Source organism: Pseudomonas sp. H3_C08, from assembly GCF_054669455.1.
Window position 1 is genome coordinate 968874 of record NZ_CP162803.1, and the last position, 57135, is coordinate 1026008.

At 59.5% G+C, this 57135-nt stretch carries 49 protein-coding genes and 9 tRNA genes (1 of these 58 cut by a window edge); 42 read left to right on the top strand and 16 right to left on the bottom strand.

Annotated features, from left to right (window positions below; translation table 11 throughout):
* Together AB4N74_RS04455 and AB4N74_RS04460 are read right to left on the bottom strand one after the other, a co-directional pair.
* On the bottom strand, window positions 1–106 hold the 5' portion of the coding sequence (locus tag AB4N74_RS04455; protein WP_099758519.1) for a BrnA antitoxin family protein. It extends 221 nt beyond the left edge of the window; only the first 106 of its 327 coding nucleotides appear in the window; it begins with the start codon at window positions 104–106; its stop codon lies beyond the left edge, outside the window.
* Between the two features lie 3 nt (window positions 107–109).
* Window positions 110–394, bottom strand: a complete 285-nt coding sequence (locus tag AB4N74_RS04460) for a BrnT family toxin (RefSeq protein WP_099758520.1) — start codon at window positions 392–394, stop codon at window positions 110–112.
* A gap of 254 nt (window positions 395–648) precedes the next feature.
* On the opposite strand from AB4N74_RS04460, the gene AB4N74_RS04465 reads away from it, so the two are divergent.
* Window positions 649–2172 carry a nucleobase:cation symporter-2 family protein gene (locus AB4N74_RS04465; RefSeq protein WP_034152785.1) on the top strand — a complete coding sequence of 508 codons (1524 nt, stop codon included), beginning with the start codon at window positions 649–651 and terminating at the stop codon, window positions 2170–2172.
* A gap of 131 nt (window positions 2173–2303) precedes the next feature.
* Here the strand turns inward: AB4N74_RS04465 and AB4N74_RS04470 are convergent.
* Window positions 2304–2379: transfer RNA gene (locus tag AB4N74_RS04470), tRNA-Asn, on the bottom strand.
* Between the two features lie 220 nt (window positions 2380–2599).
* On the opposite strand from AB4N74_RS04470, the gene AB4N74_RS04475 reads away from it, so the two are divergent.
* Complete coding sequence (locus AB4N74_RS04475) at window positions 2600–2830, top strand: hypothetical protein (protein ID WP_093432041.1); 231 nt, start codon at window positions 2600–2602, stop codon at window positions 2828–2830.
* On the opposite strand, the gene AB4N74_RS04480 is transcribed toward AB4N74_RS04475, so the two are convergent.
* Together AB4N74_RS04480 and AB4N74_RS04485 are read right to left on the bottom strand one after the other, a co-directional pair.
* Window positions 2827–3027, bottom strand: coding sequence for a hypothetical protein (locus AB4N74_RS04480; protein WP_095047664.1), 201 nt, complete (start codon window positions 3025–3027; stop codon window positions 2827–2829). The two genes, AB4N74_RS04475 and AB4N74_RS04480, sit on opposite strands and share 4 nt — an antisense overlap.
* 225 nt (window positions 3028–3252) lie before the next feature.
* Window positions 3253–4449 carry an amino acid aminotransferase gene (locus tag AB4N74_RS04485; RefSeq protein WP_460098417.1) on the bottom strand — a complete coding sequence of 399 codons (1197 nt, stop codon included), beginning with the start codon at window positions 4447–4449 and terminating at the stop codon, window positions 3253–3255.
* A 337-nt stretch (window positions 4450–4786) separates the two neighbouring features.
* On the opposite strand from AB4N74_RS04485, the gene uvrB reads away from it, so the two are divergent.
* Window positions 4787–6802 (top strand): excinuclease ABC subunit UvrB, encoded by a 2016-nt coding sequence (gene uvrB, locus AB4N74_RS04490; protein ID WP_007913411.1) that lies wholly within the window; start codon window positions 4787–4789, stop codon window positions 6800–6802.
* A 116-nt stretch (window positions 6803–6918) separates the two neighbouring features.
* Here uvrB and AB4N74_RS04495 read toward each other — a convergent pair whose 3' ends face one another.
* Together AB4N74_RS04495 and AB4N74_RS04500 are read right to left on the bottom strand one after the other, a co-directional pair.
* The gene (locus AB4N74_RS04495; RefSeq protein ID WP_460098420.1) at window positions 6919–8469 is read right to left on the bottom strand and encodes an MDR family MFS transporter; all 1551 of its coding nucleotides are present in this window, start codon (window positions 8467–8469) and stop codon (window positions 6919–6921) included.
* Window positions 8459–9508: an HlyD family secretion protein gene (locus tag AB4N74_RS04500; RefSeq protein WP_257358052.1), complete on the bottom strand. Its 1050-nt coding sequence runs from the start codon at window positions 9506–9508 to the stop codon at window positions 8459–8461. Before AB4N74_RS04500 ends, AB4N74_RS04495 begins: the two co-directional genes overlap by 11 nt.
* 228 nt (window positions 9509–9736) lie before the next feature.
* On the opposite strand from AB4N74_RS04500, the gene gltX reads away from it, so the two are divergent.
* The 12 genes from gltX to AB4N74_RS04560 all read left to right on the top strand — a co-directional run bounded on the left by gltX (window position 9737) and on the right by AB4N74_RS04560 (window position 19285).
* Window positions 9737–11218 (top strand): glutamate--tRNA ligase, encoded by a 1482-nt coding sequence (gene gltX, locus AB4N74_RS04505; RefSeq protein ID WP_099758525.1) that lies wholly within the window; start codon window positions 9737–9739, stop codon window positions 11216–11218.
* 202 nt (window positions 11219–11420) lie between these two features.
* Window positions 11421–11496 (top strand) — tRNA-Ala (locus tag AB4N74_RS04510).
* 79 nt (window positions 11497–11575) lie between these two features.
* A tRNA-Glu gene (locus tag AB4N74_RS04515) sits at window positions 11576–11651 on the top strand.
* Between the two features lie 53 nt (window positions 11652–11704).
* Window positions 11705–11780 (top strand) — tRNA-Ala (locus AB4N74_RS04520).
* A gap of 79 nt (window positions 11781–11859) precedes the next feature.
* A tRNA-Glu gene (locus tag AB4N74_RS04525) sits at window positions 11860–11935 on the top strand.
* Between the two features lie 182 nt (window positions 11936–12117).
* Window positions 12118–12657, top strand: a complete 540-nt coding sequence (locus AB4N74_RS04530; RefSeq protein ID WP_007913421.1) for a TetR/AcrR family transcriptional regulator — start codon at window positions 12118–12120, stop codon at window positions 12655–12657.
* Window positions 12658–12687: 30 nt separating this feature from the next.
* Window positions 12688–13521, top strand: coding sequence for an alpha/beta fold hydrolase (locus AB4N74_RS04535; RefSeq protein ID WP_460098423.1), 834 nt, complete (start codon window positions 12688–12690; stop codon window positions 13519–13521).
* 46 nt (window positions 13522–13567) lie between these two features.
* Window positions 13568–14017 carry an acyl-CoA thioesterase gene (locus AB4N74_RS04540; RefSeq protein ID WP_093432061.1) on the top strand — a complete coding sequence of 150 codons (450 nt, stop codon included), beginning with the start codon at window positions 13568–13570 and terminating at the stop codon, window positions 14015–14017.
* A gap of 157 nt (window positions 14018–14174) precedes the next feature.
* Complete coding sequence (locus AB4N74_RS04545; protein WP_460098425.1) at window positions 14175–15134, top strand: tRNA dihydrouridine synthase; 960 nt, start codon at window positions 14175–14177, stop codon at window positions 15132–15134.
* A gap of 121 nt (window positions 15135–15255) precedes the next feature.
* Complete coding sequence (locus tag AB4N74_RS04550) at window positions 15256–15702, top strand: Hsp20 family protein (RefSeq protein ID WP_093432063.1); 447 nt, start codon at window positions 15256–15258, stop codon at window positions 15700–15702.
* 188 nt (window positions 15703–15890) lie between these two features.
* Window positions 15891–16586, top strand: a complete 696-nt coding sequence (locus tag AB4N74_RS04555) for a DUF1266 domain-containing protein (RefSeq protein ID WP_414926894.1) — start codon at window positions 15891–15893, stop codon at window positions 16584–16586.
* The gene (locus AB4N74_RS04560) at window positions 16583–19285 is read left to right on the top strand and encodes a DUF805 domain-containing protein (RefSeq protein ID WP_460098427.1); all 2703 of its coding nucleotides are present in this window, start codon (window positions 16583–16585) and stop codon (window positions 19283–19285) included. Before AB4N74_RS04555 ends, AB4N74_RS04560 begins: the two co-directional genes overlap by 4 nt.
* Here AB4N74_RS04560 and AB4N74_RS04565 read toward each other — a convergent pair.
* The 3 genes from AB4N74_RS04565 to AB4N74_RS04575 all read right to left on the bottom strand — a co-directional run bounded on the left by AB4N74_RS04565 (window position 19282) and on the right by AB4N74_RS04575 (window position 25297).
* Entirely contained in the window at window positions 19282–20973 is a 1692-nt protein-coding gene (locus tag AB4N74_RS04565; protein ID WP_099758530.1) for a molecular chaperone HscC, read from the bottom strand. The two genes, AB4N74_RS04560 and AB4N74_RS04565, sit on opposite strands and share 4 nt — an antisense overlap.
* Window positions 20974–21059: 86 nt before the next feature.
* Complete coding sequence (locus AB4N74_RS04570; protein ID WP_460098429.1) at window positions 21060–24338, bottom strand: sensor domain-containing protein; 3279 nt, start codon at window positions 24336–24338, stop codon at window positions 21060–21062.
* Window positions 24339–24412: 74 nt separating this feature from the next.
* Window positions 24413–25297: a LysR family transcriptional regulator gene (locus AB4N74_RS04575; RefSeq protein WP_093432075.1), complete on the bottom strand. Its 885-nt coding sequence runs from the start codon at window positions 25295–25297 to the stop codon at window positions 24413–24415.
* 140 nt (window positions 25298–25437) lie between these two features.
* On the opposite strand from AB4N74_RS04575, the gene leuC reads away from it, so the two are divergent.
* From leuC to AB4N74_RS04690, 23 genes are all read left to right on the top strand, one after another.
* Window positions 25438–26856: a 3-isopropylmalate dehydratase large subunit gene (leuC, locus tag AB4N74_RS04580; RefSeq protein WP_016984527.1), complete on the top strand. Its 1419-nt coding sequence runs from the start codon at window positions 25438–25440 to the stop codon at window positions 26854–26856.
* 10 nt (window positions 26857–26866) lie between these two features.
* Window positions 26867–27511, top strand: a complete 645-nt coding sequence (gene leuD / locus AB4N74_RS04585) for a 3-isopropylmalate dehydratase small subunit (protein ID WP_007913445.1) — start codon at window positions 26867–26869, stop codon at window positions 27509–27511.
* Window positions 27512–27658: 147 nt separating this feature from the next.
* On the top strand, window positions 27659–28426 hold the full coding sequence (locus AB4N74_RS04590; RefSeq protein WP_414926896.1) for a class I SAM-dependent methyltransferase: 768 nt from the start codon (window positions 27659–27661) through the stop codon (window positions 28424–28426).
* A 54-nt stretch (window positions 28427–28480) separates the two neighbouring features.
* Window positions 28481–29563 (top strand): 3-isopropylmalate dehydrogenase, encoded by a 1083-nt coding sequence (leuB, locus tag AB4N74_RS04595; RefSeq protein ID WP_003226430.1) that lies wholly within the window; start codon window positions 28481–28483, stop codon window positions 29561–29563.
* A 66-nt stretch (window positions 29564–29629) separates the two neighbouring features.
* Window positions 29630–30742 (top strand): aspartate-semialdehyde dehydrogenase, encoded by a 1113-nt coding sequence (gene asd / locus AB4N74_RS04600; RefSeq protein ID WP_007913448.1) that lies wholly within the window; start codon window positions 29630–29632, stop codon window positions 30740–30742.
* Window positions 30743–30986: 244 nt separating this feature from the next.
* A complete protein-coding gene (locus AB4N74_RS04605) occupies window positions 30987–31997 on the top strand; it encodes an aspartate-semialdehyde dehydrogenase (protein ID WP_093432083.1) in 1011 nt (336 codons plus the stop codon).
* A gap of 208 nt (window positions 31998–32205) precedes the next feature.
* Window positions 32206–34845, top strand: coding sequence for a FimV/HubP family polar landmark protein (locus AB4N74_RS04610; protein ID WP_460098433.1), 2640 nt, complete (start codon window positions 32206–32208; stop codon window positions 34843–34845).
* 272 nt (window positions 34846–35117) lie between these two features.
* Complete coding sequence (truA, locus tag AB4N74_RS04615; RefSeq protein ID WP_034152768.1) at window positions 35118–35942, top strand: tRNA pseudouridine(38-40) synthase TruA; 825 nt, start codon at window positions 35118–35120, stop codon at window positions 35940–35942.
* 65 nt (window positions 35943–36007) lie between these two features.
* The gene (locus tag AB4N74_RS04620; protein ID WP_093432090.1) at window positions 36008–36634 is read left to right on the top strand and encodes a phosphoribosylanthranilate isomerase; all 627 of its coding nucleotides are present in this window, start codon (window positions 36008–36010) and stop codon (window positions 36632–36634) included.
* Between the two features lie 204 nt (window positions 36635–36838).
* On the top strand, window positions 36839–37759 hold the full coding sequence (gene accD, locus AB4N74_RS04625; RefSeq protein ID WP_007913458.1) for an acetyl-CoA carboxylase, carboxyltransferase subunit beta: 921 nt from the start codon (window positions 36839–36841) through the stop codon (window positions 37757–37759).
* On the top strand, window positions 37756–39063 hold the full coding sequence (gene folC / locus AB4N74_RS04630) for a bifunctional tetrahydrofolate synthase/dihydrofolate synthase (RefSeq protein ID WP_460098435.1): 1308 nt from the start codon (window positions 37756–37758) through the stop codon (window positions 39061–39063). The genes accD and folC overlap by 4 nt, the downstream gene beginning before the upstream one ends.
* Entirely contained in the window at window positions 39047–39697 is a 651-nt protein-coding gene (locus tag AB4N74_RS04635) for an SPOR domain-containing protein (RefSeq protein WP_116255297.1), read from the top strand. Before folC ends, AB4N74_RS04635 begins: the two co-directional genes overlap by 17 nt.
* A 98-nt stretch (window positions 39698–39795) precedes the next feature.
* The gene (locus AB4N74_RS04640; protein ID WP_007913461.1) at window positions 39796–40356 is read left to right on the top strand and encodes a CvpA family protein; all 561 of its coding nucleotides are present in this window, start codon (window positions 39796–39798) and stop codon (window positions 40354–40356) included.
* Window positions 40357–40397: 41 nt separating this feature from the next.
* On the top strand, window positions 40398–41903 hold the full coding sequence (gene purF, locus AB4N74_RS04645; protein ID WP_016984539.1) for an amidophosphoribosyltransferase: 1506 nt from the start codon (window positions 40398–40400) through the stop codon (window positions 41901–41903).
* A 73-nt stretch (window positions 41904–41976) separates the two neighbouring features.
* Entirely contained in the window at window positions 41977–43188 is a 1212-nt protein-coding gene (locus AB4N74_RS04650; protein ID WP_093432099.1) for an O-succinylhomoserine sulfhydrylase, read from the top strand.
* Window positions 43185–43961, top strand: coding sequence for an SDR family oxidoreductase (locus tag AB4N74_RS04655; RefSeq protein WP_257358064.1), 777 nt, complete (start codon window positions 43185–43187; stop codon window positions 43959–43961). The genes AB4N74_RS04650 and AB4N74_RS04655 overlap by 4 nt, the downstream gene beginning before the upstream one ends.
* A gap of 215 nt (window positions 43962–44176) precedes the next feature.
* Window positions 44177–44252, top strand: a tRNA-Val gene (locus tag AB4N74_RS04660).
* A gap of 56 nt (window positions 44253–44308) precedes the next feature.
* Window positions 44309–44385, top strand: a tRNA-Asp gene (locus AB4N74_RS04665).
* A gap of 93 nt (window positions 44386–44478) precedes the next feature.
* Window positions 44479–44555, top strand: a tRNA-Asp gene (locus tag AB4N74_RS04670).
* Between the two features lie 411 nt (window positions 44556–44966).
* Window positions 44967–47798 (top strand): xanthine dehydrogenase family protein molybdopterin-binding subunit, encoded by a 2832-nt coding sequence (locus AB4N74_RS04675; RefSeq protein WP_099758540.1) that lies wholly within the window; start codon window positions 44967–44969, stop codon window positions 47796–47798.
* Window positions 47791–48330, top strand: coding sequence for a (2Fe-2S)-binding protein (locus tag AB4N74_RS04680; protein WP_038369461.1), 540 nt, complete (start codon window positions 47791–47793; stop codon window positions 48328–48330). Before AB4N74_RS04675 ends, AB4N74_RS04680 begins: the two co-directional genes overlap by 8 nt.
* A gap of 2 nt (window positions 48331–48332) precedes the next feature.
* A complete protein-coding gene (locus AB4N74_RS04685) occupies window positions 48333–49568 on the top strand; it encodes a c-type cytochrome (RefSeq protein ID WP_460098439.1) in 1236 nt (411 codons plus the stop codon).
* Between the two features lies 1 nt (window position 49569).
* Entirely contained in the window at window positions 49570–50541 is a 972-nt protein-coding gene (locus AB4N74_RS04690; RefSeq protein ID WP_460098441.1) for an XdhC family protein, read from the top strand.
* Between the two features lie 47 nt (window positions 50542–50588).
* Here AB4N74_RS04690 and AB4N74_RS04695 read toward each other — a convergent pair whose 3' ends face one another.
* Window positions 50589–51872, bottom strand: a complete 1284-nt coding sequence (locus tag AB4N74_RS04695) for an NAD(P)/FAD-dependent oxidoreductase (RefSeq protein ID WP_093432114.1) — start codon at window positions 51870–51872, stop codon at window positions 50589–50591.
* Window positions 51873–52055: 183 nt separating this feature from the next.
* Between AB4N74_RS04695 and AB4N74_RS04700 the strand changes: the two genes are divergently transcribed.
* Window positions 52056–52132: transfer RNA gene (locus tag AB4N74_RS04700), tRNA-Val, on the top strand.
* A gap of 404 nt (window positions 52133–52536) precedes the next feature.
* On the opposite strand, the gene AB4N74_RS04705 is transcribed toward AB4N74_RS04700, so the two are convergent.
* Complete coding sequence (locus AB4N74_RS04705; RefSeq protein ID WP_460098443.1) at window positions 52537–52749, bottom strand: hypothetical protein; 213 nt, start codon at window positions 52747–52749, stop codon at window positions 52537–52539.
* Here AB4N74_RS04705 and AB4N74_RS04710 point away from each other — a divergent pair.
* On the top strand, window positions 52738–53193 hold the full coding sequence (locus AB4N74_RS04710; RefSeq protein WP_460098445.1) for a DUF2214 family protein: 456 nt from the start codon (window positions 52738–52740) through the stop codon (window positions 53191–53193). The two genes, AB4N74_RS04705 and AB4N74_RS04710, sit on opposite strands and share 12 nt — an antisense overlap.
* A 225-nt stretch (window positions 53194–53418) precedes the next feature.
* Here AB4N74_RS04710 and csrA read toward each other — a convergent pair whose 3' ends face one another.
* A complete protein-coding gene (gene csrA / locus AB4N74_RS04715; protein ID WP_003179932.1) occupies window positions 53419–53613 on the bottom strand; it encodes a carbon storage regulator CsrA in 195 nt (64 codons plus the stop codon).
* A gap of 250 nt (window positions 53614–53863) precedes the next feature.
* Here csrA and AB4N74_RS04720 point away from each other — a divergent pair, with 250 nt between their 5' ends.
* Together AB4N74_RS04720 and AB4N74_RS04725 are read left to right on the top strand one after the other, a co-directional pair.
* Window positions 53864–54232, top strand: coding sequence for an SPOR domain-containing protein (locus AB4N74_RS04720; RefSeq protein ID WP_257358069.1), 369 nt, complete (start codon window positions 53864–53866; stop codon window positions 54230–54232).
* A gap of 11 nt (window positions 54233–54243) precedes the next feature.
* Window positions 54244–54435, top strand: a complete 192-nt coding sequence (locus AB4N74_RS04725; RefSeq protein WP_306674245.1) for a hypothetical protein — start codon at window positions 54244–54246, stop codon at window positions 54433–54435.
* Window positions 54436–54541: 106 nt separating this feature from the next.
* Here AB4N74_RS04725 and AB4N74_RS04730 read toward each other — a convergent pair whose 3' ends face one another.
* The 3 genes from AB4N74_RS04730 to AB4N74_RS04740 form a co-directional block, all read right to left on the bottom strand.
* On the bottom strand, window positions 54542–55231 hold the full coding sequence (locus AB4N74_RS04730) for an endonuclease (RefSeq protein WP_093432123.1): 690 nt from the start codon (window positions 55229–55231) through the stop codon (window positions 54542–54544).
* A gap of 4 nt (window positions 55232–55235) precedes the next feature.
* Entirely contained in the window at window positions 55236–55505 is a 270-nt protein-coding gene (locus AB4N74_RS04735; RefSeq protein ID WP_371748305.1) for a DUF1654 domain-containing protein, read from the bottom strand.
* Window positions 55506–55701: 196 nt separating this feature from the next.
* Window positions 55702–56790 (bottom strand): asparaginase, encoded by a 1089-nt coding sequence (locus AB4N74_RS04740; RefSeq protein ID WP_034152752.1) that lies wholly within the window; start codon window positions 56788–56790, stop codon window positions 55702–55704.
* Between the last annotated feature and the right edge of the window lie 345 nt (window positions 56791–57135).

A 57135-nucleotide genomic window follows, 5' to 3' on the forward strand; every position in this document is an offset into this window, starting at 1 on the left:
CCGCCTCAATGACGGCGTCGTCGAGCATGATGGTGATACGGGTTTTGCCTTTGTTTGACGCCACTGCGCCACGTTTGCCCTGAGAAAAGTCATATTCGTCTTGCATCGATCAAGCCTCCAGAAAATAAGCGCTACGTTCGCTGGGTGTGGCGACACGCGCAGAAATGATTCGAACGACATTTGCATCCCGGTAACTGTAAGCAACGACCAACAAGCGCCCTTTGCCGTTGGCGCCAATAGTGATCCAGCGCTGTTCGTCATGGTCGTTGTCCTCGATCGTCAGTGCTCGTTCGTCGTGAAAGACCAGTTCGGTCTCGGCGAGGCTGACGCCCTTGTGCTTGAGTTTGTTGGCTGCGTTCTTGCTTTTGTCGTACTGAATTTCAATTGACTTCATTATGCATACTTTATATGTATAAAAAAGAGCGCGACCGCACCGTCGGTCGCCGTGAACACTTCAGCGTAGTGGCGGCAGGCGAGGGCACTGGAGAGGAAGTGTTGCCGGATTTGTGGGGGATGGGAGCAGCGGGCTAGAAGCTTGGGTGGCTACCTATCCATTATGTGACTGATAAGTTGTATACAACTCTATGGACATTTGTCACGAGTATTGAATACAGTGTGCGCATAACAAAAACCAGGGAACCCCCCACCATGAAAACGCCCCATGTTTCACACCAACGGCCCGAGGACGAAAATCTCGGGGTCGGCGCGAATATGGCTTACGGCCTGCAACATGTTCTGACCATGTACGGCGGTATCGTTGCGGTGCCACTGATCATCGGCCAGGCGGCCGGCCTGTCGCCGGCGGACATTGGTTTGCTGATTGCTGCTTCATTGTTTGCGGGGGGGCTGGCGACGCTGCTGCAAACCCTGGGTCTACCGTTTTTTGGTTGTCAGTTGCCGCTGGTGCAGGGCGTGTCGTTCTCCGGTGTGGCGACCATGGTCGCGATCGTCAGCAGTGGCGGGGAGGGCGGCTTCCAGTCCGTGCTTGGCGCAGTGATTGCGGCTTCCTTGATAGGCTTGTTGATCACACCGGTGTTCTCGCGCATCACCAAGTTCTTCCCGCCGCTGGTCACCGGCATCGTGATCACCACCATCGGCTTGACGCTGATGCCGGTGGCCGCACGCTGGGCCATGGGCGGCAACAGCCATGCGCCGGACTTCGGCAGCATGCAGAACATCGGTCTGGCGGCAGTCACGCTGGTGCTGGTGTTGTTGCTGAGCAAGGTCGGCAGCTCGACTATCTCGCGTCTGTCGATCCTGTTGGCCATGGTGATCGGCACGGTGCTGGCGGTGTTCCTCGGCATGGCGGATTTCTCCAGCGTCACCACGGGGCCGATGTTTGGCTTCCCGACGCCGTTCCATTTCGGCATGCCGACCTTCCACTTCGCCGCAATTCTGTCGATGTGCATCGTGGTCATGGTGACCCTGGTGGAAACTTCGGCGGACATCCTTGCGGTCGGTGAAATCATCGGCACCAAGGTCGATTCCAAACGCCTGGGCAATGGCCTGCGGGCAGACATGCTGTCGAGCATGTTTGCGCCGATCTTCGGTTCGTTCACCCAGAGCGCCTTCGCCCAGAACGTCGGGCTGGTGGCGGTTACCGGGATCAAGAGCCGTTACGTGGTCGCTACTGGCGGGATCTTCCTGGTGATCCTTGGTCTGCTGCCGTTCATGGGCCGGGTTATCGCAGCAGTGCCGACGTCGGTACTCGGCGGCGCCGGTATCGTGCTGTTCGGCACGGTGGCGGCGAGCGGTATCCGTACGCTGTCCAAGGTTGATTACCGCAACAACGTCAACCTGATCATCGTCGCCACTTCGATCGGTTTCGGCATGATCCCGATTGCCGCACCGAACTTCTACGATCACTTCCCAAGCTGGTTCGCGACCATTTTCCATTCGGGCATCAGCTCGTCGGCGATTATGGCGATCCTGCTCAACCTGGCCTTCAACCACTTCACCGCCGGTAACTCGGATCAGCAATCGGTATTTGCGGCGGCGGAAGAGCGGACCCTGCGCTATCGAGACCTGGCGGCGCTGCGTGAAGGCGATTACTTCAGCGACGGCAAGCTGCATGACTGCGATGGCAAGGAAGTGCCGGTCATTGAGCCTGATGATCACGATCATGGGCAGGGTGCACCGAAGGTGCAGGTGAAAAGCAGCGAGCATGTCTGACCGCTGTAACTGAATAAAAAAGGGCCGATCTGGTAAGCACAGATCGGCCCTTTTTCATTTCAAGATCTTTTGACCTTTTCGAGCGCCCACAAAAAAGCCCCTGAATCTTTCGATTCAGGGGCTTTGCTATTTGGCTCCACAACCTGGACTCGAACCAGGGACCCAATGATTAACAGTCATTTGCTCTACCAACTGAGCTATTGCGGAATTGGTGCGTATGTTACTGATTCAAAAAGAGAAGTCAAGCGCCGGTTGTAAAATTAGCTGAATCCTCGGGACGAACGGTGACTTGTCAGCGATTGGCGGTTACCAGAACTGCAGCAGAGGTCTACCATGGGCGCCCGGAAGTGGTCACACGCGCTGCCGGCCATTCGCCGAAAAAGGTCTGCGTCATGAACCATTTATCCCGCAACAGCGAGGTGTTCGCATGAGCATCGCGCAAATCAGCCTGCCCAAGGGCGTTGGCCCTCACGCCGAAAAACTCTTCGATGCAATCACCCAGGCCAGTACCGCTGAGGAATTGAACCGCGCCGGTGGCAAGGCCGAAGGCTTCGTCCTGGGTCTTGAAAGCACCAAGGCGATCAAGAGTCAGATCGCCGAATCGCTGTACGTCGTTTATGACGACGCCGCGAGTCAGCGTGCGATCGAACTGGCTTAACTGCCGAAGGTGATGGTGCCCATCATCAGTTTGGCGTAAGCCGCGGTGGCGGCCAGTTGCACCAGCCACAGGACCAGGCCACCCAGGAATACCCCGGCGGCGACTTGCAGCACCAGGCTCTTTTCACGCTTGGCCGATGCGCGGGGGATGAAATCATCCAGATCGTCACGGTCGGCGCGCAGGTTGTCGTTTTTCATATCTGATCTCACAAAATTCTCGGATGTACAGAAACCCTGTAGGAGTGAGCCTGCTCGCGATATCGGTGTGTCAGGCAATGAAGCGTCAACTGATCCGACGCTATCGCGAGCAGGCTCACTCCTACATTTTGGATTTGTGTGCAGTCTAGAGGTTATGGGCGCTGTTCATCAGGCAAATAAAAACGGGAAGCCCCAAGGCTTCCCGTTTTTCATCACAGTGCGAAATCAGATGACCTGAACAATCGCATCCGTTACCGCCTTGATGTTGTTCTGGTTCAGCGCAGCCACGCAGATGCGGCCGGTGTCCAGGGCGTAGATGCCGAACTCGTTACGCAGGCGATGCACTTGTTCAGTGGTCAGGCCCGAGTAGGAGAACATGCCGCGCTGACGACCGACGAAGCTGAAGTCGCGGCCCGGGGCTTTCTCTGCCAGCAGGGCAACCATCTGCTCGCGCATGCCGCGAATGCGCAGACGCATTTCCGCCAGCTCGGCTTCCCATTGTGCACGCAGTTCCGGGCTGTTCAATACAGCTGCAACGATGCTTGCACCGTGGGTCGGCGGGTTGGAGTAGTTGGTGCGGATCACGCGCTTGACCTGCGACAGCACGCGCGCGCTTTCTTCTTTCGATTCGCTGATGATCGATAGCGCACCAACGCGCTCGCCGTACAGCGAGAACGATTTGGAGAACGAGCTCGAAACGAAGAAAGTCAGACCGGACTCAGCGAACAGGCGCACAGCTGCGGCGTCTTCGTCGATGCCGTCGCCAAAACCTTGATAGGCCATGTCGAGGAACGGCACGTGACCTTTGATTTTAACCACTTCCAGCACGTTGTTCCAGTCCGCCGGGGTCAGGTCGACGCCAGTCGGGTTGTGGCAGCAGGCGTGCAGGACAACGACCGAGCCGTTCGGCAGGGCGTTGAGGTCTTCGAGCATGCCGGCACGATTCACATCGTGGCTGGCTGCGTCGTAGTAACGGTAGTTCTGCACCGGGAAACCGGCGGTTTCGAACAGGGCACGGTGGTTTTCCCAGCTTGGGTCACTGATCGCCACAACGGCGTTCGGCAGCAGTTGCTTGAGGAAGTCGGCACCGATCTTCAGTGCGCCGGTCCCGCCGACGGCCTGAGTGGTGATGACGCGACCGGCGCTGATCAGCGGCGAGTCGTTGCCGAACAGCAGCTTTTGCACGGCCTGGTCGTAGGCGGCGATACCATCGATCGGCAGGTAACCGCGCGAAGCGTGTTGAGCGGCGCGAACGGTTTCGGCTTCGATCACGGCGCGCAGAAGTGGAATTCGCCCCTCTTCGTTGCAGTAAACACCCACGCCCAGGTTGACCTTGGTGGTCCGGGTATCGGCGTTGAATGCTTCGTTGAGGCCCAGGATTGGATCGCGGGGTGCCATTTCGACAGCGGAGAACAGGCTCATTATTGCGGCGGCTCTGAATGGAGAATGGAGGGACGTGTCGCGCTCCAGCCGGATGCACTAGAGCGGTGCACAAACGGGGAGCTAGTATAGAGGCCATTACGGAACAATGGCGACAGGCGATTCGGTTTTTAGGGTAAGTTTTTCCGATTATTTCTTGACCGTTAGTCGACTGCACGTGTCAGAGTCTTTACCGGATGTAGGACGTTTGCCTTGAAAGGTGAGGCAATCGCCACCACATTGAGCACAATCCAGGTTTTTTCTTGCGCGACACCGGTCGTTTGCGGTCGTCCCCGTGGTGTACCGCTTTGCTCGGAATGCCGCGATCCCAGAGGTGTATATGTCCGAATTCCAGCTCGTCACCCGCTTCGAGCCCGCCGGCGATCAGCCAGAAGCCATCCGCCAATTGGTGGAGGGCATCGAGGCCGGGCTGGCGCACCAGACGCTGCTCGGTGTGACCGGCTCGGGCAAGACCTTCAGCATCGCCAATGTCATTTCGCAGATTCAGCGCCCGACCCTGGTGCTGGCGCCGAACAAGACCCTTGCTGCGCAGCTGTACGGTGAGTTCAAGGCGTTCTTCCCGAATAATGCCGTCGAGTATTTCGTTTCCTACTACGACTACTACCAGCCCGAAGCCTATGTGCCGTCGTCCGACACCTTCATCGAGAAGGATGCGTCGATCAACGACCACATCGAGCAGATGCGCCTGTCCGCAACCAAAGCGTTGCTGGAGCGTAAAGACGCGATCATCGTCACCACGGTGTCGTGCATCTACGGTCTGGGTAGCCCGGAAACCTATTTGAAGATGGTGCTGCATGTCGATCGCGGCGACAAACTCGATCAGCGCGCACTGCTGCGGCGCTTGGCCGACCTGCAATACACCCGCAACGATATGGACTTTGCCCGCGCGACTTTCCGTGTGCGCGGCGATGTGATCGACATCTACCCGGCGGAATCCGATCTGGAAGCGATCCGCATCGAGCTGTTCGATGACGAGGTCGAAAGCATTTCCGCGTTCGACCCGCTGACCGGCGAAGTCATCCGCAAGATGCCGCGCTTCACCTTCTACCCGAAGAGCCACTATGTAACGCCACGGGAAACCCTGCTCGACGCCATCGAACACATCAAGGTCGAATTGCAGGAACGCCTCGAATACCTGCGCAGCAACAACAAACTGGTCGAAGCCCAGCGTCTTGAACAGCGCACCCGTTTCGACCTGGAGATGATCCTCGAGTTGGGTTATTGCAACGGCATCGAAAACTACTCGCGCTACCTGTCCGGTCGCCCGGCCGGTGCCGCGCCGCCAACGCTCTACGATTACCTGCCGGCCGATGCCTTGCTGGTGATCGACGAGTCCCACGTCAGCGTGCCGCAGGTCGGTGCGATGTATAAGGGCGACCGTTCGCGTAAGGAAACCCTCGTTGAATACGGCTTCCGTTTGCCGTCGGCGCTGGATAACCGACCGATGCGTTTTGACGAGTGGGAAGGGGTCAGCCCGCAGACCATTTTCGTCTCGGCGACGCCGGGCAACTACGAGGCCGAACACGCCGGAAGGGTGGTCGAGCAAGTGGTGCGGCCGACTGGCCTGGTCGACCCGCAGGTTGAAGTGCGTCCGGCGCTGACTCAGGTCGACGATCTGCTCTCGGAAATCAGCAAACGCGTGGCGGTCGAGGAGCGGGTGCTGGTCACCACGCTGACCAAACGCATGGCCGAAGACCTTACCGATTACCTCGCCGATCACGGTGTGCGTGTGCGTTATCTGCACTCGGATATCGACACCGTTGAGCGCGTGGAAATCATTCGCGACCTGCGCCTCGGGACCTTTGATGTGCTGGTCGGGATCAACTTGCTGCGTGAAGGTCTGGACATGCCGGAAGTGTCGCTGGTGGCGATTCTTGATGCCGACAAGGAAGGCTTCCTGCGTTCCGAGCGTTCGCTGATTCAGACCATTGGTCGCGCCGCACGTAACCTCAATGGCCGGGCGATTCTCTATGCCGATCGCATGACCGGCTCGATGGAGCGGGCGATTGGCGAGACCGAGCGGCGTCGCGACAAGCAGATAGCGTTCAACCTGGAAAACGGCATCACCCCGCGCGGGGTGATCAAGGATGTCGCCGACATCATGGAAGGCGCCACCGTGCCGGGTTCGCGCAGCAAGAAGCGCAAAGGCATGGCCAAGGCTGCCGAAGAGAACGCCAAGTACGAAGCCGAACTGCGCTCGCCGAGCGAAATCACCAAACGCATTCGTGCGCTGGAAGAGAAGATGTATCAGCTGGCGCGGGATCTGGAGTTTGAAGCGGCGGCGCAGATGCGCGACGAGATTGCCAAACTGCGTGAGCGGCTTTTGGCGGTCTGAAAATTTGCAGTGTTTAGTCGGGCCTCTTCGCGAGCAAGCTCGCTCCCACATTGGAGTTGTGTCGTTCACAAATCCCCTGTGGGAGCGAGCTTGCTCGCGAATGGGGCGACGCGGTCTTAATGAGACTCCCCAGCCTTCAGCCCCTCTGGAAATTTCTTGGTCAGCAAAATCGCCAACATGCTGATTCCCAGCGCAATCCCGACAAAGTGAAACGCATCGTTGTACGCCATGATCGCCGCCTGCTGATGGACGATCTCGCTCAGCTTGCCCAACGCCGCCGTGTCACTGCCAAACCGATCAGTCATCGACGCCAAACGCTCGGCCACCTGCGGATTGGTCGGCACCACCGCCTCGCGCAAATAATCGAAGTAGGTCTTGGTGCGCGCATCCAGCAGTGTCGCGAGCAGGGCAATACCAATCGCGCCGCCCAGATTTCGTAGGATATTGAACAGACTCGACGCCGACCCCGCGTCCTGCGGCAGGATGTATGCCGTGGCGATCAGCGAAATGGTCACCATGATCAACGGCTGGCCCAGCGCACGAATAATCTGGATCTGGTTGAACTGCGGCCCGGCGAAATCCGGGTTGAGCACCCCCGAAGAAAAACTCGCTAGCCCGAACAATCCAAAACCGATCGTGCACAGCCATTTCGGCGAAACAAACTTCATCAGCTTCGGCACCAGCGGAATCAGGAACAGCTGTGGCACGCCCATCCACATGATCACTTCGCCGATCTGCAGGGCGTTGTAGTTCTGGATCTGCGCCAGATACAGCGGCAACAGATAGATCGAACCGTACAACCCGACACCCATGCCCAGACTGGAAATACTCGACAGACCGAAATTGCGATTACGCAGGATGCCCAGATTGATCAGCGGATTCGGTTTGGAGATCTGCACGATCACAAAGGTGATCAGACTCACCAGCGCAATGCTGCCCAGCGTCACTATCAGGCTTGATTCGAGCCAATCCTTGCGATGGCCTTCCTCTAGAAAAACCTGCAAGCAGCCGAGACCAATCCCCAGCGTGAGGATTCCGGTGTAGTCGGTGCTTTTCAGTAATTCCCAGTGCGCTTCTTTCTTTTCCAGCCCGTACATCAGGCCGGCGATCATGATCAGGCCCGGCGGGATGTTGATGTAGAAGATGTATTCCCAACCCCAGTTTTCCGTGAGCCAGCCGCCCAGCGTCGGGCCGATGGACGGCGCGAAGGTGGCGGTCATGGCGAACATCGCCATGCCTTTGGCGCGGTGGTGTTCGGGGAGTTTGATCAGGGTCAGGGTGAACGCCAGCGGTATCAGCGCGCCGCCGGTAAAACCCTGCATGGCGCGGAAGACGATCATGCTCTCCAGACTCCAGGCCATCGAGCACAGCAGCGATGAAACCAGAAAGCCCAGCGACACCCACACCGCCAGACGTCGCGCCGACAGCAGCTGCACCAGCCACGCGGTCAGCGGAATCATGATGATTTCCGCGACCAGATACGAGGTGGAAATCCACGAGCCTTCTTCCAGCGTCGCCGATAAGGCGCCCTGAATATCCTTCAGAGAAGAGTTGGTGATCTGAATGTCGAGCACGGCCATAAAGGCGCCGAGCATCACGCTCATCACCGCAATCCAATCGCGCCGGGTCGGTTCGCCGACCGGGCGGATCAGCGCATCACCGGCCATTGTCCGGGGCGTCTTTGATGTTCACTTTGACGGTGACGGACATGCCCGGACGGATCTTGCCGTGCAACGGGTTGTCGGCCTTGAAGGTCAGTTTCACCGGAATCCGTTGCACGACTTTGGTGAAGTTGCCGGTGGCGTTGTCCGGCGGCAACAGGCTGAATTGCGCGCCAGACGCGGCGAACAGGCTGTCGACCCGTGCTTCGATCGGCGTGTCGCTGTAGGCATCGAAGGTCAGCTCGGCTTTTTGCCCGGGCTGCATGCGGCCGATCTGGGTTTCCTTGAAGTTGGCCTGCACCCAGATGTCTTCGTCCGGGACGATCGACAGCAGGTAAGCGCCAGCCTGCACCACTTGGCCGTTACGGGCGGCGCGCTGGCCGACCAGGCCGCTGATTGGCGCGTGGATTTCGCTGCGGGTCAGGTTGAGTTCGGCTTGCGCGAGATCGGCGCGGGCGTTGGCGATCTGCGCGTCGAGGCGTTTGATTTCTGCGTTCAGGGCGTTGACCTGCTGACGCTGGCCTTGCGCATCAGCCTGCGCCTTGGCCACTTGCGAACGGGCGATATGAGCGTCAGCGGAGAGGGTGGTCACGCGTTCTTCGGAAACGTAACCGGGCTTGCGCAGGGTTTCAGCACGCGACAAATCCATTTGCGAGCGGCCCAACGTTGCTTGGGTGGTTGCCACTTGTGCGTCGCTGGAAGCAATCAGACTGGCTTGCTGAGTCAATTTGCTTTGCGCTTGCAGGCGCTCGGCTTCGCGGGTGGCAAGGGCGGCATTGGCGCGATCGATGGCCAGACGGAAATCATTCGGTTCGAGGCGCACCAGCAACTGGCCTTTTTCCACGTGTTGATTGTCCTGCACCAGCACTTCATCGATGCGCGCGCTCAATTGGCTCGAGACGCGGGTGATTTCGCCCTGGACATAAGCGTTGTCGGTGCTTTCATAAAAGCGTCCCTTGAAGAACCAATGGGCGAAAAAGCCCCCGGCAATCAGCAGGACGAGCAGCAGGAAAATCAACAGGCGACGCTTGAGTTGGGCAGGCATGGGCAAACTGTAGTCGAGGAATTGTAAGGAAAGTTATCAGTAGGCGAATCTGGCATACAGCCGATAAACGGTAAATGCCATCCGCTGATATTTGCCTATTCACCACGGCTTACGGGCGTTCCAGACGCAAACTTGGCTTAAATGCCCTGCCCGCTGGAGCGGGGCGGGTGTCGCCTGTTACCATTCGCCGCTTGATTGTTTTGCTTTTCATTCTTTTCGAGACATGCCATGACCACCGTCCGCACTCGCATCGCGCCATCGCCTACCGGGGACCCCCACGTAGGTACCGCTTACATCGCATTGTTCAACTACTGCTTTGCCAAGCAGCATGGCGGTGAGTTCATCCTGCGCATCGAAGACACTGACCAGTTGCGTTCGACCCGCGAGTCCGAACAGCAGATCTTCGACGCCCTGCGCTGGCTGGGGATCGACTGGAGCGAAGGCCCGGACGTTGGCGGCCCGCACGGTCCATACCGTCAGAGCGAGCGTGGCGATATCTATCAGAAGTACTGCCAGCAACTGGTCGACATGGGCCACGCGTTCCCGTGCTTCTGCACCGCTGAAGAGCTGGATCAGATGCGCGCCGAGCAAATGGCTCGCGGCGAAACACCACGTTATGACGGCCGCGCGCTGTTGCTGTCGAAAGAAGAAGTCGCCGCCCGTCTGGCCGCTGGCGAACCCCACGTGATCCGCATGAAAGTGCCGAGCGAAGGCGTTTGCGTGGTGCCGGACATGCTCCGTGGCGACGTCGAGATCCCGTGGGATCGCATGGACATGCAAGTGCTGATGAAGACCGACGGCCTGCCGACGTACTTCCTCGCCAATGTGGTTGACGACCACCTGATGGGCATCACCCACGTGCTGCGCGGCGAAGAGTGGCTGCCATCGGCACCGAAACTGATTCTGCTTTACGAGTACTTCGGCTGGGAACAGCCAGAGCTGTGCTACATGCCGCTGCTGCGTAACCCGGACAAGAGCAAGCTGTCCAAGCGCAAGAACCCTACCTCGGTGACATTCTACGAGCGCATGGGCTTCATGCCGGAAGCGATGCTCAACTATCTCGGCCGCATGGGCTGGTCGATGCCGGACGAGCGCGAGAAGTTCTCGCTGCAGGAAATGGTCGACAACTTCGACCTCAAGCGTGTCTCGCTGGGCGGGCCGATCTTCGACATCGAGAAGCTGTCGTGGCTCAACGGCCAGTGGCTGCGTGATCTGCCGGTGGAAGAGTTCGCCAGCCGTTTGCAGACCTGGGCGTTGAACCCGGAATACATGATGAAGATCGCCCCGCTGGTGCAGGGCCGCGTTGAAACCTTCAGCCAGGTTGCACCGCTGGGCGGGTTCTTCTTCGCCGGTGGCGTTAACCCGGATGCCAAGCTGTTCGAATCGAAGAAGCTCTCGGGCGATCAGGTTCGGCAGTTGATGCAGTTGATCCTGTGGAAGCTGGAAAGCCTGCGTCAGTGGGAGAAGGACAACATCACCGCGACGATTCAGGCAGTGGTCGAATCGCTGGAGTTGAAACTGCGCGATGCGATGCCGCTGATGTTTGCTGCGATCACCGGTCAGGCGAGTTCGGTCTCGGTGCTCGATGCGATGGAAATCCTTGGCCCGGATCTGACCCGTTATCGTCTGCGGCAGGCGATTGACCTGCTGGGTGGCGTGTCGAAGAAAGAAAACAAAGAGTGGGAAAAGCTGCTCGGCGCTATCGCCTAAGCGCTTGCGGCTTTGTGCAGGAGCTGCCGAAGGCTGCGATCTTTTGATCGTGCCTTCGGCGCTTCTCCCGAATTTACGGGGGGAGGGCGGTAAGTGATTGTTATGCCGACGAAAAATTTTGAAATTTTTCAAAAATAAGTTTGACAGGCTTTCGATACGCCCTTAAGATTCGCCCCGTCCTCAGCGATGACATCAACGATGAGGGGCTATAGCTCAGCTGGGAGAGCGCTTGCATGGCATGCAAGAGGTCGACGGTTCGATCCCGTCTAGCTCCACCAATTTACACTTCGAAGCCTGGCCACACCGGCTCCGAAGCGATCAACACTCAGCGTTGATCAGTTGTATAGAAGGGTTTGCGTCCCCTTCGTCTAGTGGCCTAGGACACCGCCCTTTCACGGCGGTAACAGGGGTTCGAGTCCCCTAGGGGACGCCAGTTTTACAGAAGTGATATTGCAAGATGTCACTCCGCCGCGAGGCGAAAAATCCGGGGCTTTAGCTCAGCTGGGAGAGCGCCTGCATGGCATGCAGGAGGTCAGCGGTTCGATCCCGCTAAGCTCCACCAATTTACACGTTCAAGGTCTGGCCACACCGGCCTTGAATCGATCAGTTCTCAGCACTGATCAGTTGTATAGAAGGTTTGTGTCCCCTTCGTCTAGTGGCCTAGGACACCGCCCTTTCACGGCGGTAACAGGGGTTCGAGTCCCCTAGGGGACGCCACGATTACCCGCTCTGCGGGATTTTATAAGGGTCATTCAATTATTGAATGGCCCTTTTGTTTGTCTGGCGTTTGGCCAATTCTCCTTTTTCCTTACACTGTGCATCAGACCAGCGGTCATATCCTTGACTTGCAGAATATTATTATGCGAATAATATTCTAGTCGTAATATTCGGAGACAACGATGAACGATAAAAAAGCTCAAACCCGCGAACGCATCCTCAAGGCTGCCAGCGCCGCACTGATTCAGCGTGGCCCGGCCGACCCTAGCGTGGGCGAAGTGATGGGCGCAGCCGGCCTGACCGTCGGCGGTTTCTATGCGCACTTCGAAAGCAAGGACGCGATGATGCTGGAAGCGTTCAAGCAGCTTCTCGGCCGCCGCCGCGACCTGATTGCCGACATGGATGCCGAGCTGACCGGTGAAGAGCGTCGTGCCTTGGTCGCCGCGTTTTACCTGTCGCGCAAGCATCGTGATTCCAGCGACGCGGCATGCCCGATTCCAGCATCGATCGGCGAGCTGGGGCGCTTGCCGGAATCGTTCCGCATCGCGCTGAACGAGCACCTGGAATTGATGATTGCGCAGTTGGCGTCCAGCCCTGAGGACACCGACAAAGCCTTGGCTGACGTGGCTTTGATGGTGGGTGGTCTGGCACTCGCAAGAGCGCTCGGCCCGGGAGACTTATCCGATCGATTGCTGCGCGCTGCCAAGTCGGCGGTGCGTTGACCTGAAGGCAACTCGCCTGAGGAGAGAGCGATGAACACGTTGAAGTGGGTTCGTGGCGTTAATGGCACCTTGGGCTGGATTGCACCGAAACGCGTGGCGAGCAAAATGCGTGTGGCATTCATGACGCCACGTTCGCTGCCTCTTCGTGATTGGGAATTGCCGCTGCTGGCCAGCTCCGAACGCATCACTTTGCGTTTTGGTCTCTCGGCGCTGCGCTGGGGTCAGGGCCCGACCGTGCTGCTGATGCACGGCTGGGAAGGGCGGCCAACCCAGTTTGCCGCGCTGATCACTGCGCTGTTCGATGCCGGGTATACCGTCGTCGCGTTGGATGGTCCGGCTCACGGTCGCTCGCCGGGGCGTGAAGCCAATGTGGTGTTGTTCGCCCGGGCGATGCTCGAAGCGGCTGCCGAGCTGCCACCATTGCAAGCGGTCATCGGTCATTCCATGGGCGGCGCCAGCGCCATGCTCGCCGTGCAATTGGGCTTGCGCACCGAAACCCTAGTCAGCATTGCCGCGCCTGCGCGCATTCTTGGTGTACTGCGCGGTTTCGCCCGCTACGTTGGTATGCCGCCGCGAGCGCGCTCGGCCTTCATCCGTCAGGTCGAGCAAGATGTCGGTATGCGCGCCGCGACTCTCGACGTTGCCCACTATCAACTGGATATGCCCGGCCTGATCGTGCATGCCGAGGACGACAATTTCGTCTCGGTCAAGGAATCGCAACTGATCCACGAATCCTGGTTCGACAGTCGCCTGTTGCGCCTTGAAGGCGGCGGGCACCAGCGTGTGCTAGCCGACCCTCGGGTGATTGATGGCGTGTTATCACTGCTGGCCGGCCGTAGCCTTCAGGCGCGCCAATCGGCCTGAGCTCCGTTACACTGCTCCGGTTGAATACTTTGACCGGGAGTGGGGCATGGGTTGGGATCGGGCAACGCCGTTTACCATTGATCTGCAAGTAGGCGCTGAGGATATCGACGGGTTGGGCCACGCGAATAACGCCGTGTACGTGACCTGGCTCGAGCGCTGCGCCTGGCGCCACTCGCAGCGTCTGGGGCTGGATCTGGTCGAGTATCGGCGACTGGATCGGGCGATGGCGGTGGTGCGTCACGAGATCGATTATCTCGCCGCCGCCTATGAAGGCGACGAACTGCAATTGGCAACCTGGATTGTCGATTGGGATCAGCGCCTGAAAATGACCCGGCATTTCCAGCTCAAGCGCCCGAGCGACAATGCCACGCTGTTGCGCGCGCAGACCACGTTTGTCTGTATTGAACTGTCGACCGGTAAGCCGAAGCGCATGCCGGCTGAGTTTATCGAGGGTTATGGCCCGGCGATCCAGTTTCCCGAGTCGGCAAATATCTAAACTGTAGGAGTGAGCCTGCCGCGATAGCGGTGTGTCAGCCAACATATGCCTCACTGACACACCGCTATCGCGAGCAGGCTCACTCCTACAAGGGATCTGCGGATTTGTGCGATATCCAGTAAACTGCCGCACGTTTTTCTTCAAGTAGTGTTTTCCCATGCAAATTGCTCTGGCGCCCATGGAGGGGTTGGTCGACGACATCCTCCGCGACGTGCTGACCCGCGTTGGCGGCATCGACTGGTGTGTGACCGAGTTCATTCGGGTCAACGACCAGCTGCTCACGCCGGCCTATTTCCACAAGTTCGGCCCGGAGTTGCTCAACGGTGCCCGCACCGCCTCCGGTGTGCCATTGCGCGTGCAATTGCTCGGTTCCGACCCGGTGTGTCTGGCGGAAAACGCTGCACTGGCCTGCGAACTCGGCTCTGAAGTGATTGACCTCAACTTCGGCTGCCCGGCCAAGACCGTGAATAAATCCCGTGGTGGTGCGGTCCTGCTCAAAGAGCCGGAACTGCTCAACCAGATCGTCGAACACGTGCGCCGCGCTGTACCCGCGCACATTCCCGTCACCGCAAAAATGCGCCTGGGCTTCGACAGTCCCGACGGTTCGCTGGTCTGCGCCACTGCGCTGGCTGAAGGCGGCGCCGAGCACATTGTGGTGCATGCCCGAACCAAAATGGACGGCTACAAGCCGCCGGCGCATTGGGAGTGGATTCCGCGCGTGCAAGAGGTGGTCAAAGTCCCGGTGTTCGCCAATGGCGATATCTGGAGCGTCGAAGACTGGCGCCGCTGCCGCGAAATCAGCGGCGTCGAAGACATCATGCTCGGTCGCGGTCTGGTCTCGCGCCCGGATCTGGCCAGGCAGATTGCTGCCGCTCGCGCTGGCGAAGAAGTGGTCGAGATGACCTGGGCCGAGCTGATACCGCTGATTCAGGACTTCTGGCTGCAAGCCAAAGCGCAGATGACCGCACGCCAATCGCCGGGCCGTTTGAAGCAATGGTTGGCCATGCTGACGCGCAATTATCCCGAGGCCACCGAGCTGTTTACGGTGCTGCGCCGTGAGACCGAACCGGATCATGTCTCGCGTCTGCTCGGTCTGCCAGTGGCTGAAGCGGCTTGAAAAAAATCTGCGAATAATCTCTTGAAATCATTTCAGCGGTCCCTATCTAAGGGTTACGCGATGCCGAATTCGGGTCGCGGAGTCAAAAAACCTTGCTGATTGTTTTCAGGAGATTTGAACCATGAGTACTGCATTTTCCCTCGCCCCGCTGTTCCGTTCCTCGGTAGGTTTCGACCGTTTTAACGACCTGTTCGAAACCGCCCTGCGCAACGAGCCAGGCAGCAGCTACCCACCTTACAACGTCGAAAAGCACGGTGATGACCAATACCGCATCGTCGTAGCGGCCGCCGGTTTCCAGGAAGAAGACCTGGAACTGCAAGTCGAAAAAGGTGTGCTGACCATCAGTGGCGGCAAGCGTGATGCCAACGAAGGCGTGACCTTCCTGCATCAGGGCATCGCCCAACGTGCTTTCAAGCTGTCCTTCCGCCTGGCCGATCACATCGAGATCAAGGCGGCGGATCTGAAAAACGGTCTGCTGAGCATCGACTTGTTGCGGGTGATCCCGGAAGAGGCGAAAGCCAAACGCATCCCGATCAACGGGGTGGAGAAGCCGGCGTTGCAGCACTGAGTCATGTGCCGCAACACAATCGTCTGAACGGATGATGAGCCGCTGAATGAAGGCTCCGATACGTCGGGGCCTTTTTTGTGCGCGCAAGAAAACCGTTGTTCGACTTTGCCGCTGGCGGTGGTTTCTCTACAATCCGCGGCAGTTTTGCCGACCCCCATTCCTCACCGGTCGGCCTGGAGCCTTTTTTCATGGACGAGATTCAACAGCGCTGGCTGTGCGCTTTGTCTGCGCCAATGGCGGCGATCAATACCGGCGCCAGCTACGACGACCCCGCGTTTTGCGACGATCACTACATCGACCTGAAAGACAGCTGGGGTATCGATGATCGCGGGCAATTGTTCGACATGCTCGAACGGATGACCGACGACGGCCATGCCAAACACCTCAGCGCGGCCTATCTGGCGTGGCAGCGTTGTCTGCCGAGTGAATGGCAGGCCTTGCTCGACGACCTGAGTCCCCGCGAACGCATCCTGCATGAATTCGCCAGCCGCACCTTCGGGAGTTGTGGGCCGGGCGGAATATTGTCCTGGGACTATGGCCGCATGGGTTTTCTCTTGCGCTGTGCGGTGCGCAATCAGTGGGTCGACCTGGACGAAAGCAACTGGCTGCACAGTCGTTTGGCCCTCAGAGCGCAATTTCACTACGGTAGCTGGATGGCTTACTTCGATGGCTTTGTCGTGGGCCGGACCTTCTGGTCCTGCCTGAGCGCCAGCGACGATGAGCTTGCGCGCGAACTCGATCGACAAGGCGCCAACGCCCTTAACGTGCGGGTTGCCCGCGGCCTTGCCGAGAACATTCCTCAGTTCCTTGCTGATTTGCCGTGGCACATGGAAATCGATTTGCCGCCACGTCCGGCATCGCTCAAGGAGTTCGACTGGTCATGAGTTGCTGGATCCGCTTGGGCATCGAGCCTACCACCGACGAAAACCTGATTCGCAACGCCTATCGCGCACGTTTGCCGGCGCATCATCCGGAGACCGACCCACAGGGATTTCAGGCGTTGCGCATGGCCTACGAAAACGCCCTGCGTCTGGCTCGTGAAGATGAGGAAGAGGAGCCTGAGCACGAGTACGAGTCCCAAGCCTCAGAACAGACTGTCGTTGAGGTCCCTCCAATGTTCGGGGATTTTTGCGCGTTGCTGGATGATCCCGCGCGCCGGTTCAATTTCGCCGCGTGGCAGGCCTTTATTCGAGGGCTGGATGAGCTGTCGCTGGACGTGCTCGATGAACTCAGCTGGCCGCTGTACCACCGGATGGCCGACGCCGGTCCGTTGTCGTACCGCTGCGCGAATCTTTTGGCCAAGCGTATGGCCTGGGATCAACAGTTGCTGGATCTGGGCTTCGACGACGCGCATCAGGTGGGCTTCTTTCTCCAGCGAATCGAAACGCCGGACCCGTTCGATACGGATCTGATGTGCACATGGTCAGAGGCCGCCCAGACTGAATCGCTGTGGTACGCCCGTAGTCTCGACTTCATCTTCAGCCAGCGTCCACTGCCTGAGTTCGCCGACTTCGCCAGTCAGCACACCTGTCTGCCATTGCCGAATGATGCCGCGTTCCTCAAGCGTCTGTTGGTGCAGTTCACTCAGGCAGGTATTGGCGGGCCGACGTTTTTGCAGTGCTGTATCGAGGAGCAGCTTGCTGCACCGGACGATGTCGACTGGCTTTACCTGTTGGCGTGTCAGAGCAGTCTGCTGGGGCGCGACGATCAGGCATTGCCGTGCTGGATCCGGCTGTGGAACGAGCATCGCCATCCGATGGCGGAAAGTCGTCTGCTGGAGCTGTGTGCCAAGCGCCAGCCGACTTTTCTGCCCTTGCTGATTCAGGCATTCGATCGTCTGCAGGGCATTTCTGCCTGGCCAGAGGATCTTGCCGATGACGCCCAGGTGTATGGCTCTCCGTCACAACATCCGGAGACGCTGAACCGTTGGCTGGGTGTCGGGCGGTTAAAGCTTGAGAGCCTTGCGCAAAGCTTTGTCGATTGGCGCGTGACCGGTGATGAACTGCCATTGCTCGCGCAATTGCTGGGCGAAAATGCCGACAGCCGATTGCTGCATCTATACCGGTACGCCTGGGCGCTGCATCGGGGTGATGCGGCGTTTTTGCAGCAGATTGTGGATGCTCCGCTGCCGATCGATGCCCTCGAAAGCCTGGTGATGAGCGGATTCAAATATCAGGCTGCGCAACACCTACGCTGGTTGGGCGAGGCACCGATTGCGCTGGCCATGAGCGCTTTCTGCGATGCGCATCCAAGTCCTCAGCCATTGCCGCAGGTGCTGACAAAAGGTGAGTCGCACAAAGTTTGTCGTCTGTGGTTGCGTCGCTTGCGGCCCTATAACGACACTGCGCTGGAACGCATGACCGAGGCGTTCAAGCTGGGTGCGGTCAAAGACGACTGTGACTTGTCCGAACTCGACTTGATGCTCCAGTTGAGCCGTCGCGGGATTCAGTTGCCGCCGGTCGGGCTGGGTGAGGCCGCTTGGGAGTGGCACGCGCAGACCCTGTTTTTGCTGGCATTGCTGGAACAACCCGAACGCTGGCTGCAAATGATTGACGCGCAGTGCGTGGAGCGCCTGCCTTTCAATCCGGCCCATCCGTTGAGTCGCCTGCAACCGTTGTTACGGCGCTTGCAGCGTGAGCAAGGCCATTGCGCCGGTTTGCTCGGATGGTTGCAAGGCAATGACCCGGTGCACGGCTTGTTGGTGCAGCAATTGTTCAGCGTTCAGCAGGCGCTCGACAGCGCGCGATTGCCGGCCAATAGCCTGCTTTACACCTGCCTCGAAAGCGATCGTGCTGCCTGCGGCGATGATTTGCTGGGGTTGATGATGTTCTGGGGCGTGCTCTATCACGATCCGAGCCTGAGTGCTGAGCAGCATCGCGCATTGTTGCAGTCGATTGCGGCGATCAGTTGTGAGGACGATTGGTTCGAAGGCTTCCGCGACGGTTTGATCAAAGGCGAGCCGGTGTGGCCGCCGCGCAAAGTGCTGACCGATTTTGGCGTCGACAAACTGTTGGCGTATGAAGCGCTGGATGCGCTCAAGGGCCTGATTCGCTATGGCGCTGCTGGCGTGCCGAAAACGCGCGTCCTGCGCCAACTGCAACAGGGCAAGGACGATGTGCAGAACAGCATCGGGCTGCGCCTGGCTCTGTGCGCGATATTGTCCTGGTCGGAACGATTACTGCTGGCGAAAAGCGATGCTCAGCCGGTACCGGCGACAGCGATCTGGCGTCTGGGATCGCGGTTGGGGCGTAAGGCTTTTATCGCTCAGGTCTTGGCCTGCGTGGTGATTGCACCGGTGGCAGGGCTGATCAGTGGCACCACGGGCGCTGGCATTCTTATCCTGATACTCGGAGTTCTGCTGGTATTTGGCGCGATTTTGCGTCGCTTGCACGACATGGGCCGGGGCATCCCGACCTTGTTGATCTTCATGGCGCTGACACCGATGTTGCCATTCCTGCCGCTGCTGCTGTTCGGCTTTCCCGGTGACAAGTTGCCCAACCGCTATGGTGTGCCGCCGGACAGCGGCGATAGCGAGATGCTGTCCGGCGGCCTGCAGGCTGCCTTGCGGCGCCTCAACGGCTAGAGGCGCAGTTGATCCAGTGCCTTGTTCAGCTCTGTGCGATGGCTGGCGATCTCCGCTGATTGCTGGCCGCCGAGCACTGTTGTGAAGCTGTGCAGCCACTCGGCTATGTGCTCGCGTTGTGTGCCGAGGCTCTGCATCCATGCCCGCTCCAGACGGGCCAGCAATGTGCGGTTGGGCAGTGCGTCACGTGGATGGACTTTCAGCGTCGACAGCCGGTTATGGCTGTCTCGGCGTGCTTGCTCATCCAGCCCCGTGGGGCTGCGGTCGATGCTGTGACTGTGACGCTCGCCGGTTTCGAGCAGGGTGACGTCGACTTCGAGCAAACCGTTGATGTCATAGCTGAAGCGCACGTCCAGTTCCTGGATGTGTTGAGTAGGCGTCAACGTGACTTCGAAAGCATCAATCAGAATGTTGTCGCACACCCACGGCCGTTCACCCTGATAGACGGCGATGCGCAGCACTGTTTGCTTGGGCTGGGTGGTGTAATAGCGCTCCACCCTTGACGTCGGAATGATGGTGTTACGTTCGATGATGGGCGAGAAGGCACCTTTGATGTCTTCTCCACGCATGGTCGCAATCCCCAGCGTATACGGGCAGACATCCGTCAGAATCAACTCTTCAACCGCCCCGTCACGCGCCTTGCACGCCGCTTGCGTCGCCGCCCCGAGCGCAACAATGGTGTCCGGATCAAGATGCCGGTAAGGCAGGCGCCCGAACAACGTCGCAACCATCTGCTGCACCGCCGGCATGCGCGTGGCGCCGCCGACCAGCACCAGGCTGTCGAGGTCGCGCGGCTTGAGGCGAGCATCGCGCAGCGCCTGTTCGATCGGTGCGCGCAAACGGGCCAGTAGTGGCTCCCAGATTTTCACCGCAGCAGCTTCGTCCAGCGACCACTCGAACGTTTTGTCGCCATGGCGCCAGCTCAGCGGCTGAACACCTTCAGCGAGTTTACATTTCAGTTGCTCCAGGGCATCACCGAGGCTGGCCATGCTTTGCGCATCAACCATGGCCGCGGTCAGTTGCCAGTGTTTCAGGCAGGCCTGCAACAGCGCAGCGGTGAAGTCTTCGCCGCCGAGAAAGTTGTCGCCGGTGGAGGCGTGCACTTCGATCAGGGGCAAAGCGTATTCCAGCACCGTGACATCAAAGGTGCCGCCGCCCAGATCGAAGATCAGCGTGCGTTCGAATTTCTGTTCATGCAGCCCGTAAGCCATCGCGGCGGCGGTTGGCTCGTTGATCAGGCGTGTCACCGAGAGCCCGGCCAGTTCGGCGGCAAACAGCGTGCGTTTGCGTTGTTCGTCACTGAAATAGGCCGGGACGGAAATCACCGCTTCCGATACCGCGTGGCCGAGAAAGGCTTCGGCGTCCTGCTTGAGTGAGCCGAGTACCAGCGCCGACAGCTCTTCCGGACTGAACAGGCGTGTACCGAGCTGGACTTGCTTATCGCTGCCCATGAAGCGCTTGAATGCTGCGGCGGTGCGATCCGGGTGCGTGGTCAGGCGCGCGCGGGCGGCTTTGCCGACCAGAATCGTGTCGTCTTCATCGAGGCTGACCACCGAGGGCGTCAGCACATCACCCAGGGCATTGGGAATCAGTCTGGCCTGACCGTCCTGCCAGACGGCGATCAGACTGTTGGTGGTGCCAAGGTCGATGCCCAGCAGGGCCGGGCGGGGGAGGGTTGCATCCTGCATGTCAGATCTCGAAACGGCGCAAAAAACGCGACCCTACAGGTTGCTGCAAATCGTGGCAATTGCGCGTCTGTTGCAACGTGCACCGGTTACGGCAAGAGCTTTTTCAGATCCTCGAGCGCAACCGGTCGGCTATGCAGATAGCCTTGATACAAATGGCAGCCCAAACCCTGCAGGAACGCCAGTTGTTCCGGGGTTTCGACGCCCTCGGCAATCACCTCCAGCTCCAGGCTGCGCGCCATGGCGACAATCGCGCGGATGATCTCGGCATCGTTCGGGTCGGTCGTGGCATCGCGGATAAACGACTGATCGATTTTCAGCGTGTCCACCGGCAGGCGCTTGAGGTAAGTCAGCGACGAATAGCCAGTGCCGAAATCATCCATCGCAAAGCTCACGCCGAGTTTTTTCAGCCGGCGCATTTTGCTGATGGTGTCTTCCAGATTCTGGATGACGATGCCTTCGGTGATCTCCAGTTTCAGTAGCGAGCAGGGCAGACCATGGCTGCTCATGCTGTGTTCGATGCGTTCGACAAAATCGTTCTGGCGGAACTGCCGTGGACTGATGTTCACGCACAGGCTGAAATTCAGCGGGTCGACCAGTTTCAGGGCGATCAGTTGTTTGAACGCGTTGCAGGCTTCGTCGAGGATCCAGGTGCCGACTTCGAGAATCAGGCCGCTGTCCTCCAGTACCTTGATGAACTCGGTGGGCGACTGCGCACCCAGTTCCGGGTGATTCCAGCGCACCAAGGCTTCGGCGCCGATGATGCGGTTGTCGCGGGCGTCGACCTGCGGCTGAAAGTGCACGTTGAATTCACCGCGCGACAGCGCCAGACGCAGGTCGGTCTCCATGCGCAGCCGCTCGCTGGCGGCCTTCTGCATGGTGTTGTGATACATCTGCGTGGTGTTGCGCCCGGAATCCTTGGCCCGGTACAGCGCGATGTCGGCGCGTTTGAGCAGGTCGGTTGGCGTCGAGCCGTGATCGGGAATCAGCGCCACGCCGATGCTCGGCGTCACTTGCAGGCGCTGGCCGTCGAGGAACATCGGTTCCGAGAGCAATTCGCGCAGGGTGTCGGCCAGATTGCGCACTTGCGCGCTGACCTCATTGCGCGAGCCTTCGAGGCCGCTGAGCAGCACGACAAACTCGTCGCCACCGAGGCGCGCGACGGTATCTTCCATGCGCACACTGGCTTCGAGCCGCGCCGTGATGATTTTCAGCACGGTGTCGCCGACCGGGTGGCCGAGGGAATCGTTGATGTGCTTGAAGTGATCGAGGTCGAGAAACAGCAAGGCGCCGCGCAGATTGTGGCGCTTGAGCAGGGCGATCTGCTGGCTCAGGCGATCCATCAGCAGGGCGCGATTGGGCAGGTTGGTCAGCGGGTCGTGATAGGCCAGATGCCGGATCTGTGCTTCGGCGTTTTTCAGCAGGCTGACGTCTCGGGCGGTCAGCAGCAGGCACGCGGTTTCATTGAGGGTGATCGGCTCGACCGAGACTTCCACGGTCAGTATTTCCCCGCGTTTGTTGCGCCCGAGCATTTCCTGATGGTGCACGCGGCCCTTGATCTGCAACTCGGCGAGTAACGCCGAACGCTGTTTCTCTTCAGCCCAAATACCCACCTGATAAACCGTTTTGCCCACGACCTCTTCGGCACGATAGCCAGTGAGACGGCAAAAACCGTCGTTGACCTCCAGATAACGCCCGGTGTCGCGCTCGGTAATGGTGATTGCGTCGGGGCTGGAGTGGAACGCCTTGGCGAATTTCTCCTCACTGGCTTTCAGCGCTGCTTCCGAGCGCTGCTGCTGGGTGATGTCGCGCAGAGTGGTGACGATACAAGCCTGGTCGCCGACGCTGATCTGCCGGCTGGAAATCACACAGGTCAGCGACTGGCCGTCCTTGTGTTGCACGATGATCGCGACATTGCTCAAGCCCTGTTCGCGGATGACCCGTTCAATCCGTTGCAGGCTTTTTGCCGAGGCATCCCACAGGCCGATTTCTTCGGCGGTATGGCCGATGACGTCGGCGGCGCTCCAGCCGAAGGTCTGGGTAAAACTGTTATTGATTTCGATGAACTCGCCACTGTCCTGGCGGGTGACGCAGATCGGGTCCGGGCTGACCTGGAACAGCGTGGCGAATTTCTCTTCCGAGGCCACCAGCCGCTGTTCACGCTCGACCTGATCGGTGATGTCCAGCAGTGTGCCGGCCATGCGCAGCGGTGCGCCGTTGTCGTCGCGGTAGAGGCGGGCGCGGCTTTCCAGATAGCGCGAACTGCCGTCCGGCAATTGCACGCGATAAGTCAGTTGATAATTGCCCGCCGGGCCTTCGCGCAGGCTGCGGTAGGCGTCGCGCATGCTGTCGCGTTCCTCACCGGGGACGCCTTCGAAAAACTCTTCGAACGACTCATGAAACGGTTTCGGCTCCAGCCCGTGCAACTGCGCGGCGCGCGCCGAGCCGTAGAGCATACCGCTGGGAATGTGCCAGTCCCAGGTGCCGAGCTGTGCCGAGTCCAGCGCCAGATCGAGACGTTCCTGGCTGTCCTTCAAGGCGTGTTCGGCGGCTTTGCGTTCGGTGGTGTCGAGAAACGTACTGAGCAGATACGGCTGGCCTTCGAGTTCGACTTTCTGCGCACTGAGAATGCCGTCGTGGATTTGCCCGTTGCTGGCGCGAAACTGCACTTCCATGGCGATCAGCTCGCCTTTGGCTTTGGTTTTTTTCACCAGTTCTGCGCGTTGCTCCGGGTGCACCCACAAACCCAGCTCCAGCGTGGTGCGGCCGATGGCGCTCTGCACTGGCCAGCCAAACAGGCTTTCAAAATACTGATTGGCCTCGCTGATCAAACCGTCTTCCTGACGGGTCAGCAGGACCATGTTCGGGCACAGGTGAAAAAGTGTCGCGAAACGTTTTTCCGAACTGCTCAGCGCCTGCTCGCGCTGGCGCTGGTGGGTGATTTCGCGAATCACCCCGATCATTCGGGGGCGGCCGTTTTTATCCGGCAGCAGGCTGCCGTTGATTTCCAGCCAGTGCAGGCTGCCGTCAGGCCAGCGGATGCGGTGGTGCATCGCTTGTTCCAGCGGCGCCCCGGCAATTACCGCGTGGAAGGCGCGAACCGTTTTCGCGCGGTCTTCCGGGGGCAGCAGATCAAGGTATTCAAGGTCTGCCGGCAGCGGCTGGCGCGGGTCGAAACCGAACAAGGCCTGGGTGCCACGCGACCAACTGATCTGCCCGCGCTCGATGTCCCAGTACCAGGCGCCGAGCCGCGCGCCGTTGAGCGCCGCCAGCAATTGCGGCGCGCTCTCCCAGCTCTGCTCGGAATGTCGCGGGTCAATCGCCTGAATACGCGGCATCGGCGGAATTCGGTCAACAGATTTCGGCATCGTGGACAAGCCTTGAGCTGAGGGTGACGTTAGGCACAGGGGCAGCGGCTCTTTAGGAGTAGCACAAGATGGCCTCAGGTCCCTGGCAGATCGATTTGTGCATCCAGTAAGGCCATAAAGGCCCGCGCCGCATTCGAGAGCGTCCGTTCAGTGTGCAGGATATAGCCTAGCTGGCGACTGAGCTGTATGCCCGGCAATACGATGCTTGCCACCTGCTCGTCGAGCATGGTGCGCGGCAAAACGCTCCAGGCCAGGCCGATCGAGACCATCATCTTGATGGTTTCCAGGTAGTTGGTACTCATGGCGATGTTCGGCGTCAGGCTCTGGGCCTCGAATAACCGTTGGACAATGTGGTGCGTGAAGGTGTTGCCACCGGGGAAAACCGCCGGATGACCGGCAATGTCCGCCAGAGTGACGGGGCCATTGCTGATCAGCGAATGCTCCGGGGCAACCACGAAGTCCAGCGGGTCATCCCAGACCGGCGTGGCTTTGACCAGGGCGTGAGGCTCCGGCGCCAGGGTGATGACCGCCAGTTCAGCGCGGCCATGGAGAATTTCTTCATAGGCCACTTCCGAATCGAGGAACTGAATATCCAGCGCCACCTCTGGGTAGCGGCGGGTGAATTCGCGCAAAAGCGGTGGCAAGCGGTGCAAGCCGATGTGGTGACTGGTGGCCAGGGTCAAACGCCCGCTGACTTCGCCGGTCAGATTGGTCAGGGCGCGGCGGGTGTCATCCAGCACGTTGAGAATCTGATAAGCCCGTGGCAACAGGGCGCGGCCGGCCTCGGTCAGGCCGACTTCACGACCCAGCCGATCGAACAGGCGCACCTTCAATTGTTGCTCCAGCCCGGCGATGCGTTTGCTGATCGCCGGCTGTGTCAGGTGCAGCCGTTCGCCGGCGCCGGAGAAGCTGCCGGTCTCGGCAATCGCGATAAAAGCATTGAGGTTGGCCAGATCCATGTTTGTATTCCAGTTGGTTATCCAAAGCATAAAAAATATGAATTTGAGTTATTTAATCTAACCCCATAGGATCGGCCTCACAAGCCAAAGGGTTATTGATAAGCCCAGGGCATAGAAACAAGCTGATGAGGAACCGTCTGATGGCCGGCAAAACGCTCTACGACAAGCTCTGGGATTCGCATTTGGTCAAGCAGCGCGACGATGGCTCGGCGTTGATCTATATCGATCGTCACATCATCCACGAAGTGACTTCGCCGCAAGCCTTTGAAGGCCTGCGTCTGGCCGGGCGCAAGCCTTGGCGCATCGATGCCAACATCGCGACCCCGGACCACAACGTACCAACGACCCCAGAGCGCAAGGGCGGCATCGAAGCCATTGCCGATCAGGTCTCGCGTTTGCAGGTTCAGACCCTTGATGACAACTGCGATGAATACGGCATCGTCGAGTTCAAGATGAATGACGTCCGCCAAGGCATCGTCCACGTGATCAGCCCGGAGCAGGGCGCGACCTTGCCGGGCATGACCGTGGTCTGCGGCGACTCGCACACCTCGACCCACGGCGCCTTCGGCGCTCTGGCGCACGGTATCGGCACTTCCGAGGTCGAGCACGTGCTCGCCACCCAGTGCCTGGTCGCGAAGAAAATGAAAAACATGCTGGTGCGCGTTGAAGGGCAGTTGCCGTTCGGCGTGACCGCCAAGGACATCGTCCTCGCGGTGATCGGCAAGATCGGCACCGCCGGCGGTAACGGCCATGCCATCGAGTTCGCCGGCAGCGCGATCCGCGACTTGTCCGTTGAAGGCCGCATGACCATCTGCAACATGTCCATCGAAGCCGGTGCCCGCGTTGGCCTGGTGGCAGCGGACCAGAAGACTGTCGATTACGTGAAGGGCCGTCCTTTTGCACCGAAAGGCGCCGAATGGGACATGGCCGTCGAGGCCTGGAAAGACCTGGTCTCCGACGCTGACGCCAAGTTTGACACCGTGGTTGAACTCGATGCCGCACAGATCAAGCCGCAAGTCAGCTGGGGCACTTCGCCTGAGATGGTTTTGGCCGTTGATCAGAACGTGCCGGACCCAGCCAAAGAGATGGATCTGGTCAAGCGCGACTCGATCGTCCGCGCTTTGAAATACATGGGTTTGACCGCCAATCAGGCGATCACCGACATTCAACTGGATCGCGTGTTTATCGGTTCCTGCACCAACTCGCGGATCGAAGATTTGCGCGCTGCGGCGGTGATCGCCAAGGGCCGCAAAGTCGCTTCGACTATCAAGCAAGCGATCGTGGTACCGGGTTCGGGTCTGGTCAAGGCGCAGGCTGAGGCCGAAGGTCTGGACAAGATTTTCCTCGAAGCCGGTTTCGAATGGCGTGAGCCGGGCTGCTCGATGTGCCTGGCGATGAACCCGGATCGTTTGGAGTCCGGCGAGCATTGCGCCTCGACCTCCAACCGTAACTTCGAAGGCCGTCAGGGCGCCGGTGGCCGTACCCACCTCGTCAGCCCGGCCATGGCGGCGGCGGCAGCGGTGAACGGTCGTTTCATCGACGTTCGCGAATTGATTTAAGGAGCGCAGCATGAAAGCTTTTACCCAGCACACTGGTCTTGTCGCGCCTTTGGATCGTGCCAACGTCGACACTGACCAAATCATTCCGAAACAATTTTTGAAGTCGATCAAGCGCACCGGTTTCGGTCCGAACCTGTTCGACGAGTGGCGTTACCTCGATGTCGGGCAACCGTATCAGGACAACTCCAAGCGCCCGTTGAACAAGGACTTCGTGCTCAACGCCGAGCGTTATCAAGGCGCCAGCGTGTTGCTGGCCCGTGAGAACTTCGGTTGCGGCTCCAGCCGTGAACACGCGCCATGGGCGCTGGAAGAATACGGTTTCCGCAGCATCATCGCGCCGAGCTACGCCGACATTTTCTTCAACAACAGCTTCAAGAACGGCTTGCTGCCGATCATCTTGAGCGACGCTGAAGTCGATGAGTTGTTCAAGCAGGTCGAGGCTGAGCCGGGCTATCAATTGCAGGTCGATCTGCAAGCGCAGACCGTGACCCGTCCGGATGGCAAGGTGTACAGCTTCGAGATCGATGCGTTCCGCAAGCATTGCCTGTTGAATGGTCTGGACGATATCGGTTTGACCTTGCAGGACGGTGATGCGATCGCGACGTTTGAGGCCAAGCATCGGGTTAGCCAGCCGTGGTTGTTCCGCGACGCATAAGCAACTTTTGAATTGATGCAGTTCAGGCTGGCCTCTTCGCGAGCAAGCTCGCTCCCACAGGGGAATGCATTTCAAGTGTGGGAGCGAGCTTGCTCGCGAAGGCGTTAGTCCAGGCAATAAAAGGCTAAAACCCAGAAGGATGTGACCATGACCAGCACCGCCCAGCACACTCAGGTCGTACAAAAGCAATTCGGTGAACAGGCCGCCGCCTACCTGAGCAGCGCCGTTCACGCTCAGGGCACCGAGTTCGCCCTGCTACAGGCTGAGCTGAAAGGGCAGGGCAGCGCCCGGGTGCTGGATCTGGGCTGCGGCGCCGGTCACGTCAGTTTTCACGTCGCACCGCTGGTCAGGGAAGTGGTCGCCTACGACCTGTCGCAGCAAATGCTCGACGTGGTCGCCGCCGCTGCCGTTGATCGTGGTTTCACCAACATTGCCACGGTCAACGGCGCCGCCGAGCGTCTGCCGTTTGCCGATGGCGAGTTCGACTTCGTGTTCAGCCGGTATTCGGCGCATCACTGGAGCGATCTCGGTGTGGCTCTGCGCGAAGTGCGTCGGGTGTTGAAGCCGGGCGGTGTGGCGGCGTTCGTTGATGTGTTGTCACCGGGCAGTCCGTTGTTCGACACTTACCTGCAAAGCGTCGAGGTGCTGCGTGACACCAGCCATGTGCGCGATTATTCCGCCGCCGAATGGCTGCGTCAGGTCAGCGAGGCCGGTTTGCATGTACGCAGTACCACCCGTCAGCGCCTGCGTCTGGAGTACACCAGTTGGGTTGAGCGCATGCGCACGCCTGAAGTGCTGCGCGCAGCGATCCGCCAGTTGCAGCAGTCGATGGGCCACGAAGTGCGTGAATATTTTGAGATTGATGCCGACGGCTCGTTCAGTACAGATGTAATCGTATTGATGGCTGAGCGATAAGAATTTTTCCGGGCGCGCCTAAGTTGGCGCACCGACTGAAGACACGAGGAAAGCATGAGCAAGCAGATTCTGATTCTCCCAGGTGACGGTATTGGTCCGGAAATCATGGCCGAAGCGGTCAAGGTGCTGGAGCTGGCCAACGACAAATACAGCCTGGGCTTCGAGCTGAGCCATGACGTGATCGGTGGCGCCGCCATCGACAAGCACGGCGTGCCGCTGGCCGATGAAACCCTCGACCGCGCTCGCGCTGCGGACGCCGTGTTGCTGGGCGCCGTCGGTGGCCCGAAATGGGACACCATCGAGCGCGACATCCGCCCCGAGCGTGGCCTGCTGAAAATCCGTGCGCAACTGGGCCTGTTCGGCAACCTGCGTCCGGCGATTCTGTACCCGCAACTGGCCGATGCTTCGAGCCTGAAGCCGGAAATCGTTGCTGGCCTGGACATCCTCATCGTCCGTGAACTGACCGGCGGCATCTACTTCGGCGCGCCACGCGGCACCCGTACCCTGGAAAACGGCGAGCGTCAGTCCTACGACACGCTGCCGTACAGCGAAAGCGAAATCCGCCGCATCGCCCGTGTCGGTTTCGACATGGCCATGGTCCGTGGCAAAAAGCTCTGCTCGGTGGACAAGGCCAACGTGCTGGCGTCCAGCCAACTGTGGCGTGAAGTGGTCGAGCAAGTGGCCAAGGATTACCCGGAAGTCGAACTGAGCCACATGTACGTCGACAACGCCGCCATGCAACTGGTGCGCGCGCCGAAGCAGTTCGACGTGATCGTCACCGACAACATGTTCGGCGACATCCTCTCCGACGAAGCGTCGATGCTCACCGGCTCCATCGGCATGCTGCCGTCGGCCTCGCTGGACTCCAACAACAAGGGCATGTACGAGCCGTGCCACGGTTCGGCGCCGGACATCGCTGGCAAAGGCATCGCCAACCCGTTGGCAACCATTCTGTCGGTGTCGATGATGCTGCGTTACAGCTTCAATCTGCACGACGCGGCTGATGCTATCGAAAAAGCTGTCAGCGTTGTCCTTGATCAAGGGCTGCGTACTGGCGACATCTATTCGGCCGGTTGCACCAAAGTCGGTACGCAGGAAATGGGCGACGCAGTAGTCGCCGCGCTGCGGAATCTGTAATCTCTCGGGCCCGCTGCGAAATTCAATACAAAGCAGCGGCCCACTTTTCAAGAAGGTGTAGTTGCGATGAAACGTGTAGGTCTGATCGGTTGGCGCGGGATGGTCGGTTCCGTGCTCATGCAGCGGATGCTGGAAGAGCAGGATTTCGATCTAATCGAGCCGGTGTTTTTCACCACGTCCAACGTCGGTGGCCAAGGCCCGTCCGTGGGCAAGGACATTGCTCCGCTCAAGGATGCTTACAGCATTGACGAGCTGAAGACCCTCGACGTGATCCTGACCTGCCAGGGCGGCGACTACACCAGCGAAGTGTTCCCCAAGCTGCGCGAAGCCGGCTGGCAGGGTTACTGGATCGACGCGGCCTCGAGCCTGCGCATGAACGATGACGCGGTGATCATTCTCGATCCGGTCAACCGCAAGGTCATCGACCAGCAGCTCGACGCGGGCACCAAGAACTACATCGGCGGCAACTGCACCGTCAGCCTGATGCTGATGGGCCTGGGCGGTCTGTTCGAAGCCGGTCTGGTTGAGTGGATGAGCGCCATGACCTATCAGGCGGCCTCGGGTGCCGGCGCGCAGAACATGCGTGAACTGATCAAGCAAATGGGCGCGACCCACGCCGCTGTCGCCGATCAACTGGCTGATCCGGCCAGCGCGATCCTCGACATCGACCGTCGCGTGGCCGATGCCATGCGCAGCGAAGCGTACCCGACCGAAAACTTCGGCGTACCGCTGGCCGGTAGCCTGATCCCGTGGATCGACAAGGAACTGCCGAACGGCCAGAGCCGCGAAGAGTGGAAGGCCCAGGCCGAGACCAACAAGATCCTCGGCCGCTTCAAGAGCCCGATCCCGGTCGATGGCATCTGCGTGCGCATCGGTGCCATGCGTTGCCACAGCCAGGCGCTGACCATCAAGCTGAACAAAGACGTGCCGATCGCCGACATCGAAGGGCTGATCAGCCAGCACAACCCTTGGGTCAAACTGGTGCCAAACCAGCGCGAGATCAGCATGCAGGAGCTGAGCCCGACCAAGGTTACCGGCACCCTGAATGTGCCGGTGGGTCGTCTGCGCAAGCTGAACATGGGTTCGCAGTTCGTCGGTGCCTTCACCGTCGGCGACCAACTGCTGTGGGGCGCGGCCGAACCGCTGCGTCGCATGCTGCGGATTTTGCTCGAGCGTTGATCGCTTGAAGCAATGAAAGAGCCCGTGCCTTGAAAGAGGTGCGGGTTTTTTTATGCCGATCGTTCCCACGCTCTGCGTGGGAATGCATTCCGGGACGCTCCGCGTCCCTTTACAAGCCGAACGCAGAGCGTCCGATGCGGCATTCCCACGCAGAGCGTGGGAATGATCTGGGTGGGCAGAAATTGCCTGTGCGCCAGTCACCCGGTAAAGTGCCGCTCCCCCCGTTTCGCCAGAGGCTCGCACCATGACCCAGACCCTAGATATTGCCGTGATCGGCGCCACCGGTACTGTCGGCGAAACCCTCGTACAGATTCTCGAAGAACGCGACTTCCCGGTCGGCACCCTGCACCTGCTGGCGAGCAGCGAATCCGCCGGCAGCTCGGTGCTGTACCGCAACAAGAACGTGCGCGTTCGCGAAGTCGACGAGTTCGATTTCAGCAAGGTCAAACTGGTGTTTTTCGCCGCAGGCCCGGCGATTACCCTGAGCTACGCCGCCCGTGCCCACGCCGCCGGTTGCTCGCTGATCGACTTGTCCGGCGCGCTGCCGGCCGATCAGGCGCCGCAAGTAGTACCCGAAGCCAACGCCGAAGTGCTCGCTGGTTTGAAAGCGCCGTTTCAGATCAGCAGCCCAAGCCCGTCGGCCACATCGCTCGCCGTGGTGCTGGCGCCACTGCTTGATCTGCTTGACCTGCAATATGTCAACGTCACCGCCAATCTGGCCGTTTCCGCCCAGGGGCGCGAGGCCGTGACCGAGCTGGCGCGGCAAACCGCCGAGCTGCTGAACATGCGTCCATTGGAGCCGACGTTCTTTGATCGGCAGATGGCCTTCAACCTGTTGGCTCAGGTCGGCACGCCCGACGCGCAGGGCCATACGCTGCTGGAAAAACGTCTGGTGCGCGAGTTGCGTCAGGTGCTGGCGAAGCCTTTATTAAAGATTTCCGCAACTTGCGTTCAAGCCCCGGTGTTTTTTGGCGATAGCCTTAGCGTGACCTTGCAGTCAACGTCGGCTGTCGACCTGGCAAAAGTCAACGCTGCACTCGAAGATGCGCCGGGTATCGAGCTGGTCGAGGCCGGTGACTACCCGACTGCGGTCGGTGACGCGGTGGGGCAGGATGTGGTTTATGTCGGTCGCGTGCGCAGCGGTGTCGACGATCCGGCGGAACTAAATCTGTGGCTGACGTCAGATAACGTACGCAAAGGCGCGGCCCTTAACGCTGTGCAGGTGGCTGAATTGTTGATAAAAGACCTGCTGTAAAAGATACTTGGCAACAATTTGTCGACTGATTCTAGGTGAGCGCTATGCTTGCCCAGATTGCTTGATAACGTGTCACCCTCCGGGACTTTCCGGGGCATCAAAGAAATGATCGCGCGCGACATCTGTCGTCGTCGCGCGCAATGCCTTACGGCAGCGGTATTCAACATCTTCTCGCTGGCCGAGGAACGTTCAAACAAAGGATGAGGCTATGGTTCAAGTTCGCAAACTGGTGTTAGCAATAGCGGCCGCCTCGGCGCTGTCCTCCGGTATGGCGCATGCCCTCGGGCTCGGGGAGCTGACCCTGAAGTCGACCCTGAACCAGCCGCTGGTGGCTGAAATCGAACTGCTCGACGTCAAGGATCTCACTGCTGCCGAAGTGGTGCCGAGCCTGGCTTCACCCGAAGATTTTGCCAAGGCCGGCGTCGACCGCCAGGCCTTCCTCAACGATCTGACCTTTACCCCGGTGCTCAACGCCAGCGGCAAAAGCGTGCTGCGCGTAACGTCGAGCAAGCCGCTGTCGGAGCCGATGGTCAAATTCCTCGTGCAGGTGATGTGGCCGAACGGCCGTTTGCTGCGCGATTACAGTGTGCTGCTGGATCCGTCGAAGTTCTCGCCACAGACCGCTGACGCCGCCGCACAGCCAGCGCCGTCGCAGACCATCGCCGCGCCGACCACTGGCGCCACGCACCCGACGCAATACACCACCACGCCGCGCGATACTCTGTGGGAAATTGCCGCGAAGGCGCGTACCGGCGGCTCGGTGCAGCAGACCATGCTCGCCATTCAAGCGCTGAACCCGGATGCATTCATCGGTGGCAACATCAACCGCCTGAAAACCGGCCAGGTGTTGCGTCTGCCGGATGCGGTGCAAAGCACGGCATTGCCGCAGTCGAAAGCGATTGCCGAAGTCGCTGCGCAGAACGAAGCCTGGCGTCAGGGTCGTCGTTATGTGGCCAAACCGGGCACTGGTCAGCAGCAGCTCGATGCGACCAACCGTGGTCGCGGTAACACCGGTGCAGCACAGAACGCCCAGGACAATCTGAGCCTGGTCTCCGCTGAAAGCGCCAAGGCGCGCGGCAAAGGCCCGGCAGGTGATGCCAAGGCACTGAGCAACAAGCTCGCGGTCACTCAGGAAAGCCTCGACACGACCCGTCGTGACAACGAGGAACTGAAAAGCCGCATGTCCGATCTGCAGAGTCAGCTGGACAAGCTGCAAAAGCTGATCGAGCTGAAGAACAATCAGTTGGCAAAACTGCAAGCTGAAGGTGCGGGCACTGCGCCGGCCACCAATCCTGCCGCATCGGCGGTGCCTGCAATCACGGCTGAGCTCGCCGCCACCCCGCCAGCTACTCCGGCAGACGCAGCGCCGACGCCAGAGTCCGCCATTGCACCACCGGCTGAAACGCCAGTCGTCGAGCCAGTGGTTACGCCGAAACCGGTGGTCGAAGACGAGAAAACCTTTAACGAACTGCTGACCAACCCGATCCTGCTGGGGCTGGTGGGCGGCGGTGCTGTGGTTCTGCTGCTCCTGTTGTTGCTGCTGGCGCGTCGCCGCAAAGCACAGCAAGAGGCCGAGAAACACATGCGCATGGCCCGCGCGCTGTCGGAAGAGCAAGATTTCTCCGCCGAGCAGGATCTGCCGGAAAGCAGCTTCGAAGGTCTGGAAACCCCGGCGGCGAGCGTCAAGCTCAGCACTCCGGCACCTGCACCCGTAGTGGCTCCGGTAGTCGCCCCGATCGTGATGGCTGAGCCGATTGCCGCGCCGCTGGTAGCTCCCGCCGCCGAGCGATCCGATGACGTGCTCGACAAGGCGCAGTCGCATATCAACGCCGGTCGCCTGAATCAGGCTGCCGCGCTGCTCGAAGAGGGCGTCAGCCTGGAGCCGCAGCGCAGTGATCTGCGTCTGAAGCTGATGGAAGTCTACGGTCAGCAGGGCGACCGCGACGCGTTCGTCGGTCAGGAGCGTCAGCTGGTGGCCAACGGCGACAACTTCGCCAAGGTCGAAGAACTGAAAAGCCGCTTCCCGGCCATGGCCGTCGTCGCTGCCAGTGGTCTGGCCGCTGCCGCCGTGGCTGCCGAGCTGGATGCGCAATACGTCAAGGATCTGCTGCTCGATGAGCCTGAAGCACCGGCGCCAGCGCCAGTGGAAGACGACCTCGACAGCGCGTTTGATCTGAGCCTGGACGATCTCGACAACATCACGCCGGTAGAGCCAGCGCCGGTGGTTGAGCCTGAAGCGCCGGTCGAGCTGGACGAATTCCCGGCGGACGACGACCTGAGCTTCGAGTCGGTGCTGCAACAGCAGACCGACATCAAAGAGAATCTGGATGATCTGTCGGACTTCGACCTCGATCTGGACCTCGGTGCCGAGCCGGCAGCTCCAGCGGTTGATCTGGCGGACGATGACTTCCTGCTGGACCTGGACGAAGGCGTGAAGGATCTGCCGCCGGTCGAGGCGCCAGTGGTGGCTGACGTGCCACAAGATGATCTGGAGCTGCCGGCCGATTTCGATCTGTCGCTGGCCGACGAAATGGACAGCAATCCAGCGGCCGAACCGGATGCGTTCGCGGCTGAGCTGGATGACGTCAACGCCGAGCTGGATCGCCTGTCGCAAAGCATCGCCGAACCGACCTTCACCGAAGCCGATGCAATGAAGGGTGATGATCTGGGCGAAGATGATTTCGACTTCCTCGCCGGCACCGACGAAGCGGCGACCAAGCTCGATCTGGCTCAGGCCTACATCGACATGGGCGACAGCGATGGTGCGCGCGACATCCTCAACGAAGTGTTGACCGAGGGTGACGAGAAACAACGTGGCGAGGCCAAGGAAATGCTCTCGAGCTTGTAGTAAGGCCAGCGGTAAACGAAAGCGGCAGCCCATTGAGGCTGCCGTTTTTGTTTGTGCCGGATTCAGTGGTGTCTGATCCACCGCTTTCGCGAGCAAGCTCGCTCCCACATTTGGAATGCATTTCCTCTGTGGGAGCGAGCTTGCTCGCGAAAGCGGTGTTACAGGCGACAGAGAACTCTCTGGCATCCCTGAACCACAGCCTTATAATGCCCGCCTTTGCACAAACAGCAGGCTGTCCCACCTTGGCAAACATAGATAACCCGGTCGCCGAAATGGCCCCCGACGGCTTTTACCGCGTCGCGCTGGGCGTTGAGTACAAAGGTTCGCGCTACAGCGGCTGGCAGCGTCAGTTGACGGGTGTGGCAACGGTGCAGGAAGAGCTCGAAAAAGCGCTGTCGAAAGTCGCCAATTCACCGGTTTCGCTGCAGTGCGCCGGGCGCACCGATGCCGGCGTGCATGCCTGCGGGCAAGTGGTGCACTTTGATACGACCGTCGATCGTTCGCTGAAAGCCTGGGTTATGGGCGCCAATATCAATCTGCCTCACGACATCAGTGTCAGTTGGGCGCGGGTGATGCCGGCGCATTTTCATGCGCGCTTCAAAGCCATCGCCCGGCGTTATCGCTATGTGATCTACAACGATCAGATTCGCCCGGCGCATCTCAACGAAGAAATCACCTGGAACCACCGCCCGCTGGACGTCGAGCGCATGGCTGAGGCTGCGCAGTACCTGATCGGCACCCACGATTTCAGTGCGTTCCGTGCCGGCCAGTGCCAGGCCAAGTCGCCGATCAAGAAGATGCACCACCTGCGCGTGACCCGCCACGGCAAGATGATCGTGCTCGATATACGCGCCAATGCGTTCCTGCATCATATGGTGCGCAATATCGCTGGCGTGTTGATGACCATTGGTGCCGGCGAGCGTCCGGTGGAGTGGATGAAGGAAGTGCTGGAAAGCCGCGAGCGCCGTTCCGGTGGCGTTACGGCGCATCCGTACGGCTTGTATCTGGTGCAAGTCGAGTACCACGACGAATTCCCGTTGCCCGAGCGTTTTATCGGGCCACATTTCCTTACGGGTTTCTCCGAACTTGACGGCTGACGCCCTCGAACGCTTTTGTTACCATCCGGGACTTTCCCGGATTTTGCCTCGGAGTTTTTCTCGATATGTCAGCCGTTCGCAGCAAGATCTGCGGGATTACCCGCATAGAAGATGCGCTGGCCGCCGTTGAGGCCGGGGCGGATGCGATCGGGTTCGTGTTCTATGCCAAGAGTCCGCGTGCGGTCACAGTGCAGCAGGCGCGAGCGATTATTCAGGCATTGCCGCCGTTCGTGACCACCGTGGGCCTGTTCGTCAACGCCAGCCGCTGCGAGTTGGGGGAAATCCTCGATGCCGTGCCGCTGGATCTGTTGCAGTTCCATGGCGACGAAGCCGCTGAAGATTGCGAAGGCTGGCATCGCCCGTACATCAAGGCGTTGCGGGTCAAGGCGGGAGATGATATTGCCGCAGCGGTGGATGCCTATCCGAGCGCCAGCGGTGTACTGCTCGACGCTTATGTCGAAGGCGTACCGGGTGGAACCGGCGAGGCCTTCGACTGGTCATTGATTCCGCAAGGTTTGAGCAAGCCGTTGATTCTCGCGGGTGGTTTGACCCCAGAGAACGTCACAGAGGCCGTGGCTCGGGTAAAACCATACGCGGTAGACGTCAGCGGTGGGGTAGAGGTGAGCAAAGGCATCAAGGATCACGCAAAGATTCGCGCGTTCATCAACGCGGTACGCAAAGCGCCATATTGATGTGACGGCTGGCAGTCTGCCGCCGTCCATCAATGCACTTGCACAAAGCAGGCGCGGCTGAGGGTTTCTGGATCGCACGCAGGTCATGTTTCGCGCTGACCGTGGCTTTCCACCAACCATCGCCACACACATGAATTTAGCTGAAGGGCATACGCGGGGCTGCGAACCAGAGCGTTCGGGCCGCCGGTACTGGAGAAAGAAAGCATGAGCAACTGGTTAGTAGACAAACTGATCCCTTCGATCATGCGTTCCGAGGTCAAGAAGAGCTCGGTCCCTGAAGGTCTGTGGCACAAATGCCCGTCTTGCGAGGCGGTGTTGTATCGTCCAGAGCTGGAAAAGACCCTGGACGTTTGCCCTAAATGCAACCATCACATGCGCATCGGCGCACGTGCACGCATCGACATCTTCCTCGATGCTGAAGGTCGCAACGAACTGGGCGCCGATCTGGAGCCGGTTGACCGTCTGAAATTCCGCGACGGCAAGAAGTACAAGGATCGCCTGACCGCTGCCCAGAAGCAGACTGGCGAAAAAGACGCGCTGATCTCCGTCAGCGGCACCTTGCTGGGCATGCCGGTGGTGGTTTCGGCCTTTGAATTCGCCTTCATGGGCGGTTCCATGGGCGCCATCGTCGGCGAGCGCTTCGTTCGCGCCGCCAACTACGCGCTGGAAAACCGCTGCCCGATGATCTGCTTTGCCGCCTCCGGTGGTGCGCGCATGCAGGAAGCGCTGATCTCGCTGATGCAGATGGCCAAGACCTCGGCAGTGCTGGCGCGTCTGCGTGAAGAAGGCATTCCGTTCATCTCCGTGCTGACCGACCCGGTCTACGGCGGTGTTTCGGCGAGTCTGGCGATGCTTGGCGACGTGATCGTCGGTGAGCCGAAAGCCCTGATCGGCTTCGCTGGTCCGCGCGTTATCGAACAAACCGTGCGTGAGAAACTGCCGGAAGGCTTCCAGCGCAGCGAGTTCCTGCTGGAACACGGCGCGATCGACATGATCATCCACCGTCAGGAACTGCGCCCGCGTCTGGGTAACCTGCTGGCACAAATGACTGGCAAGCCGACGCCGAAATTCGTCGCCGCGCCAATCGAGCCGATCGTGGTTCCACCGGTACCTGCTGGCCTATGACCGAGCGCACCCTTGGCGAATGGCTCGCCTACCTTGAGCAGTTGCATCCTTCGGCCATCGACATGGGCCTGGAGCGTTCACAACAGGTAGCGTCCCGCATGGGGCTGGGCCAGCCGGCGCCTCGGGTGATCACGGTCACCGGCACCAACGGCAAGGGTTCGACCTGCGCATTCGTGGCTTCATTGCTGCGGGCGCAGGGTCTGAGCGTTGGTGTCTACAATTCTCCGCACCTGCTGCGTTACAACGAGCGGGTGCAGCTCAATGGCGTCGAAGCCACTGACGCGCAGCTGTGCGAAGCCTTCGCAGCAGTCGAGGCCGGGCGCGGCGACACTTCCCTGACTTACTTCGAAATGGGCACCCTCGCGGCGTTCTGGCTGTTTCAGCAGGCCGGGCTGGATGCGGTGGTGCTGGAAGTCGGGCTGGGCGGGCGGCTGGACACGGTCAACGTGGTCGATGCCGATATCGCGCTGGTTACCAGTATTGGCGTCGATCACGCCGATTATCTGGGCGACACCCGCGAATCCGTGGCTTTCGAGAAGGCCGGGATCTTCCGCCAGGGCAAGCCAGCCCTGTGCGGCGATCTGAATCCTCCGCAGCCGTTGCTCGACAAGGCGCGTGAACTGGCTTGTCCGTTCTTCCTGCGCGGGCGTGATTTTGACCTCGGTATCACCGATCAGCACTGGCAGTGGCGCGGCACCGACGCGCGGGGTCAGGTTGTCGAATTGCGTGACTTGCCGCTGCTTGATCTGCCGATGGAGAACGCCGCGTTGGCGTTGCAGGCGTACTTGCTGCTCGGTTTGCCGTGGAATGCGCAGCAGATTGTCGCGGCCTTGCAGGCGACTCGTGTGGTCGGTCGACTGGATCGCCGCTCGTTCGATTGGAACGGCAAGCGTCTGAACCTGTTGCTGGATGTCGGGCATAACCCGCATGCCGCCGAGTATCTGGCTCGTCGTCTGGACTCGCGACCACCGGTCGGCAAGCGCCTGGTGGTGTTTGGTCTGTTGGCCGACAAGGATCTGGATGGTGTTGTCAGCGAATTGAATGCTAGTGTCGAGCATTGGGCGGTGGCGCCGCTGGATTCTCCGCGTGCCCGTCCGGTGGCTGAATTAAACGCTGCATTGCAGAACCTTGGTGCGTCGGTCACGTCTTACGACAGTGTCGCCGCTGCGCTGGAAGGGCAGTGCGCAGTAGCCACCAGTGACGACGAGATTCTGTTGTTCGGATCATTTTATTGTGTCGCCGAGGCCCTTGAATGGCTGGCCCGGCGCTCCACGGAGGAAGCGGCAAATGGCTTTGCTGGATAAAGCGTACAAGCAGCGCATGGTTGGCGCTTTGGTGCTGGTCGCGCTGGCAGTGATTTTCCTGCCGATGCTGTTTTCCCGTCAGGACGAGCAACGTCAGGTGACCGTCGAAGCACCCGCCGCGCCGCAAGCGCCTGTCGTGCCGCAAGTGCAGATGGAGACGGTGGCTGTTCCCGAGCCGCAAGCCTTGCCGCAAGAGCCGGTGCCGACTGATGAAGAAGTCGCCGAAGACACAGCGCCTGCTGCGCCCGTCGCCGCGACGCCGACGGCTCCCATCATGATCACCAAGCCTGTTGCGCCGCCGGCGGTGGCCAAGCCGATTCCGGCGCCTGCTCAGCCGATCACTGCGTCCTCGAGCAAGCCGGACACCACGCAAAGCCGCGTCGATGCCAATGGCCTGTCGGTGAGCTGGTCGGTGCAGTTGGCCAGTCTGTCGAGTCGCGCCAGTGCAGAGAGTTTGCAGAAAACCCTGCGCAGCCAAGGCTACAACGCCTATATCCGTTCGGCCGATGGCAAGAATCGGGTGTTTGTCGGTCCGCTGATCGAGCGTGCCGAAGCCGATCGTCTGCGTGATCTGTTGGGTCGTCAGCAGAACCTCAAGGGCTTTGTCGTGCGCTTCCAGCCCGAGCGTGGTTAAAAACTATCGCCTCGATTGAAATGCACTGACAATCGCAGCTTACCGAGAGGCATGCGCTCTGCTAAAATGCGCCGCCTTATCCGTCTGTAGGCTGCACTGTGCCATTTACCTGGGTTGACTGGGCGATCGTTGCAATCATCGCCATCTCCGCTTTGATCAGTTTGAGCCGCGGCTTCGTCAAGGAAGCATTATCGCTGGTGACCTGGATCATCGCAGGAGTCGTCGCCTGGATGTTCGGTGGCTCATTGTCCGAGTACCTCGCCGGATACATCGAAACCCCATCGGCTCGCGTGATCGCGGGCTGTGCCATCATGTTTGTCGCCACACTGATCGTGGGCGCAATGATCAATTATCTTATCGGCGAGTTGGTTCGCGTCACCGGGTTGTCCGGGACCGATCGATTCCTCGGCATGGCCTTCGGCGCAGCGCGTGGCGTGTTGCTGGTGGTCGTGGCGGTCGGGCTGTTGAGCCTGGGGCCGGTACAGCAGGACGGGTGGTGGAAAGAATCACAGCTCGTACCAAAATTTCTATTGGTCGCTGATTGGTCCAAAAACCTGATTCTCGGGTGGAGCAGTCAGTGGCTTGCCAGCGGAATCAGCGTACCCGCTGATATTCCGTTCAAGGAGCAACTCTTGCCGTCGGCGAAAACGCCTCAGTGAGTGTTGTTCAGTTCAGATCCATTAAGTAGGGGTTGCGTCGCATGTGTGGCATCGTCGGTATCGTCGGTAAGTCGAACGTCAATCAGGCGCTGTATGACGCGCTAACCGTGCTCCAGCACCGCGGCCAGGACGCTGCCGGTATCGTGACCAGCCATGATGGCCGGTTGTTCCTGCGCAAGGACAATGGCCTGGTGCGTGACGTCTTTCAACAGCGTCACATGCAGCGTCTGGTCGGCCACATGGGGATCGGCCACGTCCGTTACCCGACCGCGGGTAGCTCGACTTCGGCCGAAGCCCAACCGTTTTACGTCAACTCGCCTTACGGCATCACTCTGGCGCACAACGGTAACCTGACCAACGTTGAGCAGTTGGCCAAAGAGATCTACGAATCCGATCTGCGTCACGTCAACACCAGTTCCGACTCGGAAGTGCTGCTCAACGTGTTCGCCCATGAGCTGGCCCAGCGCGGCAAGCTGCAACCGACCGAAGAAGACGTGTTTGCCGCCGTGACCGACGTGCACAACCGCTGCGTTGGCGGTTACGCCGTTGTGGCGATGGTCACCGGTTATGGCATCGTCGGTTTCCGTGACCCGCACGGCATTCGTCCGATCGTGTTCGGTCAGCGTCACACTGACGAAGGCGTTGAATACATGATCGCCTCCGAAAGCGTTTCGCTGGACGTGCTCGGTTTCACCCTGATTCGCGACCTGGCGCCGGGCGAAGCGGTCTACATCACTGAGGACGGCAAGCTGCACACCCGTCAGTGCGCGACCAATCCGTCCCTGACCCCGTGCATTTTCGAACACGTCTACCTGGCGCGTCCGGACTCGATCATCGATGGCGTGTCGGTCTACAAGGCTCGCCTGCGCATGGGTGAGAAACTCGCCGAGAAGATCCTGCGCGAGCGTCCAGAGCATGACATCGATGTGGTTATCCCGATTCCGGACACCAGCCGTACCGCGGCGCTGGAGCTGGCCAACCACCTGGGCGTGAAATTCCGCGAAGGTTTCGTCAAGAACCGTTACATCGGTCGTACCTTCATCATGCCGGGCCAGGCGGCTCGCAAGAAGTCGGTTCGCCAGAAGCTCAACGCCATCGAGCTGGAATTCCGCGGCAAGAACGTGATGCTGGTCGACGACTCGATCGTGCGCGGCACCACTTGCAAGCAGATCATCCAGATGGCCCGCGAAGCCGGCGCGAAAAACGTCTACTTCTGCTCGGCAGCGCCAGCGGTACGCTTCCCGAACGTTTATGGCATCGACATGCCAAGCGCGCACGAACTGATCGCACACAACCGTTCGACTCAGGACGTGGCGGATCTGATCGGCGCTGACTGGCTGATCTATCAGGACCTGCCTGACTTGATCGAAGCGGTTGGCGGCGGCAAGATCAAGATCGAGAATTTCGATTGCGCGGTGTTCGACGGCAAGTATGTTACCGGTGACGTCGACGAGGCTTACCTGGACAAGATCGAGCAGGCACGCAACGATGCCTCGAAGGTCAAGACCCAGGCGGTCAGTGCGATCATCGATCTGTACAACAACTGAGTTATCACCGGCCCTGAGGGGCCGGTTTTGTATCTGACTTTCAATTTTCGAGAATACGGCAAGGAGTGACAGCATGAGTCAGGAATGGGATGCCGGTCGGCTGGACAGCGACCTCGAAGGCGTAGCGTTCGATACCCTGGCCGTACGTGCCGGTCAGCACCGTACGCCGGAAGGTGAGCACGGTGATCCGATGTTCTTCACCTCCAGCTATGTGTTCCGCACCGCTGCCGACGCGGCCGCACGGTTCGCCGGGGAAGTGCCGGGTAACGTTTACTCGCGTTATACCAACCCGACCGTGCGCGCGTTCGAGGAGCGCATTGCTGCGCTGGAGGGTGCCGAGCAAGCCGTTGCGACCGCAACCGGCATGGCCGCCATCATGGCGGTGGTGATGAGCCTGTGCAGTGCCGGCGACCATGTGTTGGTTTCGCGCAGCGTGTTCGGTTCGACCATCAGCCTGTTCGAGAAGTACTTCAAGCGTTTCGGTGTGGAAGTGGATTACGTGCCTTTGGCCGACCTGTCGGGTTGGGATGCGGCAATCAAATCCAACACCAAACTGCTCTTTGTCGAGTCGCCCTCCAACCCGTTGGCCGAGCTGGTCGATATCACCGCACTGGCTGAAATTGCTCACGCCAAAGGCGCGATGCTGGTCGTCGATAACTGCTTCTGCACGCCAGCGTTGCAACAGCCGCTGAAAATGGGTGCAGATATTGTCGTGCACTCGGCGACCAAGTTCATCGATGGCCAGGGCCGTTGCATGGGCGGTGTGGTGGCCGGTCGCAGTGAGCAGATGAAAGAAGTCGTCGGCTTCCTGCGCACTGCCGGGCCGACCCTGAGCCCGTTCAACGCGTGGATCTTTCTCAAAGGTCTGGAAACCCTGAACCTGCGGATGAAGGCGCACTGCGCGAATGCTCAGGCGCTAGCCGAATGGCTGGAGCAGCAGGACGGCATTGAGAAGGTGCATTACGCCGGTCTCAAGAGCCATCCGCAGCACGAACTGGCCCAGCGTCAGCAGAAGGGTTTCGGTGCGGTTGTAAGCTTTGAGGTCAAGGGCGGCAAAGAGGGCGCTTGGCGCTTCATCGATGCGACCCGACTGATTTCGATTACCGCCAACCTCGGCGACAGCAAGACCACGATCACGCACCCGAGCACCACCTCTCACGGCCGTCTGGCGCCGCAAGAGCGTGAAGCGGCGGGCATCCGTGACAGCCTGATTCGCATCGCGGTCGGTCTGGAAGACGTCGCTGACCTGCAAGCCGACCTGGCGCGCGGTCTGGCCGCGTTGTGATCGAGTTGTCTACGCCGACAGCAGGTACCCATGGCCGCGTTGCGCTGGTCACGGGTGCTGCGCGCGGTATCGGTCTGGGCATCGCTGCCTGGCTGATCAGCGAGGGCTGGCAAGTCGTGTTGACCGATCTGGATCGGGCGCGCGGTTCGAAAGTGACGAAGGTGTTGGGCGAAAATGCCTGGTTCATTGCCATGGACGTTGCCGAGGAAAGTCAGGTGGCGCTCGGCGTGGCTGAGGTGCTGGGTCAGTTTGGTCGTCTCGATGCGCTGGTGTGCAACGCGGCGGTCGCTGATCCGCACAACATCACACTGGAAAGCCTCGATCTGGCTTACTGGAATCGGGTGCTGGCGGTGAATCTCAGTGGGCCGATGCTGTTGGCCAAGCACTGTGCGCCGTATCTGCGTGCGCACAACGGTTCGATCGTCAATCTGGCCTCTACTCGTGCGCGGCAGTCGGAAGCGGACTCCGAGGCTTATGCGGCGAGCAAGGGCGGCTTGCTGGCGCTTACGCATGCGCTGGCGATCAGTCTGGGGCCGGAGATTCGCGTCAACGCGGTCAGTCCGGGCTGGATTGATGCGCGTGATCCTTCTGCGCGTCGCGCTGAGCCGTTGGCCGATGCCGACCATGCTCAGCATCCTGCGGGCAGGGTAGGGACGGTCGAGGATGTGGCGGCGATGGTTGCCTGGTTGCTGTCAAGGAATGCCGGGTTTGTTACCGGACAGGAATTCGTCGTTGATGGCGGCATGACGAAAAAGATGATCTACAGCGAGTAGGTCGCCTTTTTCGCCTGAATTTGCGTTGAATGAACTGACGCCTTCGCGAGCAAGCTCGCTCCCACATTTGAATGCAATCCCCTGTGGAAGCGAGCTTGCTCGCGAAGGCGGTCTTGCAGGATCGAAACAATTTCGTCTTTTTCAGAAAAACTTCAATCCTGCTATTGACTTAGGTTCGCTACCTGCGTAAATTTCGCGGCCTCGGAGATGCAAACGGGTGATTAGCTCAGCTGGGAGAGCGTCTGCCTTACAAGCAGAATGTCGGCGGTTCGATCCCGTCATCACCCACCACTCCCCGAGAGACTTGCGTAAGCAAGAGCGTAGGCTGAAAGTGCCTGCACCGACGCGCAGCGGTAGTTCAGTCGGTTAGAATACCGGCCTGTCACGCCGGGGGTCGCGGGTTCGAGTCCCGTCCGCTGCGCCATATTTTACGAATCAGACTTGTCTGGTTCGCGATTGCAAAGCACCGAAGCTTGCAGTCAAAACGAGTTACTTGAGCGCAAGCTCAAAGCGATACGCAGCGGTAGTTCAGTCGGTTAGAATACCGGCCTGTCACGCCGGGGGTCGCGGGTTCGAGTCCCGTCCGCTGCGCCATATCTGCTCCAAGGACCACTGAACGCCTTGAAGCACCGAAAACAGCCGTTGGCTGATTCGGAATCGATAGCAAAGACCCTGGTCGAAAGACCGGGGTTTTTTGTGTCTGAAATTTGGCTTTTCCCTCTGCTCCTTCCCCCTGATTCTGAATTCGACACAAATCCCCATGTGGGAGCGTTGGTATGTTCAACGAGCTCCTGCGGTGCCACGTCGCATTGATTTTCTGATCCTTTAGTCAAATTTTTGTAACTGGTTGTTTGCTGCGAGCGCAGAAACCTTTAAAGTTAACCTTTCGGTCAGCTTTGCACTGTCATCACGCCTTTCGTTTAGCCAAGAAAGGCTTCTGCAAGACTCGAGATTCCCCAGTAGATAACCAGAAGGGCGGACACATAACCGCCCAGAGGATGATCCATGTCCAACCGTGAAATATCCCGGCGCTCGTTCCTCCAGGGCGGGCTGGTGGCGGGTGTGAGCGTCACGCTCACGCCGCTCAGCAGTCAGGCGCTGGCTGCCTTGATGGAAAACACCGTCACCGTGCCGTCCGAGAAGTGGCTCGGCAACAACGGCAAGGCGCGTCAGCGCAACGATGCACTGTCCAAGGTCTGCGGCAGCAAAGTCTTTGCTCGCGACATCCGTTCCAAGGACATGCCGGGCTGGCCTGAACAGCAAGGCCACGCCATGCTGCTGAAAACCATCAAGGCTGACCGCATCTACGACGGCTACGACCTGTCGTGGCTTGGCGCTGACTTGCAGCCTGACCGCATTGTCACTGCCGCTGATCTGGACAAGGACGGCATCGTCTTCCCCGAAGAGCACGCGCCGGATCCACTGCTGCCAGAAGGCAAAGTGCCGATGTTCATCGGCCACCCGGTGGCAATCCTGATCTGGAACGACTTCGAGCGTTTCCGCCAGGCCAAGAACAAACTCAAATTCAATGACAAAGCAATCCGCTATGGCAATGTAGCGCCGTTCTACGAAGGCGACCCCTACGGCAGCTTCCGCTACGTGCGCGTCGGCGGCGCGACCTCGGCCGACGAAGATGAATTCGCCAGCCTCAAAGACTCGATCCTGTTCCCGATGCTGAAGAACCGTCGTCCGGTGTGGAATTCCCAGCCGAACCTGCACGGCAATCTGACCGAGCGCGGCTTGTTCTACGCCGACCGCATGAAGCAAGAGATCGACACGCCGTCGGACAACTGGCTGGTGTTCGACGAGCGCTACAAGACCCCGTCGATCGAGCCGGCCGCCATGGAGCCGGACAACGGCAACGGCTGGTACGACCCGAAAACCAAAACCCTGCATTTCGTCGTGGCCACCCAGTGCCCGCTGGAGGCAGCGACCGAAACCGCGAAGATGATCGCGCCGTCGCGTTTCGGCCTCGACAACCTGAACATGCACCCGGGTTACACCGTCGGTTACGGTTCCAAAGACCACAACATCTTCGTCTACTACGCAGCCCTCGCGGCGCTGTATGGCGCAGGTGTGCCGGTGCGTCTGGCCAACGACCGCTACGAGCAGTTCCAGAGTGGCATCAAGCGCCACCCGTTCGACATCCGCTACCAGTTGGCCGTGGACAAGAATGACTACACCTTCAAGATTTTCCGTGCCGAAATGAGCGTCGACGGTGGCGGCCGGATCAATTACAGCCCATCCGTAGCCGCAGTGGGAGCAACAGCCGCGCAGTCGATCTACTACATGCCGCAGAACGACCTGCAGGTCACCGCCTATCACTCGCGTGGTGTTGAGGCGGGTTCGATGCGCGGTTACGGCACCCTGCAAAGCATGGCGGCGACCGAGATGATGGTCGACGAAATCGCCAATCGCCTTGGTGTCGATGCGATCGATCTGCGTCGCAAGAACGCCCTGCGTTCCGGCATGAAAAACACCCAGGGCGCGATTCCGGCCGGTGCTCTGCGCCTGCATGAAATTCTCGACAAAGCCTCGGTGCACGAAGTCTGGAAAAACCGCGACGCGATCAAGAAACAACGCGAAGCGGCAGACCCGGACAACTGGTACGGCGTCGGTTTCGCCATTTGCCAGAAAGACTTCGGCACCGGTTCTGAAGCGCCGATGGCCAGCATCGAATTCACGGCTGACGGTCGCATCACTCTGCGCCACATCGGCATTGAAATCGGCACCGGCATGTCCACCTCGCAAGCCCTAGTGGTTGCCGATTTCCTCGGCAGCCCGGCGCACGAAGTGAAGACTGGCGAAACCGAGTGGAAGGAAATGCAGCTGATCACCAGCGGCAACCCTTACATCATGAGCCAGGCCGAGCAGGACAGCCTGCTGCGCAACCCGCGTTGGGTGGGCAAATTGGCTTCGGCTTCGTCGGCGACCAACTCGGCGTACTACTTCAGTCACGCCACCCGTGAAGCGGCACGCGTGCTGTTCAACAACGGCTTGTGGCCGGCGGCCATGGAAATCTGGCGTCAGGGCCCTTATGGCGGTCAAGCCAACCCTTACGTGGTGCGTCGCGAAGATGCGCATTGGGTCGACGGCAAACTCACGGCCAACGGCATGCAGCCGTTGAGCTTCGAAGAGCTGGCCAAACACGCTCACGAGCGTGGCCTGGTGACCGGCGCTACCGTTCACGCATTCAACCGCTGGAGCTGGGCCGAGGCCGAATACAGCATCGACGGCGTGCGCGAGCGGCTGCCGCTCGACGGTCTGGCGGTGAAATATGGCGATGGCGCGCCGAAGGCGAAGAAGGCGCTGATGAACACCGCTGGTTTCCACCTGTTGGATCGCCAGAACATCAATTACCCGGTTGTCCAGTTGAACAACGCTGCCGTGACTTACTACAGCCCGGTCGCGACACTGGTCGAACTGAAGGTCAACAAAGGCTCGGCGGAAGTCGAAGTGCTCAACCACCATTCGTGGGTCGAGTGCGGTCGGGTGCTGGTCGAAGAACTGGTCAAGGGCCAGCTCGAAGGTGGTATCGCCATGGGCATCGGCCACGCCTTGATGGAAGAAATGCCGCTGTACGAAGGCGGGCCGGGGGAGGGTGACTGGAACTTCAACCGTTACCGTTTGCCGATGGCGCGTCACGTTGCCGTGTGGAAACAGACGTCGGAGATTCTGCCGGCACTGTCGCCAAGTGATCCGTCCAAAGGCATCGCCGAAGTGGTGATGATCCCGATCGTCGGTGCCATCGGTAACGCCGTGGCGCACGCCATCGGTAAACGTGTTCGCGATCTGCCAATCACTGCTGCGCGCATCAAGGAGGCCCTCAATGGCTAACCGTCCGCTTCAACTGACCCTCAATGGTCAATCCGTCGGCCCGGTGGACATCCCTGATGACCTGCCGATGATCGACTACCTGCACGAATACAAGAACCTCACCGGTTCGCGCCTGGGCTGCGGTCAGGGCATCTGCCACGCCTGCGTGGTGATCGTCGATAACCCGGACGGCACCAGCGAAGAAGTGCGCACTTGCATCACCGGCGCGCACTATTTCGAAGGCAAGAAAGTCCGCACCATCGAGTCTCACGCCAAGCGTGACGAGAGCGGCCAGGTCACCGAGCTGAATCCGATCCAGCAACGCTTCGTCGACGAGTTCGCCTTCCAGTGCAGCTACTGCGCACCAGGTTTCGTCAACGCCGCGACCGTGCTGGTCGAGAAGCTGCAGCGCCAGCCGACCGTGCAAAGCAAGCTCGAACAAGTCATCGAGGACAGCCTCGGCCATCACGTCTGCCGTTGCACCGGGTACGTGCGTTACTACAACGCTACCCGCAACGTGCTGACCGATCTCGGCCTGGTCAAGGAGGGTTAAGCATGAAGCTTTTTCTGACTCGCCTGACCCTGGCGGTCGGCCTCGCTGCGCCGGTGTTGTTTGCCCACGCCGATGATCAGGTCAAGCGCGGCGAATACCTCGCCCGCGCCGCTGACTGCATGGCTTGCCACACTGCACCCGGTGGTGCGCCGTTCGCTGGTGGCCTGCCGATTGTGTCGCCGTTCGGCACGATCTACGGCACCAACATTACCCCGAGCAAAGAGCACGGCATTGGTTTGTACAACGATGATGAGTTCTTCGCGGCGCTGACTGAAGGCAAGCGTCGCGATGGCGCGAATTTGTATCCGGCTATGCCGTATACCTCGTATCACCTGATGCCGCGCGAAGACTCGGATGCGATCCATGCGTATCTGAAAACCATCGAGCCGATCGAGCGCGCAGCCCCGGTTACCAGCCTGAGCTTCCCGTTTAATGTGCGTCCGGGCTTGATCGGCTGGAACATGATGTACGGCAAAGCCCTGAAACTGGAGCCGGCCGAAGGCAAAAGCGAAGCCTGGAAGCGCGGCCAGTACATGGTCGAAGTACTCGGTCACTGCGGCGAATGCCACACACCGCGCGGCCTGCCGGGCGCAATGCAGCTGGACAAGCGTCTGACTGGCGGCATCCTCAATGGTTATCTGGCACCGAGCCTGCTGGCCACTGATCTGGCCGCGCGCGGCTGGAACGAGCAGGATCTGGGCACGTTCCTCAAGCACGGCATGAGCGCGCAAGGGACGATGTTCAACGAGATGTTCCCGGTGTTCCACAACAGCACTCAAGGCCTGAGCGATGCCGATCTGGCGGCGATGGCGACGTTCCTGCTCGGCGACAAACCGCCGGCAGCCAAAGCCCTCGTTGAAGTGCCAGTCGAGAAACTCAGCGCCAGCGCCCAGCGCGGCCAGCAGGAATACCTGAACGTCTGCGCCGGTTGCCATGCGGTCGGTGGCGAAGGCAAGCCGCATATCGCGGTGGCCATGCGCGGTAATACCACGTTGCGTCTGGAAGACCCACGCAACCTGTTGCGCGTGATCGAGGATGGTATCGGCGAGCAGAAGTTTTCCGGGTTCGAGCGCATGCAACCGATGCCGGGCTTCGCTGGCAAGCTCAGTCCTGAGCAACTGACTGATCTGCTCAACTACCTGCGTCAAGGTTGGGGTGGTCAATCCGCTGAGTTGGCGGTGAGTGAAGTGCAGAAGCTGCAAGCCGACGCACCGTCCATTGAGCACAAGGCGCACTGACATGCAGCATCTCGATCTACAAGTGGTGCGCCGCGCGCTGGAGTGGTCGGTGGCGGGGCAGCGCATCTGGCTCTGCACCGTGCTGACGACTTATGGTTCGGCACCGCGTGCGCCGGGTTCGCTGCTGGCGGTGAACGATGACGGACAGTGGATCGGTTCGCTGTCCGGTGGTTGCGTCGAGGAGGATTTTCTCGAGCGCGTCGCCGAAGGTGCGTTTATCGATGCGGTCAAGGTCGTGCGATATGGGGAGGGTGATGATCCGCGCTCGCGGGTCAGCCTGCCTTGTGGCGGAATTCTCGATGTGTTGGTAGAGAAATTTGACGCCGACTGCGAGGTACAGGCGCATCTGCGTGAATTGGAGTCGGCGCTGCTCGGTCAGCGCCGCTTGATTCGCGAGGTCGATCTGGCCAGCGGTGCACGCAGTCTGTTCGCTGATCGCGAGCAGGGCGCGCGGATCGAGCGTGAGATTGATCGGGTGCGCGCTCGTGTCGGCGCGGCGCAGCGTTTGTTGCTCGCCGGGTATTCCAGTGTGGCGCAGGCGTGTGCCGAGTTTGCCGTTGGATTGGGTTTTGAGGTGATTCTCTGCGATCCGCGCGACGAGGTGCTTGAAGGCGTGGTGCTGGATGGCGTGGAGATTCGTCGGCAGTTGCCGTCGGTGTTTATTGCTGACGGTAGCTGTCATCGTGATACCGCAGTCGTAGCGCTCACTCACGATCCGCGTATCGATGACCTGGCGATGATGGAAGCGGTGCGCACCGAAGCGTTCTACATTGGCGTGATGGGCTCGCTGCAGACGTCACAGAAGCGCTTCGAGCGTTTGCGTCGAATTGGCGGCTTGGGCGAGGCGGAGCTGGCGCGGATTCATGCGCCGATCGGTCTTAACCTCGGCAGCAAGACGCCAGCGGAAATTGCCTTGGCGGTGCTGGCGGATATCTTGCGAATCCGTAACGGGATTGCCCGAGACCAACTCTGAAACCGTTCTGTGTTGAATAAGAAGGGCCGCTGTTCAGCGGCCCTTTTTTACATCCCGAATTTGTCGCGCAAGCCGTAATACCAAGCGCCCAACGCCGCAAATGGCGTACGCAGCAACTGCCCGCCGGGGAACGGGTAATGTGGCAAATCGGCAAACGCATCAAAGCGCTCGGCCTGACCGCGTAGCGCTTCGGCCAGCACTTTGCCTGCAAGATGCGTGTAGGTCACGCCATGGCCGCTGCAACCCTGCGAATAATAGATGTTGTCGCCCAGGCGCCCGACCTGTGGCAAGCGCGACAGGGTCAGCAGGAAATTTCCGGTCCAGGCGTAGTCAATCTTCACATCCTTGAGCTGCGGGAAGGCCTTGAGCATTTTCGGGCGGATGATCGCTTCGATGTTCGCCGGGTCGCGCGCGCCATACACCACACCGCCGCCGAAGATCAGGCGCTTGTCGCCCGTGAGGCGGTAGTAGTCGAGCAGGTAATTGCAGTCTTCAACGCAGTAGTCCTGCGGCAGCAGCGCTTTCGCCAGCTCGTCACCCAGTGGCTCGGTGGTGATGACTTGCGTGCCGCACGGCATTGATTTGGCCGCAAGCTCCGGCACCAGATTACCGAGGTAGGCATTGCCCGCGACGATGATGAACTTGGCCCTGACCTTGCCCTGCGGCGTGTGCACCACCGGGTTGGCGCCGCGCTCGATGCGCACGGCGGGTGACTGTTCATGGATCGTGCCGCCGAGAGACTCGACCGCCGCCGCTTCGCCCAGCGCAAGGTTCAGCGGGTGGATGTGCCCACCGCTCATGTCGAGCATGCCGCCGACGTACTGATCGCACGCAACCACTTCGCGAATGCGGCGCTGATCGAGCAGTTCCAGTTGCGTATGACCGAAGCGCTCCCAGAGGCGCTTCTGCGATTCCAGGTGGCCCATCTGCTTGGCCGTCAGCGCCGCGAACACGCCGCCGTCCTTCAGGTCGCACTGGATGTTGTACTTGGCCACGCGCTCGCGAATGATCCGGCCGCCTTCGAATGCCATCTGCCCGAGAAGTTGCGCCTGCTTCGGTCCGACGCTGCGTTCGATCACATCAATGTCACGGCTATAACTGTTAACGATCTGCCCGCCATTACGCCCGGAGGCGCCGAACCCGACCTTGGCCGCCTCCAGCACGGTGACGCGAAAACCGTTCTCCAACAGGAACAGCGCTGAGGACAATCCGGTATACCCGGCGCCGATCACACAGACGTCCGTCTCCACATCATCCTGCAAGGCAGGGCGGGGCGGTACGGCATTGGCCGACGCAGCGTAATAAGACTCTGGGTAAGGGGTGTTCGCCATCCTGCAGCCTCTGTTTAATATATTTTACGATTGCGTCGATCCTACCCGAGTTGAAAAACCTCCGCCAGCCACCGGAAAATCTGCGTCGGCGAGCCGAAATTAAATATTTTGCATATTCATAGGGTTAGGTGAAAAAAAGGTGTTGACACCCCTCCGGAATTCCGTAGAATGCCGCCTCACAGCAGGCACGTAGCTCAGTTGGTTAGAGCACCACCTTGACATGGTGGGGGTCGTTGGTTCGAGTCCAATCGCGCCTACCAAACAAAATCCGCTCTGCTGGGCGGTCTAGAAGGGCTCACCGAAAGGTGGGCCCTTTTTTGTTGTCTGCGATTTGCAAAACCCTCCTCAGGGCGCCAGCTGGACCTCGCGTTTAGTCGATCTCAGGGCATTCGAAATTCCATGCGAGGCCTGTTGATCCACTGCGAGTCGTGCTTCACCGTTTAGCGGTCCTTGCTGAATGGCGTGCGCAAGTCCTCGTCGTGCCTCCCGCCTCTGATCGAATTTCTGCGTCGTCGGGTCAGGCAGTTGGTTGACGATTCACCGTTCGTCGCCAGCGCCCTTTGAAAAAGTGTGGATATTGAACAGGTTACGAGTGTTACTAACCAGCCAGTTATCAAAAAAATGTTGTTACTGTTCGTGGGATTAAGTAACATTCGTCCCGCGTTCACCACCACGGTTTATGCATTTTTAAATCCCAAGCTTCCATCAGCTGCTTGGGATTTTTTTTGCCTGCGATTTGCCTCAACTGGCTGAAATCTCTCCTTTCTATCTCTCCTGAAAGCCTGGCGACACCCCGCAGGCACATCCTGGTTTTTTCAACTACTACTGACTGGCCGATTTTCAACTCTGCAATGAGGGGGTATCGATGCTGGTTCATTGGTTTCTTGCAGCTGTTCATCTGCTGGCATTTGCCTTGGGATTCTGGGCGGTACTGACGCGTGGCACGGCGTTTAGTCGCCTTGCTGCCGGTTCAGGCGAGCCCCGGCGCGTTTTGCTGGCCGATAACCTATGGGGCATCTCTGCATTGATTCTGCTGGTGACAGGGGGAGTGCGGGCTTTTGGAGGCTTTGAAAAGGGCACTGACTATTATCTTCATCAGCCACTGTTTCATCTGAAGATGATGCTGTTTGTGCTGATCCTGATTGTAGAACTCGCCCCGATGATCACGTTGGTCAAGTGGCGGATCGCTTCCGCACGCGGCGCAGCAATCGATGCCGGGCGCGCGAAGCTGTACGCGCGAATCAGTCATGTCGAGGCGTTGTTGCTGGTGCTGATGGTGATTGCGGCCACAGGCATGGCGCGTGGTGTGACATTCGGTTAGAGGGCGAATTCTCTGCGCTCTATCGGAAATGTCCGACAGCCAGCCTCGGGGATGGCAGGTAGTATCGGGCAGCAAGAGCATGCGGGGAGAGGTTGGAAGGGGAGTCGGGTTTTGCGTGTCAGGCGCCGTGCCCAACAGAGTGGGGAGCGGATGGCAATACGGCGCGTGAATCTCTAGCCAGTCATTCCACAAGGTAAACGGACTGGCTACTGACTGCGATCTGGCTCAGGGAGTTTGTGGCTTGTCCGGGGCGGTCAGGCCAGCCTGAATGCGCTGGTAAATCTCTTCACGGTGCACGGCAACGTTTTTCGGAGCGTTGATACCAATGCGGACCTGTTGGCCGCTTACGCCCAGAATGGTGATCGTAATGTCATCACCAATGTTTATGCTTTCACCGACTTTGCGGGTGAGTATCAGCATGGTCTTCTCCTTGATTGCTTTGTAGGGCACCTGATTCAGACAGTGCAGAGGTCGGTGGTACGTATAGATTAGTGCGAAGTCTCACGGTTTGGGTGCCTCTTTCTGACGCGCAGAAGCGGCATTAATTCCCAGGGCGTAACTATACAGAGGCTGCAAGCATCAATCTCGTTGTTTTGTGCCCATTTTGCGGGGCTCGCGAAGTATTTATGAATGATAAGATCGCGGCTTTGAGAATTTCGAGGAAAGCGTTGTGCGCAAATTGGTTTGGGTAGTCGCGGCACTGGTATTGGCAGGGTGTGGTGAAGGCAAGAATGTAGAGGCGCCAAAACCACAATCGGCTGCAGTAACCGCGCCGGCGGCGGCCGCTGCACCACAATGGGATCTCGAAGTGCGCGGTGAAACGCCACAGGCTGTCAGCGACCTGAGTGGCTGGCTGATCGAGCACGCCTTCGTGCCTACGGTGATCAAGGACAGCGGCGGCAAAACGCGAATTCTGATTGGTCCGTTCAACTCTCAGGCTGAAGCTGAAGCACGTAAGGTGCAAGTGGATGCAGCGTTGGTGAAGGCCAAGAAACAGAACGTTGAGTCGGTGCTGGTCGAGCATCCGCTCACGCCGTAAACGAACGGGCGTTGACTCTGCCAGTTGATATGGCAGCAGCGGGGCAAGCGATTGAGTTGGCTGACGTCGACATGGAAAAGAACATTCTCCAGGAAATCGCCGACACCGCCACTGACGGCTTTTACGGCTGGATTGCCGGAGAGTCGACAGCCGTCATGAATATTGCGCAGATACCTGATCAAAGAGCGTGGCATACCTCGTGAGTCACTGAGTTTGATGGGCTGCTGGCGACACAACAAAGCCGCTAATCAGGTGCAAAAGAAAAGGCCTCGAACATCACGTTCGAGGCCTTTTTTGTCTGAGCTGCAATCAGCCGCAGGCTTTCATGTTCACCGGGCCGACAAACTCATTGCCGCGCCCCATCACGCACGCCACGCTCTGATTACGCTGACGCTCCCAGTCCTGCACCGGGTAAGTCTTGTCCCACGCTTCATACAATTGGCGATCCTGCTTCGACAGGCGCAAGCCGTATTGCTTGCTCATGTAGAAGTACGTGCGGGCGATCATGCCGCGAATCGACGGGCGGGGCATGACCTTCTTCGCCTTGAAGTCGACCTGGGTCAGGCACGAACCGTATTGCCCGGACTGCACGGGCAACCAGCCGTAGCTGAAGTTGCTGCGATCGCCATTGACCTCGCCAATGCTTGGCACCAGGTTATGCAAATCGGCTTCGGCCTTTTGATAGGTCGGGTCGTAACGGGTGCAGTTCTTGCGTCCGCCTTCCTGCCAGCATTGGCGCTGATGGCCGAACTGCCAGGCCGGCACAATGTGTTCCCACTCGATGCGTGATGCGCGCTTGGCATTCTTGCGCGGTACGTAACCGCAAGCCTTCAGATCAACTTTATTGCCAGTGTACTTGCACCCGCAATAAAACTCTGTGGACTGCGGCGCATACAGTTTCCAGGCGACCTTCTTGGCTTCGGTGAATGTGCGGGGTGCGCCAGCCTGGGCACCCATGGCGAAAAACAACAACAGCAAAGCAAAACAGCGGACACTCATTGAATCAATCTTCCTTCGGCACAACCCAAAAAATCTGCACGCCACCGTCGTCGCGATAGGCGAGGGTGACGTTGTCGTTCTCGTCGATTTCCTCAAGCAGGCGCTCCCACTCGTCCATCGGCTCGTCCGGAAGACGAAAGATCAGTGCGGCTTTGGCTTTTTGTGCGGTGGGGGAATTGATGATTTTCTGAACGCGCATGCCTATGCGTTCGTAAGCGTCAGGAGCATCAGGGGAGGTGGCCACGAGGTTATCCTTATTAAGCTGTACGTGCATACAGTATTTAACTGTAAGCATTTTCGCAACTGCTTAAAATTCAAGAAAATCCTCTGACAGCGGTTTTCGGATTTTGGTGTAGGTCGTGCCGAGTTTTTTGTAGGAAAAGTGCGAGAGCTTTGTGAGCGTTGCACCACCCGCCCGTCAGGCGAGTGGTGCAGGGTGCCCAATCAAGAATTGACCGGGCGAAAGTCCATCAGTATTCCCAGAACATCCGTTGCAGCTCTTTGCTGTCATTGGTTTTGGTCAGGGCGACCATTGCCAGGATGCGGGCTTTCTGCGGGTTCAGGTCGTGAGCGACAACCCAGTCGTATTTGTCGTCTGGCTGTTCAGCGTTACGCAGAACGAAGCCGCCAGCGTTGACGTGGGAGGAACGAATGATTTGCACACCATCCTTGCGCAGCGCTTGCAGGGCTGGAACCACGCGGGAGGAGACCGAGCCGTTACCGGTGCCGGCATGGATGATCGCCTTGGCACCGGATTGTGCGAGAGCCTTGTAGGCAGTATCGCTGACGTTGCCGTAGGAATAAGCGATTTCTACGTCAGGCAGGCTCTTGATATTTTTGATATCGAATTCCGAATCCATGGTGTGACGCTTGGCTGGCAAGCGGAACCAGTAGGATTTGCCTTCAACCACCATGCCCAGTGGGCCCCAGGCGCTTTTGAATGCTTCGGTCTTGATGTTGATCATCTTGCTGACGTCACGACCGGACTGGATTTCATCGTTCATGGTCACCAGTACGCCTTTGCCGTGCGCTTCTTTGCTGCTGGCCACGGCCACGGCGTTGTACAGGTTGAGCATGCCATCGGCGGACATCGCGGTACCCGGACGCATTGAGCCGACGACGATGATTGGCTTGTCGGTTTTTTCTACCAGGTTGAGGAAGTAAGCGGTTTCTTCCAGGGTGTCGGTGCCGTGGGTGATGACGATGCCATCGACGTCTTTGCTATCGGCCAGTTCGGCCACGCGACGACCCAGTTGCAGCAGGTTTTCGTTGGTGATGCTTTCCGAAGCAATCTGCATGACTTGTTCGCCACGCACGTTTGCCAGTTTGCTCAGCTCGGGAATGCCGGCGATCAATTGTTCGACGCCAACCTTCGCCGCTTGATAGGTGGCGCTGTTGGCGGCGCTCGCGCCGGCGCCGGCGATGGTGCCGCCGGTGGCAAGGACTACGACGTTAGCGAGCTTGGTCTGGGTTTCGACTTCTTTCGCCTGAAGGGCGGTGGGCAGGAGTAGGAGAAGGGCCAAAGCGCCCGGAACCAAAGTGTTGAAAGCAGATTTCATTATTTTTCTCTCTAGTAGTGAGACGGTGCTGATGCAGGTTCATCTAGATGCGCCCTGAGCCGATCTGAATGCTCGGGGTGCAGGCTAGGGAGCAGGATCTGTACCAGCCCTACTTTGCTTTAGAGAAATGTTTAACTTGATGATTTACATCAAGATTTTATGGATTTGCAAATGGTGGGGCGAAGCGTTTATCCGGGTTTCCGAACATTGGTGGCTTTCGCGTTCGGTTCACCGAAAGGGATTGCGGCTTTTGTCGAATGAAACCGGTTGTCGGCTCCGGATTCTTTACTAAAGAAACCGGCCTTGAGGCCGATGGTTGGTCTGGGAAACGCTTTTTTAGGGAGT

Bases quoted from the DNA above. Each gene is read 5' to 3' on its own strand.
- leuC (WP_016984527.1), top strand. From the start codon at position 25,438: ATGGCCGGCAAAACGCTCTACGACAAGCTCTGGGATTCGCATTTGGTC.
- AB4N74_RS04530 (WP_007913421.1), top strand. From the start codon at position 12,118: ATGAACGATAAAAAAGCTCAAACCCGCGAACGCATCCTCAAGGCTGCC.
- AB4N74_RS04535 (WP_460098423.1), top strand. From the start codon at position 12,688: ATGAACACGTTGAAGTGGGTTCGTGGCGTTAATGGCACCTTGGGCTGG.
- AB4N74_RS04730 (WP_093432123.1), bottom strand. From the start codon at position 55,231: ATGAGTGTCCGCTGTTTTGCTTTGCTGTTGTTGTTTTTCGCCATGGGT.
- AB4N74_RS04565 (WP_099758530.1), bottom strand. From the start codon at position 20,973: ATGCAGGATGCAACCCTCCCCCGCCCGGCCCTGCTGGGCATCGACCTT.
- AB4N74_RS04610 (WP_460098433.1), top strand. From the start codon at position 32,206: ATGGTTCAAGTTCGCAAACTGGTGTTAGCAATAGCGGCCGCCTCGGCG.
- AB4N74_RS04480 (WP_095047664.1), bottom strand. From the start codon at position 3,027: ATGAAAAACGACAACCTGCGCGCCGACCGTGACGATCTGGATGATTTC.
- AB4N74_RS04460 (WP_099758520.1), bottom strand. From the start codon at position 394: ATGAAGTCAATTGAAATTCAGTACGACAAAAGCAAGAACGCAGCCAAC.
- AB4N74_RS04475 (WP_093432041.1), top strand. From the start codon at position 2,600: ATGAGCATCGCGCAAATCAGCCTGCCCAAGGGCGTTGGCCCTCACGCC.
- csrA (WP_003179932.1), bottom strand. From the start codon at position 53,613: ATGCTGATACTCACCCGCAAAGTCGGTGAAAGCATAAACATTGGTGAT.
- purF (WP_016984539.1), top strand. From the start codon at position 40,398: ATGTGTGGCATCGTCGGTATCGTCGGTAAGTCGAACGTCAATCAGGCG.
- AB4N74_RS04495 (WP_460098420.1), bottom strand. From the start codon at position 8,469: ATGGCCGGTGATGCGCTGATCCGCCCGGTCGGCGAACCGACCCGGCGC.
- AB4N74_RS04605 (WP_093432083.1), top strand. From the start codon at position 30,987: ATGACCCAGACCCTAGATATTGCCGTGATCGGCGCCACCGGTACTGTC.
- AB4N74_RS04485 (WP_460098417.1), bottom strand. From the start codon at position 4,449: ATGAGCCTGTTCTCCGCTGTCGAAATGGCACCCCGCGATCCAATCCTG.
- uvrB (WP_007913411.1), top strand. From the start codon at position 4,787: ATGTCCGAATTCCAGCTCGTCACCCGCTTCGAGCCCGCCGGCGATCAG.
- AB4N74_RS04690 (WP_460098441.1), top strand. From the start codon at position 49,570: ATGCAGCATCTCGATCTACAAGTGGTGCGCCGCGCGCTGGAGTGGTCG.
- AB4N74_RS04575 (WP_093432075.1), bottom strand. From the start codon at position 25,297: ATGGATCTGGCCAACCTCAATGCTTTTATCGCGATTGCCGAGACCGGC.
- folC (WP_460098435.1), top strand. From the start codon at position 37,756: ATGACCGAGCGCACCCTTGGCGAATGGCTCGCCTACCTTGAGCAGTTG.
- AB4N74_RS04740 (WP_034152752.1), bottom strand. From the start codon at position 56,790: ATGAAATCTGCTTTCAACACTTTGGTTCCGGGCGCTTTGGCCCTTCTC.
- truA (WP_034152768.1), top strand. From the start codon at position 35,118: ATGGCCCCCGACGGCTTTTACCGCGTCGCGCTGGGCGTTGAGTACAAA.
- gltX (WP_099758525.1), top strand. From the start codon at position 9,737: ATGACCACCGTCCGCACTCGCATCGCGCCATCGCCTACCGGGGACCCC.
- AB4N74_RS04555 (WP_414926894.1), top strand. From the start codon at position 15,891: ATGGACGAGATTCAACAGCGCTGGCTGTGCGCTTTGTCTGCGCCAATG.
- leuD (WP_007913445.1), top strand. From the start codon at position 26,867: ATGAAAGCTTTTACCCAGCACACTGGTCTTGTCGCGCCTTTGGATCGT.
- AB4N74_RS04705 (WP_460098443.1), bottom strand. From the start codon at position 52,749: ATGAACCAGCATCGATACCCCCTCATTGCAGAGTTGAAAATCGGCCAG.
- AB4N74_RS04500 (WP_257358052.1), bottom strand. From the start codon at position 9,508: ATGCCTGCCCAACTCAAGCGTCGCCTGTTGATTTTCCTGCTGCTCGTC.
- AB4N74_RS04680 (WP_038369461.1), top strand. From the start codon at position 47,791: ATGGCTAACCGTCCGCTTCAACTGACCCTCAATGGTCAATCCGTCGGC.
- AB4N74_RS04695 (WP_093432114.1), bottom strand. From the start codon at position 51,872: ATGGCGAACACCCCTTACCCAGAGTCTTATTACGCTGCGTCGGCCAAT.
- AB4N74_RS04620 (WP_093432090.1), top strand. From the start codon at position 36,008: ATGTCAGCCGTTCGCAGCAAGATCTGCGGGATTACCCGCATAGAAGAT.
- AB4N74_RS04635 (WP_116255297.1), top strand. From the start codon at position 39,047: ATGGCTTTGCTGGATAAAGCGTACAAGCAGCGCATGGTTGGCGCTTTG.
- leuB (WP_003226430.1), top strand. From the start codon at position 28,481: ATGAGCAAGCAGATTCTGATTCTCCCAGGTGACGGTATTGGTCCGGAA.
- accD (WP_007913458.1), top strand. From the start codon at position 36,839: ATGAGCAACTGGTTAGTAGACAAACTGATCCCTTCGATCATGCGTTCC.
- AB4N74_RS04560 (WP_460098427.1), top strand. From the start codon at position 16,583: ATGAGTTGCTGGATCCGCTTGGGCATCGAGCCTACCACCGACGAAAAC.
- AB4N74_RS04710 (WP_460098445.1), top strand. From the start codon at position 52,738: ATGCTGGTTCATTGGTTTCTTGCAGCTGTTCATCTGCTGGCATTTGCC.
- AB4N74_RS04675 (WP_099758540.1), top strand. From the start codon at position 44,967: ATGTCCAACCGTGAAATATCCCGGCGCTCGTTCCTCCAGGGCGGGCTG.
- AB4N74_RS04545 (WP_460098425.1), top strand. From the start codon at position 14,175: ATGCAAATTGCTCTGGCGCCCATGGAGGGGTTGGTCGACGACATCCTC.
- AB4N74_RS04735 (WP_371748305.1), bottom strand. From the start codon at position 55,505: ATGCACGTACAGCTTAATAAGGATAACCTCGTGGCCACCTCCCCTGAT.
- AB4N74_RS04685 (WP_460098439.1), top strand. From the start codon at position 48,333: ATGAAGCTTTTTCTGACTCGCCTGACCCTGGCGGTCGGCCTCGCTGCG.
- AB4N74_RS04465 (WP_034152785.1), top strand. From the start codon at position 649: ATGAAAACGCCCCATGTTTCACACCAACGGCCCGAGGACGAAAATCTC.
- AB4N74_RS04570 (WP_460098429.1), bottom strand. From the start codon at position 24,338: ATGCCGAAATCTGTTGACCGAATTCCGCCGATGCCGCGTATTCAGGCG.
- AB4N74_RS04540 (WP_093432061.1), top strand. From the start codon at position 13,568: ATGGGTTGGGATCGGGCAACGCCGTTTACCATTGATCTGCAAGTAGGC.
- asd (WP_007913448.1), top strand. From the start codon at position 29,630: ATGAAACGTGTAGGTCTGATCGGTTGGCGCGGGATGGTCGGTTCCGTG.
- AB4N74_RS04590 (WP_414926896.1), top strand. From the start codon at position 27,659: ATGACCAGCACCGCCCAGCACACTCAGGTCGTACAAAAGCAATTCGGT.
- AB4N74_RS04650 (WP_093432099.1), top strand. From the start codon at position 41,977: ATGAGTCAGGAATGGGATGCCGGTCGGCTGGACAGCGACCTCGAAGGC.
- AB4N74_RS04550 (WP_093432063.1), top strand. From the start codon at position 15,256: ATGAGTACTGCATTTTCCCTCGCCCCGCTGTTCCGTTCCTCGGTAGGT.